Raw genomic sequence first — 57,671 nt, forward strand, 5'->3', positions numbered from 1 at the left:
ATCTCCCACAAGCCGTCCGGAACAATCCAACTCCACGTACCCCGCCCCATGCCCAACCCAACGACCAACCGACCATGTAGGACACGGTCTAAGCCCTGGCTTAAGGGGATGGCCGCCCGTGTCGGCAGCGTGGAGCATTCATAGCGTTCGACATGTCCGGGGACGCCTGGTGCCGGACTCCTGGAGGCACGCCACCTGCGACACGAGGGACGCGTATGACCGCTTCACCCACGTCAGCGGGATCACCAGGTCCAGTTCTTGCCATGACTCGGTACTTCTCTGCGGCGGACGCCAGCGATGTCGGGCTGCGCGGGGGCAAGCCAGTACAGCAGAGCCGGCGTCCACCTTCCGTCAATAGCGGCGGAGGCTGCCGGCCAACCGGGCCGCGGGTCGCCGCGCGAACGGCTACCCGCAGGTGCCTTCTTGCTCATGGCACCGCTCGTGCCGGCAGCCGAACCATGACCGTGCCATCAGACCAACAAGCGCTTCTCGCCGACGTGGCGAAGGCCCACCCCATCGAAAGGCAGCTGTCACTATGAGGTCCAACTTCGTCCGAACTGTCGCCATCACCGGCCTGGCCGCAGCTGGTCTCTTCGCCAGCGCGGCCACGGCGACCGCTGCTCCTGCTTCCGCTGTCACCGCGCCCAGCGCGTCGTCGGCCGGCATCAGTGCCGCACCGAGTTGCGTCTACCTGTACCAGACCGACTACATCCGTGACGGCCAGTACCGTTCGCTGGCAAACGCCAGGAACGACTGCGGCTACACCATCCGGACCCGCATGATCTGGGTGGGCACCACCGACGGGGCCTGCTTCAGCCTCGCCCCGGGACAGAGCCACGGCGAATCCAAGCCCGGCACCCGGCCGTACGTCTCCGAACTGCGCGACTGCTGAGGATCAGCCGACACGGGAGAACGTCCACCGGGGCCCCAACAAGGCCGCCGCGACCGGTTCCCCGTCGGCGCACGCGAGGTGCCCGCAACCGTTGGAGGTGGTTGCGGGCACTTCTCGTGCGAGGGTGCGGCCGAGTCGGTCGACTTCCTGGACGGTGAGCCTGTCGCCGTCGCGCGGGTAGTCGAGGGCGGCGGTCAGGCCCGGGCCCGGCCGTCCACGGTCACGGCGGGGTTCCCCAGGGAGTCGCCGGGTGTTCGGTGGTGAGCACCGGAGCGTCTTGCGTGGCGGAAGTCGGCTGCACCAGATGCACATCGAGCTCTGCTGCGTTCCCCACCCCGCACTGTCCGAGTCGACCAGCCTGGAACGCGCTCCTTCGAGCATCACCACCGTCCAGAAGCGGCCCTCGGCTGGAACGCGACGTCGCTCCAGCCGAGAGGCCGGGTGGGTCGGCCGTATCGGAGTATGCCGCCCGACGGGACCAGCTCGAAACGGAGTTACGGCTTCCGGGGAACAGGCATCGGGACGAAGGCCGGTGCTGAAAGACTGTCGTATGTGGGTTCAGCGAGTGATCGAACTGACCGGGTGGGAGCCGCTCGGGATCTCCGTAGACCGGGCCGCGATCGAGGGAGAGCTGGGGGTTCCACTGCCGGCGGACTACAAGGAGCTCTACGAGGCGTTCAGCGGCGGCGTCTTCAGTGATGCCGTTTATTTTCTGGGACGCGACGAGGGCATCTCGTTCGACTTCCTGACACAGTGGCGGGTCTCCCCGTCGACACTGCGGTCGGACGCACAATTGAGCGTCTCCCTCCCCACACAGCCACCCACACATCAGTCGCTTTCCAGGGCAAAGCGGTGTGTCGCCTGGCGCTTTCCCTCCCGCCTGGGCATGGTCGACCCCGTGTAGCTCGATCTTGCCCATGGACGTGCGTGGAAGGAGCAGCCGTGCTCACAAAGCCACGCACGGCCGCACAGTGCCCCGCCGAAGTCGGCCCTCCCGCCCGCCCAGGAGAACGCCGGATGCCTGTTTGCGGCCCAGGCCCGTCGCCCTGAGGCCACCGCCACCGCCGACGCACCCTGCGCGTAGCCCGGCCGCACCAGTCACGATCACTCGATCGTCGAAATGAGCCTGCCACGTAGCGCATGCCTCCCCCCACATCACCGCGGCAGAACGCCGACACGCAGTGCCTGATGCGTGAGCACCGCTTCCCCCCGAGCTTGTCGCTTCGCTAAGGAGTCCCCGCAGCTCATGTCACCTCTCGTCACATCCGCTTCGACCGGCCGCGCACAGCGCGTCAGACGCGGTCGGCTTCTGACCTGCTCCCTGCTGCTGGTCACCGCGCTGCTCGGCGCCACGACTGCACATGCCCGCGCGGGCGACGCGCCCCGTCCCGACGAGGGCGGCGCCCAGATCACTGCCATGCGTGAAATCGACGCCCGTACCCTTGACCTGACGGTCAGTTCACCTGCGATGCACAGCTCCATCCCGGTCAGGGTCATCCTTCCCAGAAGCTGGAAAACTCACAGGCTGGCCACATTCCCCGTGCTGTACATGCTGCACGGCGGGGACGACGACTACACCTCCTGGACACGAGAGACGGACATCGAGGCGCTCGCCGAGCAATCCGACGTCCTGGTGGTGATGCCCGACGGCGGCAGAGCCGGCTATTACACCAACTGGAAGGCCGGCACTCCTCGATGGGAGACCTTTCACACCGTCGAGTTGGTCCGACTCATGGAAGAGAGGTACCGGGCCAGCTCCTCCCGAGCGATCATGGGCCTGTCCATGGGAGGGTTCGGCGCACTCAACTACGCAGCCCATCACCGGGGCATGTTCCGCTACGTGGCGTCCATGAGTTCCTACGTCGACCTCAACGACCCCCCGGCGCGTCTGGCTCTGGCGCTCGGCGCCCACAGGGAAGGCACCGACCTGCGAAAGGTGTGGGGTGACCCGCACACTGACGCCGACATCTGGCAGGCCCACAACCCCGCGGCGATGCCAGCCGCCTTCCGCGGAACAAAGGTCCACCTGTCCGCGGGCGATGGAACGCCCGGCCCCCTGGACGCACACCACGCATTCGACGTCGTGCTGGTAGGCGCACTGGCCGAATCGGCACTGCCCACATCGATGAAGAGATTCGCCGCGGCGCTCCGCTCGTCAGGCGTCAGGACGACGACCCACTTTTACCGGCCCGGCACGCATTCCTGGCCCTACTGGAACCGGGAACTGCACACCCTGTGGCCCGCCATCCAGAAGGCACTGAGGTGAAAAGCACCACCAGCCTCGGCAAGCGCCGACGCGGAAAGGCACAGCCATGGGCCGAACAGTGATGATCTTCGCGGCAGGATCTCGCGGAGACGTCCAGCCCTGCTTGGCCCTGGGCCACGCACTGGCCCAGCAGGGCGACGCCGTGCGCCTGCTCGCCAGCGCCCGCTACCAACACCTGAACCACACCCCGGGAGTGGACTTCCACCCCCTCTCCGCCGACCCGGCTGAGATCATCGAGTCGGCCCACGGCCAACAGCTACTGGCCAGCCGGCGCAATCCGGCCGCATTCATCCGCGGCATCAGCCGCGTCCTGCGGCCTGGGATCGCACAGATTCTCGAAGAGACTCGCGCCGCAGCCGAGGGCGCCGACCTGGTCCTTGCCCCCACCTACGGATTCCTCGGCGTTCACCTCAGCCAATACCTGCGAGTACCGCACGCAATCATCCACTTCCAGCCCAGCCAGCCCACCGCCACGTTCCCCCACCCCATGGCACCTGCCGCCCGCTTCCTGGGAAGACTCGGCAACCGCCTCAGCTTCGACGCCGTCGACGCCGGATCCTGGCTCATGTGCCGACCCTTCATCAACGACTGGCGCCGTGAACACCTCGGCCTGCCACCCATGTCCCTCCTCGCCCCGTTCCACCACATCCGCCGAGCCCCCGTCCTGTGCGCATTCAGCCCCACGTTGGTCACCCGGCCACCCGACTGGGGACCCAACGTCCACCTCACCGGCTTCTGGCACCACGAACAGCCACAATGGGAACCTCCCCAACGACTGCTCGCCTTCCTCGCCGACGGCCCCCCACCCGTCTACATCGGCTTCGGCAGCATGAAGCCCCCCAACCCGCAAGCCACCGACCATCTCATCCGCACAGCACTCAAACACGCGGGACTACGCGGCGTACTCGCCGCAGACCCCACCACCAGCGAAAAAGACATCCTCGCCATCAACGACACCCCCCACGACCAACTCTTCCCCCACATGGCCGCTGTCGTCCACCACGGCGGCGCCGGCACCACCGCCACCGCGCTACGCGCCGGAAAACCCTGCCTCATCTGCCCCTTCTTCGGCGACCAAACCTACTGGGCCTCACGCGTACACCAACTCGGCGCAGGCCCCCCACCCCTACCCTTCCGCCAACTCACCCTCACCACCCTCACCCAACGCCTACGCCAACTCACCCAGCACCCCCCGTACACCACCACCACCCGTCAACTCGCCCACACCCTCGCCAACGAAAACGGCGTCACCCACGCACGCCACATCCTCAACCAACTCACATAACGCCGCCCGTCCACCCACCACGCACCCACCCCGACCACCACCCACAGCCCCACAGCCACTACCGGGCCCAACCCCAACAAGCGCCGAGCTGGCCGATGGATATCAACGTCCCTACGGAGACGGTGTTTTCGGGGCTTTCGGCGCTGGTCGTCGAGGACGTGGCGACGGCGGCGACGCGGTGGTGATCTCGGCTCGTACTCGGGACGTGGCGGTGCCGTGTCCGGTGTGCGGGACGGCGAAGGTCACGGTTATCACCGCCGAACGGTGTGGACCTGCCGGTCGACGGCCGCCAGGTCGTCGTCCACCGGCGCGTACGGCGGCTGGTCTGTCCGGTCCTGGGCTGCGGGCGGCAGGGCTTCCGCGAGCAGATTCGCGGACTGCTGGAGCGCCGTCAGCGCCGCACGGTGTGTCTTGTCGGGCAGATATTTCAGGTGTCGCGGGAGTCGTGCGGCCGGGCGGCTGCACGACTGGCCAGTCTGCTGGCCGTGCCCCGTTTCCCGGAGTGCCGCGCTGAGCCATCTGCGGCGTTCGCCGCTGCCGCAACAAACGGTCGGGAAGCGCAAGGCGTCTGAGACCAGAGGCTGCCCGTTTGAGCTGCTGGGTGTGGCGCCGTGAAGGGCGTTCGCCGCAGAGGGAACCCCCCCGGACCTCCTGGGGCACGGATGCCAGGCCTGCGCGGGTGGTGAGACAGCCGGCGGTGGCGGCGCCGCCGGCGTCACCGATGCCGATGAGGATCTCGGCGGCGGACCTTGAACGCAGCGGCAGGCCGCCATCGACAGCACCGACCCGGAACACATACCGGACCAGTTCTTTTCATCTCATCCGCGCACCGGCCCCGCCACTGGCGCGGTCGCACTCACGCTGTGGTGCAGTGGTGTTGCGGGCATACCTGTTTTTTGTGCAGTGCCCACAGGGCGACGGGCACCCCGGTGGCCACCATCGCCGCAGCGGTGCACAGCCCCACCTGGTAGCCCGCAAGGAAGGCGTGCTCGGCGTCAACGCTGGTTGATGACACCGAACGCTGCACGTACGTCACGATCAGACCCACTACGGCGATGCCGAAGACCCCAGAGGCTTCACGTGTGGCGCTGAACAGTCCGGCGGCGACTCCGGAGAGGCCCTCTGGAGAGGCTTCCAGAGCCCGTGTGGTCAGCGGAACGGCCAGGGCCGAGCCGAAGCCGATCGCCGCCAGCCCGGGAATGAGAGCCACGGCGTCGTGGCGCCCGCTCCCCACCGCCACAAGTAGCAGTCCCGCGGAGACGAGGAACAGACCCGCGGCCGACACCCGCCCGTCCCCCCAGCGCCGAGCCAGCCGAGTGACGAACGGAGCGGTCACCAACAGAGCCAGAGCCACCGGCGTGAACAGGAGCCCGGCGGATGTGGGGCTCAGGCGCAGCACATTCTGAATGAACAGTGTGGTGAAGAAGTAGACGCCGCTGACGCCTGACCCCCAGAGCAGCTGGCTGATCGTTCCGCCGGTGAAAGCGCGCTGAGCGAACAGCACTTTGACGGCGGACCGACGGCGAGACGATGGCTTCACGGCAAGCATGAGCAACGACAGGACGGACAGCATGCCGACGATGGCGACACGGGGGGCGGCGAACCCGTAACGGGGCGCCTCGATGAGGCAATAGGACAGTCCGCCGAGGGGGAGACAGAACAAAGCCACCATGCGCAAAGGAGTGGTAGGTACAGCAACGGCCGGTGCCGCCGCAAAAGCCGCAAAAGATGACAGTGAAGGCACATGGACGATGGCGAGGAACAAGCACACGACCCCGACGGGAATGTTGATCGCGAACAGCCAGTTCCAGCCCAGGTGCTCCGTGATCAATCCCGACAGGACGGGGCCGCTCGCCAGAGCTGAGGCCAAAGCGACCGTCAGAGCGGCGATGCCGCCGCTTCTGGAACGGGGAGGAAGGTCGTGCGACAGCACTGCCAGGGACGCGGGTGAAATCAAAGCGGCTCCCACACCCTGCAGCCCTCGGCCCGCGATCAGCGCCCCCGCGTGCTCCGACACGCTGCACACCGCCGACGACAGCGTGAAAATGGCCACGCCAACGATCAGGGTCGGTCGGCGGCCCTTTCTGTCCGTCAGGTGACCTCCGAACAGAAGAGAACTGGCATACATGAGCGGGTAAACAGCCGCTACCCACTTGAGGCCTGACTCGTCCAGGCCTAATTCTCATTGGATCTGAGGTAGGGCCACGTTGACGACTGTGCTGTCAAGGGCCGTCATGAATGAGGGCAGGATGACGGCCGAAAGCATACCGATATGGCGCAGTCGGCTCATTGATTAGCCCCGTGAGTCGGCCCGGCCTGATGGCGACGATCGCCGCAGCTCAACCGGTGCTGACAATCCTCGGTGAGAGATCACGGCCCTCAAAACCGACACGCCGAAAACCGTGCCGTGTTCGACATGGCCGCCTGCGAGAAGTCGTCAGCTGGCCGCTTTCTGCGACTGTTCGGACCCGGTGCCCGGGGCCAGCGAAATGTCGGCGAAAACGCAAGTCATCGCCACGGGTCCGGGGGCAGGTGTCGTCAGCGTGCAGACAGCCTCCTGAGACTGATCCCCTCACCCAAGGCGCCGCAGGAAAGGACCTGGTTGATCGCCGGGCCGGCGGGCGCGGCGCCCCGCGTCGTCACGCGAGGCAGCCGGCGCATGCTCGCATCACCCCGACTCCCACCGACCGCGCTCTCGAAGACTTTCCGCCTCGACGGCTTCACCCGATACCGGCCATGAAATCGCCACCGCGCGTCCCGTTGTGCTCGGCGCCTTGCCGCCCCGGACATCTCCTGACTCCACACCATCCGTACAGAGCCGACACGGGGGAAAGCCGTACCCATACGGCAGTGACAGGACGCCAGGTGCTTATGCTGCGCGCCCATGGCGTGTCACCCGGTTCCCAGCTCACGGGTGTGTTTCTCTGATCTTACGCGCGACCGCTTCAGGTAGGTGTGGGCCGCGACTCGTACGGCCGGCTCGTGCAAGCACGTCGCGATGCTTGTCTGCGCTGGGCGGACGGGAAATCCTTCGCTCCTGTCCGACACGACGAAGGCTTGGTGACTCAGTGCCCTCATTTGTGAGAGATACGCTCAGCCATTATCTGGCTCAGTCGGCAGCGCAGGCGCCCAACAAGACGGCCTTCACGTTTGTGGACTTCAGCGCCGACAGAGACGGCACTGCGCACGAGCTGACATGGAGAGAGCTCGAGGATAAGGTCCGGGCAGCTGCGACGGGCCTGCGTCGCATGGGGGCGGCCGGTGAGCGAGTGGCCCTCGTCGCCCCCCAGGGTTTGGATTACGTCGTCAGCTTCCTTGCGGCCGCCTGCGCCGGAGCGATCGCGGTCCCTTTGTTCCCGCCCTCCCTGCCCGGCCACAGTGAGAAGTTGGCTTCCTCCCTCAACGACGCCGCTCCCATGCTGACCATCTGCACCCAAGAGCAGCGCGCTTCGGTGGAAGCCTTCTGCGCTGAGGCAGGCGTCCACCCGGGTACGCACATCACGACGCTGTCAGACGTTCAGCAGTACGCCGACGATGACGACGAGCAGGAGCCGCACTGGCTCGTCGGGCCCGAGGACTGTGCCTACTTGCAGTACACGTCGGGATCGACGAGATCCCCGTCCGGGGTGGAGATCACGCACGCCAATGTCTGCGCCAACGCCCACCAGGCGCTGGAAGCTTACGACATCCACCCAAACCGCAACTGCACTGTCGGATGGTTGCCGCTCTACCACGACATGGGTCTGGTACTGATGGTCGTGCTGCCCGTGGTCGGCGGTGTTTCCTCGGTCCTCATGGATCCGGCGGCATTCGTCCAGCAGCCCGCGCGATGGCTGCGCCTGCTCACCCGGCACAGCGGCGCTCTGACCGCGGCGCCGAACTTCGCCTACGACTATTGCGTGCAGCGAGTGCGAGACAGCGAACGCGCCGGCCTGTCCCTGGGGTCCGTGGCCGCGATGGTCAATGGCAGCGAACCGATTCGCAGCCGGACCCTGGCCCGCTTCCAGGAGACTTTCGGGCCCCACGGCATGCGCACCGTGATCATGCGCCCCTCCTACGGCCTGGCGGAGGCGACGGTGTTCGTCGCCACCTCTCCCCAGGAGGAAGAGCCGACGGTCACCGTTTTCGACCGGAACATGCTGGCGCAGGGCACGGCCTGTGTCGTCGAGCCCGCAGAGGGCTCGCCCACCAGCGAGCTGGTCGCCTGCGGCCGGCCGATCGCTCAGGACGTCGCCATCGTCGACCCCGTGACATGCCGCCAACAAGAAGACGGCACGGTCGGCGAGATCTGGGTCAGGGGGCCCAACGTCGGACGCGGGTACTGGGGCCACCCCAAGGAGACCGGCGAAATCTTCCACGCGGTTCTTGACGGGGAGGACCCGCATCAGCCGGCCCAACGCTGGCTTCGCACAGGCGACTTGGGATTGTGGCACGACAAGCAACTCTATGTGACGGGCCGCACCAAGGACCTGGTGATCGTCGACGGCACCAATCACTATCCGCACGACATCGAGGAAACCGCGCAAAACGCGCATGCCGCCATTCGGCGCCACCACTGCGCGGCCTTCGCCGTCAGTTCCGAAGAGGCAGAAAAGCTCGTCATCGTCGCCGAGCACGTGCGCGACCTCACCGACCCCGACTCTGTTCGCGCAGAAGTTACCCGCGCCGTGCGCGCAGCCGTCGCCCACAGCCACGCGATCACCGTCCACGACTTCGTGTTTGCGGCACCCAACACCGTGCCTCACACGACCAGCGGCAAGGTCGCCCGCCCGGCCTGCCGCGAGAAGTACCTCGCAGGGCAGTGGCAGACGAAGCCGGCGGATTCGGAAGGGAATTGACGGCGCATGGCCGCAGCAGGTCGACAGGGCGACACCTCGGCAGAGGGCCCCGGGCTCGAGGGCGCCGACACCCCCCAGACCCCACCCCACCCGACAGAGCTGCGCGTCGTGCTGCGGGAACTCGTCGCGAGCATGTGCGGCGTTCCGGTGGGCGAACTCGAGGACACGCGCCCGCTGCCCGAATACGGTCTGACGTCACGCGACGCGGTCGAACTCAGCGGCCGTCTCGAAGAGTTACTGAACACGTCGCTTCCCACCACGCTGCTGTGGGAGAACCCGACCATCGAGGCACTCCTTGACCACCTGGCCCCAGGGCAAGAGCCGGGCCAGGACCGGCGGACCGCGCCCGACGACGACGCGCCGGAAACCGATGCGGTGCCGATCGCGGTGGTGGGCATCGGGTGCCGTCTTCCCGGCAAGATCAACGGTCCTGAGGCGTTCTGGCAGCAGCTGCTCGCCGGCACCGACGCCGTGGGCCGGGTTCCCCCCCACCGCTGGCGCGACTTCGACAACGGCACAGCCGAGACCGCCGCCGTACTGGAACACACCTGTCGATGGGGGGGATTCCTGGACGACGTCGAAGGCTTCGACGCCGACTTCTTCGGCATCACCCCGCGCGAAGCCGAAGCCATGGATCCCCAGCAGCGCCTCCTGCTCGAGGTGGGCTGTGAGGCCCTCAATCACGCAGGGATCGGCGCCGAAAGCCTGCGAGCGAGCGCCACCGGCGTATTCGTCGGCATCAGCGCACTGGAATACGGGCATCTGACCGCCGCCGACGTCTGCCGTGTCACGGCCTGGACCAGTACCGGAGCAGCGGGCAGCATCGTTGCCAACCGCATGTCCTACCTGCTGGACCTGCGCGGGCCGAGCATGACCATCGATTCCGCGTGCTCGTCATCGCTGGTCGCCGTTCACCAGGCGTGTCGCAGCCTGCGCAGTGGAGAGAGCCACACGGCGCTGGCAGCGGGCATCAATGTGGTGTTGTCCCCGGCCACCACCGTCACCTTCGACCAGGCCGGCGCGCTGGCGGCCGACGGCAGATGCAAGCCCTTCGACGCCAGCGCAGACGGCATCACACGAGGGGAGGGCTGCGGCGTTGTCGTCCTCAAGAGACTGCCCGACGCCCATCGCGACGGTGACCGGATCCTTGCCGTCATCCGCGGCAGCGCCGTCAATTCCGACGGCCGCTCGGCCGGACTCATGGCCCCCAACCCCCACGCCCAGCGTGCCTTGCTGCGCAGCGCTCTGCGCGACGCCCGGGTGGAGGCGACCGATGTCGACTACGTCGAGGCACACGGCACCGGCACCCTCCTGGGCGACCCCATCGAGGCGGACGCCCTCGGCGACGTCCTGGGACGGGGGCGCACGGCCGACCGCCCGCTGCTGATCGGATCCGTCAAGAGCAACCTAGGACACCTCGAGGGTGCGGCAGGCATCGTCGGCCTGATCAAGACCGTGCTCTCGCTCCACCACGGCCACCTGCCTGCGACCCTGCACTTCCAACGCCCCAACCCGCACATCGACTTCACGGCTTTGGGACTGCGCGTTGTCACCGAGCCGACGCCGTGGCCCCACCGGCCGCACCAGCCGGCCCTGGCCGGGGTGTCCGCCTTCGGCTTCGGAGGCACCAACGCACACGTCGTCCTGGAACAGGCGCCGCCGCCCGCGATGACAGCGCGTGCAGGGAGCGCGACCGCGCACCACGAAGCCGCTGACAGCGAGGCTCCCCATGTCCTGCTCGTCACCGCGCGCTCCAAGGACCGCCTGCGCGACGTCGCCACGTGCCTCGCACACCGGCTGGCTTCCAAAGACGCCCCCCCTCTCACCGACCTTGCCCACACCCTGGCGCACCTCAACCGCGGTCCCGTCAGCGCGGGCGTCGTGGGAAGAACAACCAGTGACCTGGTGGGCGCGCTGGCCGCACTCGTGCGTGAGGAGTCAGTGCCCGCCGTCATCGAGGCCAGCGCCCGGGCCGATCGGCCCGGTTCTCGCCGTGCGGTCTTCGTGTTCTCCGGCTACGGCTCCCAGTGGAGCGGCATGGGGCGCCGCCTGCTTCAGGAGAATCAGGCCTTCGCCGCATCCGTGAACCGAATGGACCCTGCCTTCGCAGCGGAGCTGGGCATTTCCCTCACCGACCTGATCATGCAGGAACAGAGCACGAGCGTGGACCGTGTCCAGCCGCTCCTGTTCGGACTGCAGGTCGCGCTCGCCGACGCCGTGCGCGCGCACGGCGTCACGCCGGCCGCGGTGATCGGCCACTCGATGGGAGAGGTCAGCGCAGCAGTGGTCACCGGCGCACTTGCCCTGCCCGATGGCCTGCGGGTAATGCATCACCGCTCGCTGCAGCTCACCGGCATCGACGAGGAACACGCAGGCGCCATGGCAGCGATCGAGCTGCCCGACGACGAACGCGCCGCAGTCCTCAGCCGCTACCCCGGCGTCGACATCGCGGTACACGCCTCACCGCAGCGGTGCACGGTGGCCGGGCCGAGCGACCCCGTCCGGCAGCTGACCGAAGACCTCACGGCGCAAGGACGACTGGCCCGCCTGCTCGCCGTGGGCGGAGCCGGCCACTCCGGTGCCGTCGACCCCATCCTGCCGGTCCTGCGCGAAGCCCTCGATCCCCTCCAGGCTCGTACACCCGCAATCGCCTGGTACAGCACCGTCCTGGACGACCCGCGCGCGCCTGTGCACCCGGACGCGGACTACTGGTGCGCCAACGCACGCCGGCCCGTGCGTTTCCAGCAGGCAGTGACGGCCGCTGCCGCGGACGGCCACGATCTCTTCGTCGAGATCGCCCCACATCCCGTCGCGGCCGTCCCGCTCGCCGAAACCCTCGCCGCGGTATCCCAAGACGACGCCCTCGTGGTGCCCACCTTGCACAAAAACGGCGACGACACGGTCAACCTGTTCGCCGCACTGGCCCGACTCCACCTCGCCGGTGTCGCCGGGGCCGGGCAGGCCCTGTGGCCCAGCGGCAAGCGCGCACCGGTGCCCACCCCGCCGTGGCGCCACGTAAAACACTGGTTCACGGCCGGCAGAGCATACAAGGGCACGTCCGCTCGCGGCGGCGCGCTGATCGGCCTGCGGGTGGAAGACCCGGTGACCGGACGGACCCTGTGGCACGGGGACGTGGGTACCGCCCAGGTCCGGCAGCAGCCCCGCAAGCTGCACGGACGGCCCGTACTCAGCCTGTCTGACTGCGCGCAGTTGCTGTTCGCCGCGGCCGTGGACATGCGCCGTAGCGATCTGACGGCTGTCCGCATCGAAGACCTGGTCGTGCACCAGTGGCTGCCGTTGTCCGCCAGCACCCCCATCACGACCGTGTGGCAGCCGTCCGGCCCCCACCAGGCAGCCGTCACCATCCACTCCCGGACCGCCGCAGGCACGTGGCTGTGCCACGCCTCGGGTCGCATTGTGAGCGCACCGCGCCGCCTCGAAGACGACTGGCCCCACGACGCAAACAAAACGCCAACGCTCCATTGGCAGGCCGGCACTGACGCGCAACCGGCGCCGGGCAGGCGTCCGCTGGCACAACTGCTCGACGTCCTGCTGCACGCACCGACCGGCATGGAGGCGGCCGGAGCAGATCTGGATCCGAACCGGCCGACGTCGGCGGGCGTGCGCACTGCGGCCTCACTGCGATCGCTACAGTTGCAGCGCACTGCGGTGGACGACGAGTACCACATCCGGTGCGAGCTCTCGGCAGGCGGCCACTGCCCGCCAGACGACGGGCACGAGCCACATCAGGGCGACCGCTGGGACGTCTGGGCGGCGAGCGCGTCGGGCCAGTCGGACATCGTGGCCCACGGTGTGCAGACGCGGCCCGTCCGGCAAAGCGAAGTGCCCGCGCCCCTGGACCACATCACCTATGACATCCAGTGGACGAAGACCGACGTCGGTGTACCGCGCCCGCCGCATTCCATCTTGTTGTTGACCGACTCCCAGGACGCCGATCGCCATCGACTCGCCGCTCCCCTCGCGACAGCCCTCGAGGACAAAGGGATGAGCGTCACCATCGGCGAGTACCACGACGACTCGATCGCCGCCCTCCTGGACGACTGGCGACACCGGGCCGGCGCCGACCGGACAGCTGTTGCCATGCTCTTCAAAAGCCCCCAACCGGCGTCCGTGGCGACCTCGCACGAAATGCAAGCGGCCGCACACGTGGCACGCCTTCTGGTCTCCGCGCCGCCACAGACACCGGCTCCCCGCCTGTGGCTGGTGACCCGCAATGCCGTCTGCGCAGCACCGGGCGAAGTACCGCATCCCGACCAGGCCTGTCTGCGTGGCCTCATTCGCGCCATGGCCCTTGAGCGCCCCGAACTTCGGGCCTGCCTGGTCGACATCGCCCCGCAGCCCGCCCTGGTGGACGACCTCGTCCAAGAACTCCTGGCCGACGGCGATGCCGACGAGGTCGCCTGGCGTGCCGGAACCCGCCTCGTGGCCCGCCTGTCACCGGCCGACCTGAGCGAACCGTACGACAACGTGCCCTTCGCTCGTCCTGACGGCGCCTACATCCTCACCGGCGGACTCACCGGGCTGGGCCTGGCCACGGCAAGGCAGCTGGCCAAAAACGGAGCAGGCCGTATCGTGCTCAACGGCCGCCGGGCCCCCGATCCGCAGACGGCACAGGCCTTGAGGGACCTGGCCGACCTGGGCACCTCGGTGAGCGTCGTCCAGGGCGATATCGCCGACCCTGGGGTGGCGCAACGCCTGGTGGAGGCCGCTGAGGCCGAAGGCCATGTGCTGCGTGGTGTCGCACACGCCGCCGGCGTCCTTCATGACCGCGTCGTCACCGACCTACAGGCCTGCGACATCGCGGAGGTCTTCAGGCCCAAGGTCATGGGCGCGCTTCAGCTCGAAGCCGCTACAGACGATCACGGCCTCGATTGGTGGCTCTCCTACAGCTCCGCTGCCGCACTGTTCGGTTCGCCCGGGCAGGCGGCCTACGCGGCGGCCAATGCCTGGCTGGACGCCATGGCGCACCAGCGGCGAGCCGCCGGGCGCCCCGCGACCGCCATCGCGTGGGGGCCGTGGGCGCAGGTCGGTGGCGCCCCGGCGGACAACCCGGCACTGCCGCTGGAACCCATCGCCCTGTCCGAGGGGCTGGACGCCCTGCAGGCACTTGTCACCTGCGGGCGGCCCTACACCGGCGTGGTTCACCTCGACGCCCAAAGGGCCCTCCAGGCCTTCCCCGGCCTGCAAGCCCTACCGTTCTTCGCCGACGTGCTCTCGGACGAAGCCGACCTCGGCGAGGACTGGATCGGTCCCGACGGCATCGCCGCACTCGGCGACGCAGCCGCCCCAAGGGTCCTGGAACGGCTGGCCAAACGCACGGCGGCGGTCATGGGATTCGCGGCACACGAGCTGGACGACAACGTTGCGCTGACGGACCTCGGCCTGGATTCCCTGATGACGGTGCGGATCCAGAACGCGGCCCGCCACGACTTCGCGGTGGAAGTGCCCCCGGCGCTTCTGCTGCGCGGAGCCAGTCTGCGCGACCTCGGCGCTGCGGTGCTCAGTGAACTGAAACTCCAGCCTGCGGACCCGGCGTCGCCCACCGATCCGCTGCCCGCGACCCCAGATCAGCCGCGTCCTGCCGCCCAGGACGACTACCCGCCCCTGCCGACGACGATCGGCCACCGAGACGCCGCCGAACGCCTCGTGGCGAGTGTGTGGGGTCACGTTCTGGGGGCCCGCCCCGCCAGCGTCAACGACGACTTCGTCGCGGAATGCGGCGGCCCGCACGCGGTGCACGCCCTCACCGAGGGCATCCGTCGGCGCCTGGGGGACAGGGACTTCGCCCTCACCGAAGAACAGGTCCTGGACGGTCCTACCGTCGCCGCCATCGCAGACCTCATCCGGCCCGCGGTCAACGGCACCGGCAACCGGATCGTACGCACGCTTCGACAAGCCCCGCAGGGCAGCCGCCGCCCGCCCCTGTTCACCTTCCACCCCGCCGGCGGGCCCACGTCGGTCTACCGCCCCCTGGTCCAGCTGCTCCGTGCCGATCAGCCGGTCTACGGATTCGAGCGCATCGAGGAGGCCGCCTCGCTGGAGGAAAGGGCCACCCGGTACCTGGGGATCATCAAAGACCTTCGGCCCGAAGGCCCCTACCATCTGCTGGGCTGGTCCTTCGGAGGCTGCCTGGCCTACGAAGCGGCCTGTCAGCTCCGCGAGCAGGGCCAGGACGTGAGCTACCTCGGACTGATCGACACCATCCTGCCCGCAGCGCTGCCCGGCCTGGACTCACAGATGCTGCTCGAGCGCTTCGGCCGGTTCGTCCAATACATCGAGCAGACCTACGGACACCGTCTGGAGCTTCCCTACGAGGAACTGGCCAACACCCCCGACGAGGAACAGATCGACGTCGTCATGCGGCTGGTGGCCGAGGCAGGCCTCAGCATGAGCCCTGGCATCCTCGAGCATCAGCGGACCTCGTACATCGACGCACGGCTGGGAGAACGCTACCGGCCCAGGCCGTACGAAGGGCACGTGGTGCTCTACCGAGCGCAAGAAGCCCAGCCGCTGACGACGGCCCTGGACCCACGCTATCTGCGCTCCGAGGCGGACCTGGGATGGGCGCCGCTGTGCCCCTCGCTCGAGGTCGTCCCCGTCCAGGGCGATCACCTCTCGCTGATCGACCCGCCCTTCGTCGAAGTCATCGCCGAGCACCTCACCCAAGCCCTCGACGACGCCAGCGGCTGACCGCGACGGGCGACGGGCGTCGGACCGGGCCGATCACAGCCGGCTCATCTGCGGAAGATCTGCAACCGGTCCTCGCCCACCTTCGCCCGAGCCTGCGGGTCCGTCACGCCCTGCCCGGAGCTCGGCGCAAGACACAGCACACCGACCTTGCCGATGTGCTGATTGGTCTGCACGCTCCGGACGGCCGCCCCCACCTCACGCAGCGCGTACGTCTTGGACAGCGCAGGCACTAGATGGCCCAGGCTGAAGAGCCGGTTCACCTCGCACTGCTCGTGCAGGTTGGCGCCGTGGCTCCCGACGATCCGTTTGAGACGCATCCACAGGTAGCGGTTGTCGTAGGTGTGCTCGTATCCGGTGCTGGAGCCGCAGGTGATGACGGTGCCGCCGCGGCGGGCGAGGAAGACCGACGCCCCGAACGTCTTGCGTCCCGTGTGCTCGAACACGATGTGCGGGTCCTCGCCCACTGCGTCGCGGATGGCGGCACCGAGTCTCTTCCACCCGTCCGGCCGCTCGAGTGCGCCCGGGTCGCCGTCTTCGACATCGGAGCGGTTGATGACCGCCTGGCAGCCCAGTGACCGCAACACGGCCGCCTTCTGAGGGGAATTGACCACGCCGACCGGAATACCGCCGCCGTTGAGCACCAGCTGGACGGCGTACGAGCCGAGGCCACCGGTTGCTCCCCACACCAGGACGACATCCCCCTGCTTCATCCGCGCCCCGCGTTCGCTGACCAGCATGCGGTAAGCGGTGCTGGCACACAGGGGGTTGGCGGCGGCTTCCTCCCACGTCAGCAAAGCCGGCTTGGGCATCAGCTGGCTCGCCCGCACGACTGCGTATTGAGCCAGACCGCCGAAGTTCGTCTCGAAGCCCCAAGCCTTCTGCCCGGCTCCCAGCATGCCGTCCCGGTGCGTATCGGGGTCCTGCTCATCGACGTAGGCGGGGGCGACGACCACATGGTCCCCGACTTTCCACTTACGCACCGACGAGCCGGTGCGTACGATCACGCCCGACGCGTCCGATCCCACCACCTGGTAGGGCAGGTCGTGGCGTGACTCCCACCCGCCGGCCTTCCCCATCTGTTTCAGGAACTGAAACGTCGGCAGTGGTTCGAACACGGCCGTCCACACCGTGTTGTAATTGATCGCACTGGCCATGACAGCGACCAAGGCCTCATCGGGGGCCAGTTCCGGCATCGGCACTTCTTCGACGAACAAGGACTTGCGTACGTCCTTGTCCTCGACACCCTCAAACATGTTGACGTCGCAGGCACGCACCATGGCTGCCGTGAAGGATTCGGGGACGGGCAGGGCCTTGAGGTCCTGTGCGTCTGCCCCTGCGATTACAGCCTCCGACAAGGTGCTGTTCATGGATAGCTGGCCTCCTGCCAGATCATCGGAAGGCGACATCTGCCGTCATGGGTCCGGCCGCCCTGGGGCGCCCGGCACCGCAGCTTCTGTGACGTCCGTATCAAGCAAGCTTTGTGACCGCGAACTTCGCAACCGCGCGAGCGTTGCGTGACCCCGTGATCACTAAAGATGCGCAGGTCAGACGTTTGGAGTACTCCGTACACGGAACGCGTCGTCGACCATCGGGAGTAATAGCTGCACGGTGACGGCGAAGGTGGGCGTCGTGACGACAAGCCGTCCCGCCGCCCTTGTGAGGAACGAAACGCCTGCGTCATCGCCTATCGGAGTGCACGCAGCCTCCTGAGATCGGCCGAGCCGAGACCGGCGGTGTCGACGAGGACGTCGATCCGACCGAACCGTTCCCGCACCTCCCAAACGGCGGCGGTGATGTTCGAAGCCTGTGAGCGGCAGCTTCCTGTCTGCCCGACGCCTTGAATCAGCTCCCATAGAGGGACTAGAGAGTCGAATGCCTGCCTGGTGGCGGCTCTGCTCGGCTGCGCTCCCCCTGCTGCACCGCCTCCTGGCTCCGCAGCCCTTTCCGGCAGGGGTGCTCCGGGCGGGGATCTCAGAGGCGTGTCGCTTGGCAGAGAAATCGAACCCGTGACCTAATGTGGGGAGCGGGTCTCCCGGCCCGCGCCCCGGCCGACATGGCCGTGTCCGAGGAGGCTTTTCATGCTGGTGCGCGCGTCCTCGTTCAGCGTCGACCTGGGTGAGAACGGCTACCTCATCGGCTTCACCGACGACGACGCATACCCCGCCGACATGCCCTTCGGATGGCGCTGCGGCCCGGCCGCCGGTGACGCCGACGCCGTCGTCCCGACCACCACCGACACCGGCCCTCTCCACCTGACCGTCCAAATCCACGACGGCCCGCCGCCACCGGAGACCGGCGGCGACTGGGAGCCGGCGGAGGAGATGAGCCTGCGCATCGAAGCGCCCGCACTCCGCCTCGCGCCCCTGGAGCAGGGCGACATCCTGGACGCATGGCCCCAGGACCAGGACCCCCTCGATGCCCCGCCCCCGGACAGCGGAGACCGGGTGCGCATGCGTCTGTACAGCCACGCCGACGACCCCGAACCCGGCATCGGCGACCATGGGGAACGGCACTTGGTCCAGTGCTGGCCCGCACCCCACACGCTCCCCGTCCACCCCGACATCACCGAGGCCGACCGGCAGGCCCGTGACGAGTACGCCGCGGACCAGGCCCTGCCCGTGGACGACTACACCATCCCCTACCCCGACGTTCACCAGTGAGCTGAGTCGGAGATTCGTCGTTGGTTCGGTATGAGTCGTCCAGGCCCGAAGATTCCGCCGATGTCAGTGACTGATGCCCAACGAGTCGTGCTGGAGGGCTGGGTCCCTCGTCGCACGACGGCCCCCGTCTCGCTGACCGAGGGCGCCGACGTGAAGCCGCCGATGGACCCCAACCTCGAGCACGCGGTCCTGACCACGTCCGGCTCCACGCGTGTCAACGGCGTGCCGCTGGAGCCCGGGTCCCCGCCGTAGCGGTGGACGGGCGTCGGCCCGCCGCTGAGGAACCGGCGGGCCGACGCGCGTGTGGGTCAGCGCAGGAGGTAGGCGCGGTCGATGGTCTGCCGCACCTTGTTCCCGTGTTGGTCGGTCAGGTGGACCCGCAGGGACACCGAGCCGGAGCCTCGCGGATGATCCAGGATGAGCAGCCCGTCACCGGCCTCCGTCACCGGCCTCCAGGTGCCAGCCTCGTCATAGGACACCTCGAACTTCAGGGACTGCACACCGCCCGACACCGCCGCGCCCTGGATGGCGTACGGGACCTCGAAGCGGGTGCCCGCGGGAGCGGTACCGTCCGGTGCGAGCCGCGGGGAGAAACGGACGGCGGACAGGGGGAGGCGGCTCTCCCGGCCGTCGGGCACCTGCGCGGAGCGGAAGGTCCACTCTACGGCGACGCGCGTACTCAGGGGGAAAGTCGCGACAGGGCGGGACACCTCTGTGCTCAGGCAGTAGACGCGCTCGTCGGCGGGCAGAGCCAGCGCGTCGGAAGTGGTGAGTGGACGGTCGGAGGTGAAGATCTCCTCGCCGTCCGCCGTGAGGGAGGTGCGGGCTTCAGCGTAGGCGGACTGGCCGGAGTGGCCGGCGCCGTCACCGAACAACGGCAGGTTGGCTCGGAGGGTGTTGTCCTTCCTGATCGCTCCCGTCTGCAGGTGCTGGGGCACGTCCTGCGTGATCAGGATCGGACCGAACACGCCGTGGTTCATCCGAAGCAGGTGGCGGTTGCGGGTGAATGTCATGGGAGCCGTCATCAGGGTGGCGGTCCAGACGGATCCGCCGCCGTCCCTGCCGGGCGCGTACTGGTGGAGGTCGTACTCCCAGCGCACGTCGCTACCGCGCAGCAGGTACTCCGTCCGCCGTGTCGGCAATGCCGTCTCCGGGGTCTCGACACCTGTCCAGCTACGGCCGCTGAGGGTCCACGGCCCGGCGACCAGGATGGCCGTACGCCCCGCGGCGGGCGCTCCCGCCGTTACCGTGACCTCGGAGAGCTGTGAGCGGCGCACCTGTGCGCTGAAGCCGCTGAAGGGCGAGGCCGGACGGTTCCAGGCCAGGCGGTAGGTGGCGGAAGGGCTGCTGAGAACCTCCGCAATCAGCAATGACGCTTCGTCGAGCGGGACTGCCGGACCCTCCCCGGCGAACCGGTACTGCGCCGAGTCGGAGGGAATGCGGTAGGAGCTGCCGTATCCGTAGGGGCCGTTCACTTCGTACATCAGATGCCGTTCGACACTCACGGCTTGTGAGTCCGGGGCGGTGATGTCGATCGGTCCGGCGCTCCGCGCGTCCATCACCACGGTCGCGTCCGCCGTGAGGTCGAAGTGGGGGCGCAACAGCACGGCGGCGCCCCCTTGGCCTTCGGCGCCCGCGAACACGGTGCCCTCCAGCGCGTAACGGCCGCGCGGCAGCCGGACGGTGATCTCGCCGTCCGCGTCCCCGACGGTCCGCCAGACGGAACCGGTCGCCGCCTCCCTCCCCTTGACTCCCGTGTGGGCGAAGCCGGTGGGCGCGCCACCGCTGTCCAGGTGACGGATCGTCAGGTCGTATGACTCGACCTCGCGTTCCGTGCCTAGCGCGGTGCGGGCGACCGGCTTGCCGTCTACGGTGGCGAGCAGAGCGCCACCGAACATTCCGTCGCTGTCCCCGGCCCTGGTGTCCGCGGTCACCGTGACTGCCGCGGTGCCGCCGCCGGGAACGACCAGCCGTGCGGGCGTGACCGTGAACATGGCCTCGGCGGCAGGCTTCCCGTCGATGCCGAAGGCTTGTTCCGAGAGGTCTAGCGTCACGGACTGTGTGCCGGTGTTGTGGTAGGTGACCTCCTTGCTGATCAGCGGATCGTCGCTGTGCGGCCATCGCTGGACACCGAAGTCGAGGGCGGCGGGGACGGTGGTGACGCGCTGTTCCAGAGCGGCCGCCACGTCGATCCGGCCGCTGCCCTGGACGTAGGCGGAGTGGCCGGGAGAAGGCCTCGCCGACGCGGTGAGCGCCGCCTTCAGCCGCTCACCGTCCCAGTCAGGGTGGCGCTGGGCGACGACCGCTGCGGCTCCCGACACATGTGGGGTGGCCATCGAGGTGCCCGACATCGACACGTAGTCGTCCCCGACCGGATCTCCCTCTCTGCCCTCGGCTGCACCGGCCGCCACGATGCCCGTACCCGGAGCGGTCACGTCGGGCTTCAAGGCGCCGCTTGCGGTGGGGCCCTGGCTGGAGAAAGGAGCCAGGGCATCGGCGCGGTTCACAGCGCCCACGGTCAGCGCCGCGGGTGCGCTGCCCGGTGAACCGATGGTGCGCGCTCCGAACTCGCCCTCGTTGCCCGCCGCGACGACGAACAGTGCCCCTGTTTTCGCCGAGAGCGTTTGAACGGCTTCCTCCAGGGGGTCGGTGCCCTCGGTGTCCTCGCCGCCGAGACTGAGGTTGACCACCTCGGCGCCCTGGCCGACGGCCCACTGCATGCCGGCGATGATGTCTGACTCGGTGCCCGAGCCGCCCTCGTCGAGCACCTTGGCGTTCAGCAGCCGCGCCCCGGGGGCCACACCTCGGTGCTCACCAGCCGACGCGGCACCGGAGCCGGCCACAGTGGACGCGACATGGGTGCCGTGGCCGTGACGGTCCACCGCGTCCCGGTCGTCTGAGAAGTTCCGCTCGGCCACGATCCGGTTTTCGAGGTCCGGGTGACTGGTGTCGATCCCGGTGTCGAGCACGGCGACGGTGACTCCCGTGCCGTCGTACCCGGCCTTCCACGCGGTGGGCGCGCCGATCTGCGGCACACTGCGGTCAAGTACGGCGCGTCGCTTCCCGTCCAGCCATATCCGCTGCACGCCGGTCGCTGTCCGCCGTGCCGTGCCGGCCGACTGGTCGGTGAGGGTCTCCCAAAGGTCGGCGGCACCCGACTTGCGCGCGCTGACAGCGGCACCGTTCACAGCGGGCAGTCGGCGTTCGACCGTGGCCCGGGCACGCGCCATTTCGTCCTCGGGAGGTGACGCGCCCCTGCCGTACGTCACGATCAGCGGCAGGTCGGAACGGTGGCGGTCGTCATAGCCCAGGTCGGTCAGACCCGTGATGTCGAACAGCCGGGTGTCGATCCGGCCGCGGGCCAGCAGGAGTTCTGCGTCGGACGGTATGACGCGAAGGTGGCCCTCGGCACGCTGGATCCTGAAAACCACCTTCTCGCGGCCTTGAGCGGGCTCGACCGTCACCTGATCGCGGCTGTCGAGGGTGACGCGGTCGCCGGTCACCAGGGTGACGGTCCGCAGGGCACCCGAGCCATCTGTTCGCGGGGTCGGGTCCGCATGTGCCGGTGGGTTGGGTCCTGCGAGCAGGGCTACGGGCAGGCTCACCGCCAGTGCCGCCAGCGTGATTGTCCTCGTTCTTCTACGCACGGGGAAGCAGCCTCCTTCGAGGGAGTCGGACGGAGCCGTCAGGGCGCGTACCGTCCCGGACCGCTTCCGGTGGTTCGGCGCGAGGCCGGCGGCGCGCGTGTCGGCGCATCGCCCGGGCTTTCCTCCGTCACCTTGAACTGTCCGCTCGGCGACGCTCCTTCCCGTGATCCACGTCACTGCGATGCCTGCCCCGACGTCCGTGCGCACGGGGGCGATGACGGCCGAGGCATGTCGAGGCAGGGGAGGGGCGTCCGGGGAGGAGCCGGCGATCACCGTGCGGTCGCCGGAGGTCCCGACGATGCGACGGCCAGTGCTCCGAGCCAGTGTGCGCAGGGCCGGCTGTACACCGTCCCGGCTGGGGTGGGTGGCCGCGTGGGCGGTGAGGGCGTCGTGGATCATCCGGCCGCCGGCAATGATCTGGCCGTGTTCCTGGCGGACGGCCCGGGTGGCGCTCTGTACGGCGAACCAGGCCGTGGCCGCGATCGAGCAGACGGCCACCAGGACGGAAGTGGCCATCAGACGCGCCAGAAGGCTGCGGCGGAAGGGCACTTTGGGACACATCAGAGTCAACGGCCGCCGTCGTGGCCGGTGCCGGAGGACAGCTTGTAGCCGACGCCGAAGACGGTGACCAAGTGGACCGGGTGCTGTGGATCCGGCTCGACTTTCTTGCGCAGATCGGCGATCAGGGCGACCCGATCGCTGACCTGGCGTACGACGAGGTCGTGTGCGACGAAGACCAGCGCGAGTCCCAGCTCCCGCTGCAACTCACCGAGCAGGCGACCACCTGGGCCTGAGTGGTGACGACGAGCGCGGAGCCCGGCTCGTCGCAGACGATGACGCGCGGGTCGGCCGTGAGTGCCCGCGCGCTGGCACTGGCCGCCGCTGAACTCGTGCGGGTAGCGGACGTAGTGGGCTCGCTGCACAGCCGGGACGCTCCGGCCGCGGCAGCCGGTGGGCGCGCCGCTCTCGATACCGCGCTGGACTCGGGAGCTGCCCGCTGCGCGGATCTCGTCTCGGCGCTCGTTCGCCGGCTGGACGGCCGCGTGGAACAGCCGACGGTCGAACTGCGCGAGTACTCCAGGGAGCGCCCCACCGGGACGAGGAGGGCGACGCTGCCCAGGACCCGCAGCAGTTCGCGCTCCCACCGGCGCGGGGGGTAGCCGACTTTCAAAACACGGCCCCGAGTCATAACAATTCTTATGGCACTCGGTATGTGCCTGGATGACTGGTGATGGATTCTGGGGTTGTCCCCAGCCGCCGGATACCCGGCGGCACGCGGCTCGCCGCGTGACATCCCGTTACCCACGACAAGGTCAGGCACATCCATGTCGAAGATCCTTATGGTCATCTCCGCCGCCACCACCCTGCAACTGGCTGACGGGTCCACTCACCCCACCGGCTTCTGGGCCGAGGAGGTCGCCGCCTCCCACCGCGTGCTCAAGGCCGCCGGCGTGGAGGTGGACATCGCCACCCCGGGCGGCGTGAAGCCCACCGCCGACGCGCTCAGCCTCAGCGAGCAGGGCGGCGTCTCCGACGCGGACGCGGAGGAGTTCGAGGCGTACCTCGTCGGCATCGCGAATGAACTCGCCGCACCGCTGGCCCTCTCCGACGTCACCATCGGCGACTACGACGCGATCTACATCCCGGGCGGGCACGCCCCGATGGCCGATCTCGCTCGGGACGCCGACCTGGGCCGGCTCCTGAACGAAGCAGACGCCCAGGGCAAGACCGTGGCCGCCCTGTGCCACGGTGTCGCCGGTCTGCTGAGCGCGTCCAAGGCTGACGGCAGCTTCACGTTCGCCGGCCGTGACCTGACCTCGTTCACCGACGAGGAGGAGCGCCAGGGCGGCCTCGGCGAGAACACGCCGTTCTTCGTCGAGTCCCGGCTGCGCGAGCGGGGAGCGGTCCCCCGCACGGGTGCCGCCTGGAGCAACACGGTCGTCGTCGACGGCAACCTCATCACGGGCCAGAACCCGCAGTCGAGCACGGCCACGGCCGAGTCCGTCCTCAAGGCCCTCTCCGCCTGAACCAGGGCGCTGAGCCCGATTCGACGGCCGGGAGCCACCGGTGCTCCCGGCCGTCGGATCAGTTCCACCAGCACCGCGCACCCAGCGTCAGTCCCGCCTGCGAAAGAGAGAAGTCCGTGACAATTCCTGTCCTCAACCGGGGCCTTGACCACATCGCCATCCGCGCCTACGACCTGGATGCCTCTGTCGCCTTCTACACCGAGGGGCTCGGTTTCCGCTTCGTCCGGGAGTGGACTCTCGGCGGCGGCGCGACCCGCGTCGTGTTCCTCGATGCCGGTGACGACCGTCTCATCGAGCTGTTCGACGCCGGCTCCACCCCGCCCGGTGGGGCGTCGCAGCCGCTTGATCCCGCGCACCGACCCACCGACGCCGAGCGTGGCCGTGTGGCCGCGCTGGTGCACTTCGCCATCCGTACGGACGACGCCCCCGCCCTCTTCGACCGTGCGCTCGCCGCGGGCGCCCGCCCGTTCGCCGGACCGATGAAAATCACGACCGACGCCCCGAACTCGATGAGCTTCCAGGCCGCTTTCGTCTACGGTCCGAACGATGAGGTGATCGAGTTCATCGACCGGGAGACCGGCGAGGGCAGCCGGCGATGAACGGCGGAGAGCGGGAGCGGCCCGTCCTGGCCGTGGTCACCTCCACCGGGGCGGCGCTGCGTTTCTTCGACGGCCTGACCTATGATCCGCTGGGCGACCTTCCCGTGCCGGCCCAGCCGCACGAGATCGCCGTCGACGCGGGGGCCGGCGTCCTGTACGTCTCGCACACCTACCGTTCCGGGGTCTACACCGACCCGGGCGAGAAGGCCCACGAGATCTCCGTCGTCGACCCTCAGGAGCGCAAGGTCGTAGGGGTGGTGTCGCTCGCACCGGAGGTGGCGCCGCACGGCCTCGCCCTCGACCAGGACCGCGGACTGCTGTACGCGACCGTCGAAGCCGGGGCCGCCGGCGGCGGAGCGATCGCGGTGATCGACACCGCCACCCGCAAGCAGGTGGACCGGATCGAGGTCGGTGCCCGGGGCCCTCACTGGTTCGCCATCACGCCGGACGGCGCAAAAGGCTACGCGACCAACAAGGCCGACCCGTTCATCTCCGTGATCGACCTCGCCGAACGGACCCTGGCCGGGCGGATCCCCGCACCGTACGGCACGGAGGAGATCACGGTCTCGCCTGACGGCCACCGCGCCTACGCGGCCGGCATGGCACTGCACCGCTACGACGCACACGCCTCCGCCCCGGCCCCGCTGCTCGTCATCGACACCGCCAGTGACTTTGTCGTCGCACACGTCCCCCTGGCCGCTCCCGGATGCCCGGTGCACGTCGCCGCGGACGGCCGTGTCCTGATCGGCCTGGCACCCACCGGCCCCGGGGGAGAGCCGGAGGCCGGGCAGCTGACGGTCCTGTCCGCCGACGGGCTCGCCCCGCTGGTCACCGTGCCCGTGGGCCGAGCCCCGATCACTATCCGCACCACCCCGGACGGCGACCGCGCGTTCGTCGCCAACCTCCGCTCGGGCACCGTGCACGTCGTCGATCTCGCCGATGGCTCCGTGGGCACGGTCCTGGACATCGACCCGGGCGACCCCGACACCACGCAAGGTGCCCACGGCATCGCTTACCTCCCCTGACGCGCCCGCAACTCTCACCGAACGGAGCACGCTTCGATGACTCGCAGTCCCCCAGGAGACCTTCCGTGACCACGTCCGGGCGCTCGACTCCGGCGACCTCCACGCGATCGCCGCCGACTTCACACCCGACGCCGTCTTCGTCACTCCTGGCGGCATCCTGCACGGACGCGACGGTGTCCAGCAGGGCATCGGCGTCGTCCTGGCCGATCTCCCGGACGCGCAGTGGAGCCAAGGGGTGGGACGCCTCCGGTGCGTGGAGCGAACCGGCCGACGCCGCGCACCCCCGCCCGGCGCCGCTCTTCCCCGACGACGTCCCGTTCCTCGAACGGGCAGCGACCGCGGGCGAAGCGTGCCTCGAGGACGGCGTGGACACCCTCGTCTTCCGCGACGGCCTCATCCGCGCCCAGACGTCCGCTACACCCCTGCTGACCGACCCTGCGGCCTGACGGCCCTGCGGCCCGGCGCCGACGATCGAGACGCCGGGCCACCACCGGCCACACAGCACGGACACCGGGCGCGGCTTGCGTACGAGTGAACCGCACCTTTTCACGTACCGGAAGGACGGCCAGATGACGCAACGACCGGCCTCCCCGATCCCGACGCCCACGCCCCTCGAGGCGTCACACTCGTCATCAGCTGGGCCGTCGACGCAGGCAAGGAAGAGCGGTTCGACACCCTCACTCACGAGATCGCGGCCCACGCGCGCCAGTTCTGCGGCCACGAGGGCATCACGCAGTTGCGCCCTCCTACAGGCCGGGGGATCTACCACAGCCTCCTTCGCTTCACCGACGAAGAACGTCCCACGCAGTGGGTCCGCCTGCCGCAGCGTCAGAAATGGCTCCATCGCCTCCACGACATCGCTCACGAAGTGTCCGCATCACCCCGCAGACCACGGGAACCGACCTGGTTCAGCCTGCCCGACCAATCGGTCGAGGCGCCACCAAAGTGGAAGGCGACGCTCGTGACGATGCTCGGCGCCCACCCCGTAGCCTTCGGCATCACCTGGTCCTCGCCCCACAGATCACAGACTGGCCCCTACCCCTGCGCGCGCCGGCCTTCCCTCTCGTGGCGACCCGCTGCCGACCTTCCTGATCATGCCCTTCCTCAGCAGGCTCTTCCGGAACTGGCTCTGTCCGGACGCCCACCGCTGACAAGAACAACCCACACCCACCACGGGCAGCGGGAGGTCGTCCCTACACTGAGCTGCCGCACCTCGCGCACCGGTGGCGGGCGCCCCGAGCAACGAAAGAGGGAAGAAAGCGTGCCGAGCCTGGACCTGCTGGCCACATTCCTGGAGATTTACCGGGCAGGCTCCCTCTCCGCAGCCGCACAAAGGCTGGGCGTGACCCAGCCCGCCGTCACCGGCCAGCTCGCCCGCCTGGAGGACCAGATCGGGGAGCCGCTCTTCATCCGCTCCCGCAAGGGCGTCACCCCCACACCGCGCGCCGCGGCCCTCGCGACCCGCGTGAGCCTGCACCTGGACGGCCTTCGTGACGCCCTGGGCTCCACGGAGGCCGAGCCGGCACTGCGCGGAACGGTACGCATCGGTGGCGCGGCCGAGATCATGACCCTCCGGGTACTGCCCGCGCTCGCCCCGCTCACCGGCCGCGGACTGCACCTGCGTGCGGCGTTCGGCCTGGCCCAGGATCTCCTCACCGAACTGGCCGCAGACCGGCTCGACCTGGTCGTCTCCGCCATCCGGCCCCCACGCCAGGAGCTCTTCGCCGTCCCCCTGGTCGACGAGGAGTTCCTCCTCGTCGGCCCGCCGTCCATGGCCCGCACCGTGGACGACGACCGGCTGCGCACCGCCCCGGCCGACGCCCTGGCCGCATTGCCTCTGGTCGCCTACGGAGAAGAGTTGCCGATCCTGCGCCGTTACTGGCGCAGCGAGTTCGGTCACCGCCCCCCCAACCCCGTCGCGCTCGTCGCCCCCGACCTGCGTGCGGTCCTGGCGGCCGTCGAAGCGGGCGCCGGGATCTCCGCGCTACCGCGCTACGTGGCCGAACCCGCCTTGGCCGCAGGCCGCATCACTCAGCTCCACCGCCCCGAGGCGCCTCCGCTCAACACCATCTACCTCGCGGTACGCCGCGGCGCGCCGACCAACCCGGCCCTCACCGTCGTGCGCGAGCGGCTCACTGACGCGGCAGCTGGTTGGGGAGGGCTCTGAGTCGACGGTGGCGCTGGACCCGCGTCACGGCGTGAGGGAGGTGAGGGTGCCTCCTTCGACCTTCAGGGCCGCACCCGTGGTCGCCGAGGCGCGGACGGAGCTGGTGAACAGGATCAGATCGGCGACCTCGGACGGCTGGATAAGGCGCTGGATCAGCGACGTCGGCCGGAACCGGGCGATGAACTCGCGCTGCGCGGCGTCGAAGGTCTCCGCCTCGGGGATGAGGGCGGTGATGTACTCCTCGATGCCTTCCGTGTGCGTGGGGCCGGGAAGTACGGAGTTGACGGTGACACCGGTGCCGGCGGCGGCCTTGGCCAGGCCGCTGGCAACTGCCAGCAGGGCCGTCTTGGTCATGCCGTAGTGGACCATGTCGAGCGGTGTGTCGATGGCCGTCTCGCTCGAGACGAACACGATGCGGCCGAACCCACGCTCCATCATCCCGGGCATGTACTGGCGCGCGAGCCGGACACCGCTGAGGACGTTGACCTCGAAGAAGCGACGCCACTCCTCGTCCTGGATCTCCAGGACCGGGGTGGAAGCGAAGATGCCGGTGTTGTTGACCAGGACGTCAATCGCAGGTATCGCCTCCAGAAGCGTCTGAGCGCCCTCGGCGGTGGAGACGTCGGCGGCGACGGTGACGATATCCGCACCCGGCACCCGGGCGCGCATGCCGTCGGCGGCCGCCTTGAGCCGGGCCTCGTCGCGCCCGTTGAGAACGGTGCGGGCCCCCGCCCGGGCGAAGGCCTCCGCGGTGGCCAGGCCGATGCCCAGCGTCGAGCCGGTGACCAGGACGGTACGGCCGGTGAAGTCGATGTGCATGAGTCTTCCCTTGGTAGTGCGGCGCCCCGAACCAGCAGCGCTGCGCTCGGCGACCCGACCGATGAGACGGATCGTTCTCTTCGAGGATGAGACGGAACGTTCTCTCTGTCAAGCGGTTGCTGAAAAGAACGATCCGTCTCATAATGGGTGGCGAAGACTTGCGCTCACCGAACAGGAGGCACCAGGTGCGACGATCGGCCGACGAGACGCGCCGGCACATACTGGACGTGGCCGGCAACCTGTTCTACTCCCGTGGTGTCCGCGCGGTCGGCATGGACCTGGTGATCGGCACGGCAGGCGTGGCCAACGCCACCCTCTACCGCCAGTTCGCCAACAAGGACGAACTGGTCACCGCCTACCTGGTCACCCGCAACGCGCACTGGTGGGAGCGGCTCCGCGAGGCGGCGGCAGCGGCGCCGGATCCCCGTGCCCGCATCAAGGCCCTGTTCGACCTCACCCGTCAGGACATGGGCACGCCCGGCTACCGAGGCTGCGCCACACTCAATATCACCAGCGAGTTCCCCGACACGGACCATCCCGCCCACGCCGCAGCCGTCGCGCACAAGGCCGAGGTGCAGAGCTGGATCAGCGATCAGCTCCGCGCAGCAGGCGACGCGGACGCCGACGACACCGCCGGCAAGCTCCTGGTCATCCTCGACGGCGCCCAAGTCCTCGCGGCGGCCATGGCGACCGACGCCCCCGGCGACCACATGATCCAGCTGGCGGAACAGCTCCTCGACGCGCGGCTGCCCGCACCTCGGTGATGGATGACGGCCGTCATCACTTCGGTCGGCGGTGCGGAAGGCGAGACGGCGGGTACTACGCCGCCATCCACGCTGCTCTGCCCATGAGCCTGAACGTCACCGCCGCCATCGCAGCGACCTTGAGTGCGCCGACCCGTCGTAGACTCACCCTCCCGGAGACCGGAGGCGTGGAGGCGCCGGCGAGGCCGACTTGGCCAGCACCGACCGCATTCGTTCGGTCCGCTGGCTGTACCGCCGGGTCAGGCCCGCGACCTGCTCGACGAACGTACGCCGCTCGCAGGTGACCCCTTCGCAAGTGAAGTGCCGGACACGAAGCCGCAGCACTACCCGCCGTCCCGCCACAGGAAGGTCACCCGTCGGCCGGGTGCCGTCCGTAGTGAACGGCGAGGGCAGCCGCGGGTCCACCTCGACGTGGGGGAGGTCGACCAGCCAGCTCCCGGGGTGTGCCGCGGCGCTTCGGCGTTTCGGTCTGGTCAGTCCAGGCATACGACCGCAGCGTTGGCGGCGATTCCCTGCTGACGAAGTGCTCGATCAGACCGGAGAGCATGACGCGTGCAACCTCATGCGGCGCAAAGCTCGCTCCCCGAAGGATCCGCCATCGGCGGCACGTGCGCCGTGCACTTCGGTGCTGACCGCGATCAGCCGGTCGCCCGGTTCGAGCTGGAACGACGTCTGCTCCTGGTGGCCCTGCTGGATCACCCGGAGCGGGCCCGTGAACTGCGTCGGTGCCCGGAGCGCATCCCGGGCGCCGCGGAGGAGTTCCTGCGCTACGACGCACCGGTGGAGGGCATCCCCACCCGCTTCGCCACCGAGTGCTTCACCCTTGGTGGAGCGCTTGTCGAGGCGGGCGACACCGTTACCGTGGCGCCAACCCCCGCGGGCCCGGACGCCCCAGTCGAGGCGGACGGCGACCCCAACCGGCTGGACGTCCTTCGCGACTTCGCACGCCACGTGTCCTTCGGCCACGGCATCCACTACTGCATCGGGGCACCGCTGACCCGCCTGGAGGCGACGATCGCACTGCGGGCCTGCTGACAGGCCTGCCGGAGATGGCGTGGGCCCGACCGACGGAGGGCGTCACCTGGCTGCCCGTCGGCATCACCCGGGGACCGGTCCGCCTGCCCGTCACGTTCACACCGGAGAAGGGCCCTGGCGTGGCGGGATCCGGCCTTACCTGGTCGGCGCAACGCCGTGAGCTGTGGGGCAGCGCGCCACAGCTCACGCGTAGACGCCTTGCAGACGGGTCGTAGACGCACCTGGCCGAGGATTCCGACAGCGAGCCACGCACATTCGTCGCGACGACGAGACAGGCATACACGCGGGGTATCGAAATGCTGGGGAGAACGACCGTGGGGGGCGATGACAAGGTGGGCGACCGATCAGAGGTCGGACCCGGAGCGGCGGGGCTGCTGGGCCGCAGTGGGGAGAGCGCCGCACTGCGGGCGCTCGTCGTGCGGGCCTGCGCCGGCAGCGGCGGCGTCCTCGTACTGCACGGCGAGGGAGGCATCGGCAAGACCACGCTGCTCGACAGCGTGCACACCGAGTACCGGACACTGCAGGTCGTGCGCGTGGAGAACACACAGACCGAAACCGAGCTGTCCTTCGCCGGACTCCAGCGCCTGACCGGTCCTTTGATCCGCCATTTCGGCGGCCTGCCACAGCCGCAGCGCGACGCGCTGGGCGTGGCGCTGGGACGCCGCTCGGGCCCGGCCCCCGACCCGCTGCACCTAGGGCTGGCCGTCCTCGGCCTGTTGTCGGCCGCAGCCGAGGAACAGCCGGTCCTCTGCCTCGTCGACGACGCGCAGTGGATGGACCGCAGCTCGCTCGCCGTGCTCGCCTTCGCGGCCCGGCGTATCGCCGCCCAGCGCATTGCCGTCCTTGTCGCCGCCGAGGACATCGACCGCCTCGGGGAACTGAGCGGACTGCCAGCACGTGCCGTCGGGCCGCTCGGTGACCGGCACGCACGGGAACTGCTGGACAGCACCGTCCGCGCCCCGCTCGACCAGCGGGTGCGTGAGCGTGTCCTGACGGAGGCACACGGGAATCCATTGGCCCTGCTCCACCTGCCCCGCTGGATCGGACCGACGGAGATGGCGGCCAGGTCGACCGACGGGGGCCGGGGAGGACCGAAGCGGCTGGAGGAGTCCTTCCGTATCCGCTTGTCCCAGCTCCCCACCGACACGCAGCTGCTGCTGCTCCTGGCGGCGGCGGAACCCGACGGTAATCCTCTCGTGGTCCGCCGGGCTGCGGCGCGGCTGGCCATCGGCCCCGACGCCGCGGCGGTCGCGCAGTCCGCGGGCATCCTCGACACCAGCGCGCGGATGTCATTCCGCCACCCGCTCCTACGGTCCATGGTCTATGCGGCGGCTTCCTCGACCGAGCGGCGGCGCGCGCACGCCGCCCTGGCCGAGTGCTGTGACGCCGGGCAGGATCCCGACCGTCACGCCTGGCATCTGGGGCAGGCCGCCGCAGGCTTCGACGAGGAGGTGGCCGGCCGCCTGGAGGAGGCCGCGCGCAGGGCGGCGCGGGGCGCCGGGGCGGCCGCCGCCTGCGGGTTCTGGGAACTGGCCGCCGCCCTCACGGCGGATCGCCGGACCAGGGCGTCGCGGCTGCTGTCGGCGGCGTGCGCCAAGCGGGAGACCGGCGCGTTCCGCCAGGCACTCGCTATTCTGGCCTCCCTCAGACACGAACCAATGCCCGATGCCGATCACGCCCGGGTGGTCGTGCTGCACGCGCGCACGGTGTACGCCGTCCAGCGCGACGAGGAGGCGGTGCGCCTGCTGGTGGACGCGGCACGTCTGGTGGCGGACCAGGATCCCGCCGCTGCTCGGCGCGTCCTGCTTGACGCGTTCGCGGCCGTCGCTTTCTCCGGACGGCATCTCTCCCAGGAGAGGGTCGCGGACATCGTTGTCGAGGCCCGGCGGATATGCCCGAACATGGACGTGGACGTGGACGTGGACGTGGACGTGGACGTGGACGTGGACGTGGACGTGGGCTTGGACGTGGACGTGGACAGGGGCCCGAACGTGGACGTGGACGGGGGCCCGGCAGCGTCCCAGGACAAGGGCGGCTCCGACGCTGCCGGAAACCCGGTTGCCACTGGCAGCCCGGCCGCCGACGGCAGTCCGGACGGTCTGGTAGGCCTTGTGCTGCGGGCCCAGATCGCCTCGCTCTCCGAGGGGCCCGCAGTCGCCGCACCTCTGATGGCCCGGGCGCTGCACGGATGTCTGGCCGACCCCCGTGCCGCGGCGCTGGACGCCCCGAACTTGGCACGCCTAGCCAGCGACGCCGCTTTGTACGTGGGTGACGCGCGGGCGTGGCAGCGGCTGGTGGGCAGGCAGGTACAGAGCGCGCGAGCGAGCCGAGACCACGTCGCACTGCCCATCGCGCTGAACCACCAGGCCATGGTGGACCTGTACTTCGGCCGCCTGGACGACGCGGCGAAGCGGGTGGCGGAGGCCCACGGAATCACCGAGACCCTCGGGATGGCGCCGCTGCGTTACGCGGATCTCGCGTTGGCCGCGTGGCGGGGCGACGAGGTGGCCGGTGTCCCGCTCATCGATCTCGCGGAGCGCGAGGCCGGTGAGCGCCGGGAGGGACGGCTGCTGACGGCCACGGAATACGCGCGTGCCGTCCTGCACAACGGAGCGGGCCGGCCGGAGGCGGCGCTCGCGGCCGTGGGGGAGCCGTACGACGGTGCCGGAGCGGGCTACCGGGTCCTGCTGGCGGCGGAGTGTGCCGAGGCCGCCGTGGCCTGCGGGCAGACGCCGTCGGCCCGATCCGCCCGCGAGGTGCTCCGGGAGAACGCCCTGGCGTGCGGCACCCCATGGGCCGAAGGGCTGTATCTGCAGACCCAGGCGCTGCTCCAGGACGGCGCCGAGAAGGAGGAGTCGTACCGGCGGGCCGCCGAGGAACTGACCCGGGCCGGTGCCGTGCTGCAGGCGGCCCGAGTTCACCTGTTGTGGGGCGAGTGGCTACTGAAGACCGGGCGTCGCACTCAGGCGCGCCAACCGCTGAGGCAGGCATGGACGGTGTTCTCCGGCGCTGGCGCGAGGGCCTTCCGGACCAGGGCCGCCATCAAGCTCGGCGCGGCCGGCGAGCGGTCCGTGCGGCCCAGTAGGGGCGTGCACGCACTGACGGCCCAGGAGTTGCGCGTGGCGCGCATGGTGGCGTCGGGGGAGACCTCACGTGAGATCGGCGCGGCCCTCTTTGTCAGTCCCCGCACGGTGGACGCTCACGTCCGCAGCATCCTGCGCAAGCTCGACATCCTCTCGCGGCGTCAGCTCCGTCACGTGGAAGGGTTGCGGGCGGCCGACCGCAGCGAGGTGTGACAACGCGGCTGAACCGCGCCAGAGGCAGCTGCGGTCCTGCGGGGGCCGCCACCGGCCGCTGGCCTGACCGACATGTCACGCGGTACGCCGGGTGCCCGGGTGCGCGGCACCCGGTCCGAGGCCCCCGGCACCGCTGTTCCCGGGAGCACCACGGCCTTCCCCCCGTACGCCGGCAGGCGACGCTCGACCGGCATCCCGCCGACGCCTCGGAGCGTCCGGTGGCAGAGGCGGGCAGGAGGAGCGAGGGAGTGAACGCCTCGACCGCGGTGCGTCTCGTTGGCGTGTCCGTCCTGCTGGCCGCCCTCGTGGGCTCCGCCGTCCGGCGGGAGACCGCTTCCGCTCCGTCCCCGGCCGTCGCCTCCCACGCCCGGCGACAACGCCGGCAACCGGACCCCGGCGTCCCACGCCTTGTACCACGAGCACATGGTCCTGTATCGGGAAACTGATCGTCGCACCAGGGGCCGTGCGACCGCGAGCGGCGACCGAGCCGACAGCGCACAGTGACTCAGATTGCCGTGGACCGCGGCGAAGCGCCCTGGTGCGCTTCGGGAGGATCCGACAGGCTCTTCAGCAAGCAGCACCCGACCGCAGGCGGCGAGCGGCTCTCGCCGTTCACCTCGCACGGGGGCGGCGCCGTTGGAATCGCGGTTGTCACTCAGAACCCGGAAGGCGGACCGTCGGCGTCCTCCGGGGCAGGTGACCGCGCTGCCCGCCCGCCGGGGGCGACGGCTCGCTCTCCCGAGACCGGCCGAGGTCCACGGACGACTTCCAGGCGGCCAGCAGGCGCAGGGCCGTCTCGTCCGCGGACCCGGACTGCGTCGTGTAGACGAAGAGGGTCTGGTCCTCCCGTCCGGCCAGGGCCATGGCCTGTTAGGAGACGGTGAGGTCGCCGACGACCGGGTGGTGGTACGCCTTGGTGCCCCAGGTCCGCTCGACCACCCGCCGGTCGGCCCAAAGGGCGCGGAAGTCAGCGCTCTGCACCGACCGCTCACCGATCAGGTCAGCGAGTTCCCGGTCGGCGGGCCGCCGTCCCGCTTCCATGCGGAGCATCGCGGCGGTGTCGGCGGCGACCGTGTCCCAGTCCCCGTACAGTTCTCGGGCGTAGGGGTCGAGGAAGACGAACCGGGCCGGGTTGCGCCCCCGGGGAGCGAGCGCGGCGAAGTCGGTGATCAGCGCGTACGCGAGGCGGTTGCCCGCCAGGACGTCCGTGTGGCGGCCCAGTACGAAGGCGGGACTGTAGGCCCTGTCCAGCGTCTCCAGGAGCCGGTACGTCGTGGGGTCGACCTGTTGCAGCGCTCGGCCGGGCTCTTCGTGGCGCGGCCGGTGGTCGCCGGCGAGGTCGAAGAGGTGGGCGCGCTCGGCGCCGTCGAGTCGCAGGGCGGCGGCCAGCGAGTCCAGCACCGCGTGGGAGGCCGTACGGCTGCGGCCCTGCTCCAGCCGTGTGTAGTAGTCGACGCTCATGCCGGCGAGCTGGGCCAGCTCTTCACGCCGCAGACCGGACACCCGCCGGCGCCCGGTACGGGGCACACCGACCTCGTCCGGGACGAGCCGGGAACGGCATGACCTCAGGAACTCTCCGAGAGTGACGAGTTGATCCATGGGCTCCATGGTGCGCACCGGGCGGAGCGGTGGGCGAGCTGTGAGGGTGGCCGTGTTGTTCCTGTCCTGCCGCTGGTCCGGGCGGTTCCTGGGAGCGGTACTCCCAGGTACACGGCGGCCTGGTGCGGGGGTGCGGCGCGCGGCGACGGTGGGTGCAGCGCCGGGCCGTTCGGGGCCGGCGGTGTCCCTCCTGACGATGTGGGTGTGTGCCATGTACTTCGACGATTCCGTACGCAAGGGTCTGCTGGACCGGCTGCTTTCCTCGGCCGGCGACCGTGACCGGCGTGTCCTGCTCACGGGTGCCACGGTGGTCACGATGGATCCGACGCTGGGCGTGCTGCCCAGCGGCGACGTGCTGATCGAGGGCGAGGTGATCGCCGCGGTGGGCGCGGACCTGCGGGCGCAGGGCGCCGCGACGGACGCGGTGGTGATCGACGCGTCGGGCTGCGTCGTGGCGCCGGGGTTCGTGGACACGCACCGGCACGCCTGGGAGACGCAGCTGCGCCGCGTCATGCCGGACGTGGACGACCTGGGCGGCTACGTCACCACGACCCTCTTGGGATACGCGCCGGTGTACCGCCCGCACGACATGTACGTGGGCACCCGGCTGGCGGCCCTCACGGCGCTCGACAGCGGCATCACCACGATGCTCGACTTCTCCCACAACTCCCGTACGGCCGCGCACTCCGACGCGGCGGTGCAGGCGCTGGCGGACTCCGGGATCCGGGGCGTGCACGCGGCGATGGCCCCGCACTTCGGCGACTGGGACAAGCAGTGGCCCACGGACGTGGCGCGGCTGCGGAAGGAGTACGGCAGCGGTCTGCTCACCTTTCGCATCGCCACGCTGGCGACGGGCGAGATCGCCGGCCCGGAGCTGGAGTACGGGCCGCGGCTGGCCGCGGCGGCCCGCGAGCTGGGCGTCGGGGTGAGCGTGGACGCGGTCTTCGGACTGCCGTCGTCGCGGGCGATCCTGGAGTGGGAGCGGCAGGGGCTTCTGGGCCCGGACCTGACGCTGATCCACTCCACCGGCCTGACCCCGGACGCCTGGCGGGCCATCGGCGACAGCGGGACGACGATCGCGCTGGCGCCGACGTCAGACGCGCAGATCGGCCTGGAGTCGGCGATCCCGGCGGTGGACGAGGCGCTGGCGGTGGGGGTGCGGCCGGGGCTGAGCATCGACGTGGAGGTCGCCCTGGCCAGCGACATGTTCACGCAGATGCGGGCCCTGCACGCCATCCAGCGGATGCGGGCGGTCAACGCCGCCTACGGCACCGATGCCGAACCGCGCCGGATCAGCACCCTCGACGTACTGGACTTCGCCGCTCTGCAGGGGGCCCGGACGAACGGGCTGGGCGAAGTGACCGGTTCGCTGACGCCGGGCAAGCAGGCCGACGTGCTGGTCGTGCGTGCCGAGGACATCAACAACATGCCGCTGAACGACGCGGTGGGCACGCTGGTGCTGGGGGCCGACGCCCGCAACGTCGACACCGTCTTCGTCGCCGGGCAGGTCCGCAAGTGGGACGGGCGCCTGCTCGACGTCGACCTCGCCGCCCTGCGCGACGACGTCGCCGCCTCCCGTGACCACATCCTCGACGCCGGCACTACCGCCTGACCCTCGCACCCGTGCACGGGCGGGCGCGGTGACCGGCCCGATGATCCGCGCGCGTACCGCCCATCGGTGAAACCCGCCGATGCGGGCACGGCCGGTGGACCGCAGGATGGCCGGTGTGAGGGGCCACGACGCGAGCCGCCGCCGTACCGGTTCACCTGTGGTACCTCAGCCCGGCCGACCGGCCGGCGCGAAAGCACCGGGTCGGCCGACCTCCCCCGATCGGTCGGCCCGGCCCGGCGCCCGCCGGGTCCGGTGACAGTGACATCGGACCCGGCGGGCGCCGGGGGGTCGCCTTCCGGCTGCACGGCAGCGTGTGCGCGGGCTCAGCGCTCCCGGCCGCGGGCCTTGAGACGGGCCTCGGGCAGATCCGGGGCGGGGGTGGGATCCCCGTCGAAGCCGTGGACGGTGCCGAAGCGCCGCCCGGCGTTCCAGTCCGCACGGGCCTCGGCGATCTCCTCACCGCTGCGGCCGATGAAGTTCCACCACATGACGATCTTCTCGTCGAACGGCTCACCGCCCAGGAGCAGCAGGTGGCTGTCGGCGGCGGCCCGCAGGGGAAGCTCCCGGCGGCCGCACCCCAGGTACAGCATGGACCCGGGATCCAGCGACACGCCGTCGACGTGTGTGGAGCCGGACATGGTCAGCACCGCGTACTCGAAGTCGGGTTCCAGCGGCAGTTTCACGTCCGTGCCAGCGACCAGGGAGAGGTCCGCCCCGACCAGGGGCGAGTAGGTGGTGCCGGGCGAGGCGGCGCCGTCGATCTCGCCGAGGACGACGGTGGCCCGCAGCCCGGCACGCGAGGTGACCAGCGGTAGGTCGGTGTGGTGCTCGAAGGCGGGGGAGACGTGGCGGTGCGCGTCGGGGAGGGCGACCCAGAGCTGGGCCCCGTGCAGCAGTGGCGCGTGCGCGAGGGGGGACTGCTCGGCGTGGGCGATGGCCCGGCCCGCGGTCATCAGTCCGAGCTCGCGGGGGCGGATGGTTTGCAGGCTGCCGACACTGTCGCGGTGCAGGACGTCCCCGTCGTGCAGCCAGCTGACGGTCTGCAGGCCGGTGTGCGGATGGGGCGGGACCCACATGCCGGGCTCGTCGGCGATGTCGTCGGGTCCGTAGTGGTCGACGAAGCACCAGGCACCGACCATCCTGCGCCCGAGGTTGGGCAGCAGCCGGCGTACGACGGTGCTTTCGCCGAGCGGGGTGATCCGGGGCTGGAGCAGTTCGTGGACGGGGCGGGCGGAGATCTCGTCGCGGCCTCCCCGGCGCAGGACGGGCGGCGCGGTGTCGAGGTTGCTCACCGCGTCACAGCCCGAACCGGGCGCGGTCCTGCCGCGGGACCAGCTCGGCGTAGTCCGGGTGCCTGGTGATCCAGCCACGGACGAAGGGGCAGTAGGGCAGCACCTTGAGGCCGCGCTCCCGGGCCGCGTCGAGGGCGCCGTTGATGAGCAGGCCGGCGAGGCCGCGGCCCCCGAACCGCTTGTCGATCTCGGTGTGCAGAAAGGCGATCTCGTCCTTGTACGCGTGGTACTGGGCGAAACCGGCCAGGTCCGCGCCCTCGTGGATCTCGAAGCGGGACTGGGACGGGTTGTCGGTCACGGTCACCTGCGGGTCCATGGAGTCTCCTGTGCCTGGTGGTGGCTGCGGACGGGCGGGCCGCTGCCGGCCGCGCACTTCCCTTCCCAGTTTTGATGACATATCAATAAAACCGGGGTGTCGGACATGGTCTTTCTAGCGGCGGGTGGCGGTCCGACGCGCCAGCAGGCCGATCAGATAGGCGTTCACCAGTGCGCAGGCCGCGATCAGCAGGGTGAACGGCAGCACCTCGAAAGCGCCGGCCAGCAGTACCACGACGCTGACCGGCGCGGTCGCCGCGACGGGGTAGATGCCGGCGAAGGAGGAGTCCGCCTGTGCGACGAACGCCGCGTCCACGTGCGCCCATGCCAAAGTGGCGGCGACGACGGCCAGGTAGATGCGCGAGGCCCGGCTGCCGGTGGTGGTGCGGAACAGGGACCGGGACGTGGCGGCGATGCTCATGGTGCCCTTCGGGGTGCGGAGGTGGGGGTCGGACTGTGTGCGGCTGCATCGACCCTGGCACGGCACACCGCCGCCGCGCGTCGGCGGCAACTGCCTACCTCGCGGCCGGGTGCTTCTCGGGTGGTGCTGTCCTAGGCGGGTTTCGGGCGGCGACGGCGACGTGGTTGCCGTCCTTGAGCGGCGATGAGGAAAACCTTCCGTGGGCCCCGGGCCGGGGTCTGTCGCTCGTTACGTCAACGAGTCCGTTCGGCGGCCCCGCAGGGATGAAGGCCAAGCTCTTCCTGGGACTGCCGCCCCCGGAAACGGACGGCCTCTCCGGCAATCCATGGTATGATGACGTGTCAACAATGTGATAGTCTCGGCTCATGCGCGAACCGTCATGGCTGAGCCCCGTAGAGGCCGACGTATGGGCGAAATACCGGCGCCTGCGCCGCGAACTGCACCGGGCCCAGGAGCAGCAGCTCCTGCGCGACTCGGGCCTGTCAGCGGCGGACTACGCCCTGCTGGCCCCGCTGTCCGAGGCGGCGGAGGGTCTGCTGCGGGCCAAGGACCTCGGGGCCGAGGTGGACTGGGAGCGCAGCCGTCTGTCGCACCAGATCAGCCGGATGGAGAAGCGCGGTCTCGTCACACGCGAGGCGTGCGCGGAGGACGCCCGCGGTTCCATGGTCCGGCTCACGCCGGCCGGGCGGAAGGCCATCGAGGAAGCAGCGCCCCGACATGCCGCGACGGTGCGGCGGCTCTTCTTCGACCCCTTCACGGACCAGGAGGTCCGCCTCTTCGGCGAGTTCCTCGACCGCGTCCTGACGCAGGTCGACGCGGAGGCGGCGGACCCGTCCTGAGCGCCGCCCGCCGCTGAACCTGGGTGGGGTGCACCCAGGAAACCCGCGGCCTGGTGCCTGCCGGTGCCGCGGGCGACCGTGGATGCCATGAACACCAACGACACCTCTTCCCCCGCCCCGCACCCCTACGTCGGGATGTGGGTCACCGCCGACGGACACATCCGTCAGGAACTGCTGCCCGACGGCCGTTACGACGAGGCCCGCGGCACCCGGCGCAGTGCGTACACCGGCAGCTACACCGTCACCGGCGACCACATCGACTACGTCGACGACACCGGCTTCACCGCCACCGGAGACGTCCGCGACGGCGTCCTGTACCACGAACACCTGGTCCTGTACCGCGAGGACGAGGTCCCAGTCCGCGACCGCCGCTGACCAGGCTGTCCTGCCCGGCACACGGGCAGGACAGCCTCCCTTCTCCTTCCGCCTCGTCCGCCCCCGAACCTTGGAAGGCACACGGACATGGAGAGCCTGGAACTGGTCGTCGCCGTCGCCGCGGCCGTGCTCGTCACCGGATGGACCGCCCGCCGCACCGGCCTGAGCGAACCCCTGCTCTTGCTGGGCGCGGGCTGCCTCCTGGGCCTGACGCCGGCGTTCGACACCATCACCCTCTCGCCCGAAGTGGTGCTGCTGCTGTTCCTGCCCGCCCTGCTGTACTGGGAGGCGCTGACCTCCTCGGTGCGGGAGATCCGCCACAACCTGCGCACCATCGCCCTCCAGTCCACCGTGCTGGTCCTGGTCACCGCGCTGGCTGTGGCGGCCGTGGCCCACGCCTTCGGCTACCCCTGGCCCCTGGCCCTCGTGCTCGGCGCGGTGCTCGCGCCGACCGACGCCGCCGCCGTCGCCGCCGTGGCCCGCGCCATGCCCCGGCGCATCCTGACCGTACTGCGCACCGAGAGCCTCCTCAACGACGGCACGGCTCTGGTACTGCTCGCCGTCGCCATCGAGGTGGCCGCCGAGGACGCCCCCTTCAGCTGGGTGGGGACCTCCCTGCGTTTCGTCGAGTCCTACGCCGGCGGCATCGCCGTCGGTGCCGCCGCCGCCCTGCTGCTCAGGCTGGTCCGGCGCCGGCTCGGCGACCCGCTGCTGCACAGCGTCCTCAGCGTCGCCACCCCGTTCCTCGCCTTCCTGCCCGCCGAAATCCTGCACGTCTCAGGCGTCCTGGCCGTCGTCACCTGCGGACTGGTCACCAGCCGGTACGGGCCCCGGGTGATCAGCCCCGACGCCCGCGTGCAGGCCACCGCCTTCTGGGAGGTCACCAGCCACCTCCTCAACAGCGCTCTGTTCGTCCTGGTCGGCATGCAACTGCCCGCCGCGGTCCGGGCCCTGACCTCCACGGACCTGCTGCAGGCCGTCGCTGTGGCCCTCGCCGTGAGCGCCGCGGTCGTCGGGACGAGGTTCCTGTGGTTCTACAGCGTCCCCTACGCGGTGCGTCTGGTGGACCGGCGGCCCACGCAGAAGGCGCGCCGGATCGGGGCGGTGCAGCGGCTCCCGCTGGCCTGGGCCGGCATGCGCGGCGCCATCTCCCTGGCGGCCGCACTCACCGTCCCGGCGGTGACCACCGAGGGACGGCCCGTGGAGCACCGCGACGCCATCGTCTTCACCACGGTCGTCGTCATCGTCGTGACCCTCGCCGTGCTCGGTCCGACCCTGCCGGCCGTGGTCCGGCGCTCCCGTACCGACGCCGACGACGAGCAGACCACCGAGTCCGTCCTCGCCCACCACTACCTCGGTGCCGCCGCGCTGAGCGCGCTCCCGGTTCTGGCCCGCCGCTACGGCGTCGAAGAGGGCACGGTCGCCCAGCTGGAACGCGACATCAGCGACCGCGTCCACGGTGGGGAGGCCGCCACCCGGCGCAGCCGCAGCGCCCACCAGCTGGAGGCCGCGCTGCTGCACGTGAAGAGGCAGGCGCTGACCGAACTGCGGGACGCCGGGCGCATCGACGACATCGTGCTGCGCGGCGTCCAGGACGTGCTGGACGCGGAGGACGTACGGCTGTCGCTCAAGGCGGCGCGTGTCACCGACCTCATGGACGCTGAGATGGCCCACCACGAAACCAACGGCGGCGGCGGTGTCATCCGCGAGGGAGACACCCAGTGAATGACGGCGGGCAGCGGCATCCTGCACGACGAACTGCCCACGGAGCGCATGCACAAGGCCGGCGCACGCATGCACGCCGAGCAGCTCTGGGCGACCTGCCCGCGTCGCTGAAGATGGCGGCCGGCCCCGCCACCTCAGGACGCGCTGCGGCTGCTGACCTCCGATGACGACGGCGGCGCGCTCGTGCGCCTGATCGCGGGGCCATCGCCGGACGCACCGGCCCCGGCGTCACCCACACGCCGATCACCTGCGCACACGCGTCCCTCACGGGGGACGCGCGGCTGTCCATCCCGGGGAACCTTTCAGTGCCATGGCGTACGTCCTCCCGAGCCACGGCGCGGCAGGTGAGGCGGGGCGCCCGCTGAGTGCTGGGCAGCTCGCGGTGTTCGGGCCGGGCGACCACGTCACCGTCCGGGCTCTGTCCCGTCATCCTCTGCTGCCGCGTCACGTCCTGCAGTGCCGTCCCTGGTACCGCGCCCGGCCGGACCGGGTGTCAGCGGACGCGCTGTCATGTGTGCGATGCCGTCGCGGAGTTGTTGTCACCCCCTTGCAGGATTTTGTTGACGCGTCAGCAAAACTAGGTTAGTTTTCAACTATCACCCGAGGGGGATCGGACCGGGCAACGGACCGGTCCGCACGCCCCCCGGAAGCTGACCGGAGGATCGTCATGAACAAGCAGTCCCTCATGCCGCGTGTCGCCGTAGTGCTCGCGACCCTGGGTGCCGTCGCGGCCGGCTCCGGCTTTTCGGCGCACGCCGCAACCCCGCAGGCTCCGGCGACGCCGCCGGCCCCCACGGCGGAGAGCCAAGGCGAGCTCTTCCCCGAGCTGAACGGCCTGCGCATCAAGGCGGCCGGCTCCGACGACATCTACCTCGTCCTGGATGGCCAGCGGCACCTGGTACCCAGCTCCGTCACCTACAACGCGCTCTTCCGCGGCACCGACGGCGTACGCCTGGTCCTCACCACCGCGAACATCGCCGACGGCGGATCGCTCACCGCCTACGCCCACCTGGCCCGCAGCACCGACGACACCACCGTCTACCTGGTCTCCAACGGCTACAAGCGGGAGATCACCCCCGCCGCCCTGGACAAGTTCGGCTTCAACACGACAGCGGTCCGTGCGACCTATCCGTCCGTGCTGGCCGCCCTCCCCACCGCCACCCCGCTCACCTGACCGGCACGGGCGGGGCGGCCCGGCCGCCCCGCTGTACCGGCCAGTCGTGCTCGGCGCGTGTCTTCGCGGCCCTCGGCGGGCTCGACCGCCTCCCGGCAGGGGGTGGCGGCGAGCGTCCTCAGGGAGCGAAACCCCAGCTCAGGACGTTTGGTGTGGCATCATTACGCTACTTCGCTCAACCGTAAACATACGAACTGCTTCCGGGGGCTGGAGCGGCTCGACATCTCGAACACGATGAGGTTCACCATGGGGGGAACGTGTCCGCCACGCCTTCACTTCGCGGTGCTCGGCCGTCTTCGGGCGAGCCGCGACGGCAGGGAGCTGGATCTCGGATCCCCCCAGCAACGGGCGGTGGCCGCGGTCCTGATCCTGCGTCACGGCCGAGTCGTGAGCAGGGACGACCTCGTGAGCGCCCTGTGGGAGGTTCCGCCCCGCCGCCCGCAGAGCGTGGTGCGCACGTACGTATGGCGGCTGCGCCAGCTGCTGGAGCCCGTACACGCGCCGGACGAGCCGTGGCGGGTCCTGCGGTCCGTGCCCGGCGGCTATGTGCTGCGCCTGTCCGAGGGCGCGCTGGACTGGGAGCTGTTCGAACAGCAGGTGGGCGAGGCTCGGATCCGCGGTGCGACCGGGGACACGGCGGGCGCCCGGCACCTGTTCGACACCGCCCTGGCACTGTGGCCGGAGCCGGCCCTGACGGGGATACCCGGCCCCTTCGCGGAAGCCGAACGCTCGCGGCTGGAGGAACGCCGCCTGGACGTGGTCGAGGCCCGCCTGGAGGCGATGGTGGAGCTCGGCGAGTGCGCCGATGCCGCCACCGAACTCACCTCCCTCGCCGAGATCCATCCACTGCGCGAGGGCCTGCACTATCTGCTGATGCAGGCCCTGCACCGCACCGGACGACAGGGCGAGGCACTGGAGGCATACCGCCGGGCGCACCGCCTGCTGACGCGCGAACTGGGCATCGAGCCCAACGCCCGCCTGCAGCAGCTGCATGCCGACATCCTCGACCGCACCGCTCCGTCCGTCCGGCAGCCCGAGGTCGTCTCCCGCCGGGAGCGGGCGCCCCGCCAGATTCCGCACGCGGTGGCCGACTTCACCGGCCGCGCCGAGGAGACGGAACGTATCAGGAACGCTCTGTCGCACCCCTCGCCGGAGGCGCTGCCCATCGTGCTGGTGACCGGCATGGGAGGTGCGGGAAAGACCTCCCTGGTCATGCACAGCGTGCAGAGCGTGCTCGCCGCCTATCCGGACGGGCAGCTGTACGTCGACCTCCGCGGAGCCGACGGAACGCCCGCCGACTCCGCCACCGTCCTGGCATCCTTCCTGCGCGCCCTGGGCGAGCGCGACTCCTACATCCCCACGGAGCTGGACGAGCGGGCCGCCCTGTACCGCTCCCGGCTGGCCCAGCAGCGCGTCCTGATCGTGCTGGACAACGCCGCCGACATGGACCAGGTGACCCCACTGCTGCCCGGTGCCCCCAGCTGCGCCGTCGTCGTCACCAGCCGCAGCGGCCTGGCCACCCTCCCAGTCAGCCTGCGGATCGTCCTCGGCGCGCTGCCTTCCGCGGAGGCGTTGCGGATGTTCACCCGGCTCATCGGAGCCGCCCGCGTCGAGGCGGAGCCGCACACCGCGCACCGCATCCTCACCGCCTGCGGGGGACTGCCGCTGGCCGTGCGCATCATCGGATCCCGTCTGGCCGCACGCCCCGAGTGGAGCTTGGCCGACCTGGCCGAGCGCCTCGCCGACGAACAGCACCGGCTGTCCGAACTGACCGTGGACACGGTCACCGTCGAATCGAGCTTCGCCCTCGGATACGGCCAGCTCGACGACCTCACGCGCCAGACCCTGCGGTTGCTCGCCCTGCCCGCCCACGGCGTGTACGACCTGCGGACCGCGAGCGCCGTGCTCGACATGCCGACGGAGACGGCCAAGACCCTGCTTGAACGGCTGGTCGGCGTCGGGCTGCTGGAGTCGCCCGCGCTGGAGCGCTACCGCTGCCACGACCTGGTCCGCCTGTTCGCCCGGCGCCTGGCTCTGGAGATCGACCCCGAACGGCTCCGCCATGCCGCGCTGGGCCGCCTCCTGGACCTGTATCTGGTCGCCGCCGCCGAGTCCTACCGTGTCATCCGGCCCGGTCACACGGTGGCGCAGACCGCCCTGCCCGTCGTGCCGGGAGGAACGCGCTTCGACAGCGTCAACGAGGTGCTCGCCTGGAGCGCGTCCAGTCTCGACGACATCCTGATGCTCCTGACGCAGACGGCGGCTACGCACACCGACCGTGCCGCGACGCTGCTGCTGATGCTGGACGCCGTCCTGATGCACGCCCACCTGTGGCATCAGGTCATCCCCGTCGCCACCCTCGTCGCCGACGCGGCCGCACACGCGCACGACCGGCGCTCCGAGGGCCGTGCCCGCTACATCCTGGGCGGGGCCCTTGCGGAAGTCGGGCGGCTGAGCGAGGCCGAGAAGCATGTGGCCCGGGCACTGGAGCTGTCACGCCACAGGGACCGGGACGTCTACGCGATGTCGCTCAACGCCCAGGGATTTCTTGACGATTCGTTCGATCCCGACCGCGCCGTCCAGCTGCACCGAGAGGCTGCGGACCTGGCCCGGCAAGCGGGCAACCTGTCCCTTGAGGGTATGGCGTTGGGCAACCTGGTTCAGACTCGGCTGCGTGGCGAAGGCATTGATGAGCTGACCGTGGCCGAGTCTCAGCGGCAGGTGGAACTGTTCCGCCGGCTCGGCGATCGTAGTGGACAAGCCATCGCGCACTATCGCCATGGGCAGGTTCTGGCACGCAAGGGTTCGGGGAGTGAGGCGATCGCCGCCTACCAGCACGCACTCGAACTGGTGGGAGAAGGGGAGCAGGACTTCGTACGTGCCGCCTGTCACGTGCGCCTCAGCGAGGCGTACACGCTGACGCATCAACGAGAAGAGGCCGTGCAGCATGCCGAGGTCGGCCTGCTGCTGGCCAGAGCCAGTCGGCACCAGCTGATGGAAGCCCTGGCTCAATGCGCACTGGGCGACGCCGTATCGGCGACAGGCCGTCCCCGGGACGCGCGCGACCACTGGCGGACGGCCCTGGAGATCCTCCATCACATCGGTGCCCAGAGTCACGCGGGAAGCGTGGAGGCACGCCTCACCAGTGGCATGCCCGACGACGCCCGCGGCACCGCTTCCGACCCCTGACCCGACTATGCGATCCTCTGACGCGTGATCATCCACCCGCAGCATGCCCCGCATGCCCCGCAGGGTCTTCTGGCCCGTGAACGGGAACTCACGAGGATCGGTGACCTCCTCACCGCAGCCGGTGCGGGCCGCGGCGGCACGCTGGTGGTCGCGGGTGAACCCGGGATCGGGAAGACGGCCCTGCTGCGGCGGAGTGCTGAGGACGCGGGCGACGTCCGCGTACTGCGCACCACGGGCCTGGAGTTCGAGGCCGCGTTCGGCTATGCGGCCCTGCACACGCTCTGCGCTTCGCTGCTGTCCGGGCTGGAACAGCTCCCGGCGCCCCAGCGCGACGCCCTGCGGGTGGTGTTCGGGCTGGCGCAGGGGGAGGCGCCGAACCGCTTCCTGGTGGGGCTGGCGGTCCTGGGGCTGTTGTCGGACGCGGCGAAGGAACATCCGCTGCTGTGTATCGTCGACGACGCGCAGTGGCTGGACCGCGCTTCCGCGCAGGCGCTGGCCTTCGTCGCCCACCGGCTGGACCATGAGCGCATCGCCCTGGTCCTCGCGGTGCGTGAGCCGGACAGCGTCCCCGAACTCGCCGACCTGCCCCACCTGTCGCTGACGGGACTGCCGCACGAAGCGGCCCGCATCCTTCTCGTGTCCGAGTTCCGTGCTCCGCTGGACGACCAGGTGCGCGAACGCATCCTGGCGGAGGCCCGGGGCAACCCGCTGGCGCTGCTGGAACTGCCGCGGACGGTGGGGCCCAACCGTGCGGCGGGCGGTTTCGGGCTTCCGCAGGCCGTGCCGCTGTCGCGCCGCATCGAGGAGAGTTTCGAGCGGCGGCTGCGGCCGCTGCCGCCGTCCACCGGCACCCTGCTGCTGGTCATGGCCATCGAGGCGACCGGGGACTCGGCACGGGTGTGGGCGGCAGCCGACCGCCTGGGCGTCGACGGTGACGCCCTGGCCGCCGCCGAGGCCGCCGGCCTGGCCACCATGGACGGCGCTCTGCGCTTCCGTCACCCCCTGGTCGGTTCCGTGGTCTACCGGCTGGCGTCCCCGGCCGAGCGGCGCCGGGTGCACGCGGTGCTGTCGCAGGTCACGGAGACCGGGACGGACGAGGACCGCCGGGTGTGGCATCGGGCGCAGTCGGTGGTGCGGCCGGACGAAGAGGTCGCGGGCGAGCTGGAACGGCTGGCCTCACGGGCGGGCGCCCGCGGCGGAGCGGCCGCCGCCGCGGCGTTCCTTGAGCGCGCGGCAGCACTGACCCCGGACGTGGGCACCCGGGCCTGGCGCGCGCTGGGCGCCGCGCGGGCGGCGTACGCGGCGGGCGACTACGACACGGCGGAGCGCCTCGCCGCCGACGCCCAGGCCGGCCCCGAAGACGTCCTGCGCGACGCACGGGCGGACCTCGTCCGCTGCCAGGTGGCCTTCGCTCAGCGCCGGCTGCGCGAGGTCCCGCGGTTGCTGCTAGCCGTGGCCCGGCGCGTCGCGCCGTTCGACGCGGGGCTGGCGCGGGAGTGTCTGGTGGACGCCCTGGCCACGGGCGCGTTGATCGGCCGCCACAGCGCCGAGATGCACGCGGCGATCGAGGCTGCGCGCCAGGCGCCCCCGGCGCCCGGACCGGCGCGGACCGTAGACCGGGTGCTGGACGGCCTGGTGGCGCTCTTCGCCGGGGACATGACTGGGGCCGTGCCGCTGCTGCGCGAGGTCCTCGCCGATGTACACGACCCGGTGTGGCTCCAGCGCCCCGCTCTCGCGTCCCTGATCGCCGTGGACCTGTGGGAGGACCAGGCCTACGTTGAGCTGGCGCAGGCGCAGGTCGAGCAGGCGCGCGACACCGGTGCGCTGGGCGCTCTGGCCGTCGGCCTGGCCATGCTGGCGGCCGTTGCCGCGCAGGCCGGCGACTTCGCGCGGGCCGCGGCGCTCATCGCGGAGGAGGAGGCGCTGGCAGCGGTCACCGGCGCTTCCGCGCTGCCCTACCCGCGGCTGCACCTGGAATCCGTGCGCGGCCGGGCCTCCGCGGAACCCTTCCTGAGCCGTACCCTGCGCGAGGCTGTGGAACGCGACGACGGCCAGGCCACCGCGGTGGCGTACTGGGCGCGGGCCGTCCTGCACAACGGGCTGGCCGACTACCCGGCGGCGCTGGAGCATGCGCGGGCGGCGGCGCGGCGCGACGAGCCGGCGATCACCGGGCTGGCGCTGATCGAACTCGTCGAGGCCGCGGTGCGGTGCGGCGAGCCCGCAGAGGCCGCCGAGGCGCTCGCCGCGCTGACCCGGCGCACCGGTCCCGCGGTCACCGACTGGGCCCGCGGCGTCGAGGCGTACTGCGAGGCCCTGACCGCCGGTGACCACGCGCGCGCGGAGCACCGTTTCCTCGAAGCGGTCCAGCGGCTGCGGGGCTGCCGCGTGGTCCTGCACCCGGCGCGGGCCCATCTGGTGTTCGGCCAGTGGCTGCGGCGGGCGGGACGGCGCCGGGAGGCGCGCGAGCAGCTGCGTGCCGCGCTGGAGATGTTCTCCTCGACGGGGGCCGAGGCGTTCGCCGCGCTGGCCGTGCAGGAGCTGCGGGCGACGGGTGAGCACACGCGGCGGCCGACACGGGACACCGCGCAGCAGCTGACCGGACGCGAGCTGGACATCGCCCGGCTGGTGGCGACCGGGGCGACGTCGAAGGAGATCGGTGTCCGACTCTTCCTCAGCCCGCGCACCGTGGACGCGCATCTTCGCAGCATCTTCCGCAAGCTGGGCATCACCTCGCGCCGCCAGCTGCGGAACTGGAATGGGATCGCGTAGGCGTCGAGCGTGCCGGCCTGGCCGGCGGCGTCATCGCTGCATGACGTCCAGTGCCGCCGACGGGCTGTTCATGCCGCGTCCGGCGGCGTCCCGGCCGGGCCGCCGGTGTCCGCCGCCCTGACGACGCGCAGGGTGGCGGCGCGGGCCGCGGGCGCGGTGAGGAAGCCGACCGGGCCCGGCCAGCCCAGCCCGTACTTCTCCGCGTAGGCGGCATCGATCCGCTCCAGCAGGCCGGGGTCCGGCACGGGTTCGAAGGACGCCTGCACCATGCCGTCCGCGCACCACACCTGCGCGGTGGAGCCCGCCACCCGCCGGTACCACCACGCCCGCACCCCGGACAGGGCCCGGACGTACACGTCGTCGTCCACGCTCACGATCCACAACTCACAGGTGCGTTCCGTGTCCTGCGCCGTCGTGACACGCAGCGTGACCTGTGTGTGCCGCCCCAGCCGAACCGACCGTTCCACGTGCAGCCTCCTCAGGACTCCGTCCGCCGCCACCGGGCGGGGCCGGGTGGCGGCGGACGGAACGTGCGCAACGGCGGGAGGCCGACCCGCGGGATACGGACGCGTGGGCTTCCCGCCGATCTCGCGACCGGGGACACCACTGTGTCCGCCCCTGCGCGGGGCCGCTTCGGTGAAAGTCACCTAGCTCGTCCGGCCCGGCGGGCACGGACGGGCCGGGCGGGCTCAGACGGAGTCGACCACGAGCGCGCTGGCGGTCGCGAAGGTGTGCCGGAACTCCTTGAGGGGCTTGTACTCCTCGGAGTGGTAGAAGTCGAGGACGGCCTGCTTGTCGGGGAACTCCAGGATCACTCCGATGCCGGGACGCCCGTCGGCCTCCAGGGTGAAGCACTCGGTGTCCCGTGCGATGGGCCTGCCGCCGTAGCGGGAGACCACGTCGAGCGTCCGGGACTCGTAGTCCCGCATCTTCTCCTCGTCCCGGGGGGTGACGCTGATGACCATGTAGGCACTCACTGTCGCATCCTTCGTTAGTTCGCGATTACGTGAACTATTGAACTATAAGGGGGGAGGGGACGCCAAGCGCGGGGGCTGTGAACCGGGGCGTACAGATTCGTCAATCCGCAAACTTGCGTACACTCGAACTATGAAGACGCTGACGCATCCCGCCCCGGCCGAACTGCGCATCGAGTCGGTTCTGGACGCGATGGCCAACCCCACGCGGCTGAGGATCATCGAGCGTCTGGCCCGGGGGGAGGAGCTGACCTGCTCGACGACGCTGCCCGACGTCTCGCCCTCCACGGCCAGCCGCCACTGGCACGTCCTGCGCGAGGCCGGAGTGTTGCGTGCCCGCCGGGAAGGCCGGATCATCCTGCACAGCCTGCGCCGGGACGATCTCGACGCCCGCTTCCCCGGCCTGCTCGACAGCGTCCTCGCGGCCGTACGCGACGCCCAGGAGACCCCGGCCGAGCCGGACGACCACTGACCCGGGGTCCCCGTCGTCCTGAGTGAGACCGACGCGGCGTTCGCGCGGATGGCGCAGCACGCACCAGGTACCTGCGGCCGCCGGGGCGTCGGCGACCGCACGTACGTGATTATTCAAAGACTTTCGTCGGTGCTGCGGTGAGAAGGTGTGGCCACGTGGTGTCGGCCGCCGTGGCCGCCGTCGTCCGTCTGGAGCTGCCCTTGTTCTCCGTACGACCCGCTCGTCCCGACGACCTGCCCGCCCTCACCGCCGTCATCGAGGAGCGGGCGGCGTGGATGCGCGAGCGCGGCCTCGAGGACTGGGAGGGCTGGCTGAGCAGCGCCCCCATGATGGCTGTGCGCGCCGTCCGGCCCCGGTCGCCGGGCTGGGTCCTCGAGCATGCGCGGGAGGGCGTCGTGGGGTGCACCCAGCTGTCGGACCGGCCGCTCGACGAAGGGTGGAGCGACGCCGAACGCGACGAGCCCGCCCTCTACCTGAACACCACGGTCACCGACCCCGCATGGCGCTGGCACCGGCCCGGAGCGCTGCTCGCCGCGTGGGCGCTGCGGCGGGCGGCCGCCACCGACCGGACGTGGGTGCGGAGGGGCTGCACCAGTGAAGGGCTGCTGCGCTACTACCGGGACGGCCAGGGGTTCGACCTGGTGCGGACGGTACGAAGCGAGCAGACGGTGACCCGTCTACTCGCCCGGCGAGCCGCCGCGACCGACCGGCCGAGCACGCGAAAGGCCTGACTCCGTCCTGCGCCCCGGCGTGTCAGGAGGGGGCGATCTACGGAGTGGATGCCGATGCCCGCCTCCCCGCGCCCCGACCATGCTGGGCCGTACGCCGGGCAGTGTGGCGTGGCCGGGACCCGGCCGCCGTGGTCCTCCACCGCGTCCGGCGACCGCCCCAGCTCTCTCGTGCGCAGATTGACGGAAGCGCCTTGGTCACCCTGACGAAGCCCCCCACCACGGTGGCTGTCGCGCTGCGTCACGTCAGCCGCGCCTACCGGAGCCGGCCGCTCACGTGCGCTCCCTGAACCGGGTCAGCGTCGACTTCGAACACCGGACCGGACGGCGGTCATGGGACCCTCCGACACTTGCAGCAGCGCGCGATTGCCGATGCCCGCCGGGCCGTGCACGTACAGGACCGCGGGGGGCCCGGACGCGGCGATGCGCAGGGTGCCGGTGAAGGCGGTGAGAGGGCCGGTACGGCCGACGCAGAAGGGTGTCTGCATCCCTGTCGAGGGTGGGGCCGGGGATTCCGGTCGGAGTGCGGCCGACAGTGCAGGAGCGGGCGGCGCGGTGACCGGGCGGGGCGTGGCCGCTCCATCCGGTGACCGGCCGCTCTGTCCGTCGGCGGGACGGGTCGGTGAAGTGTGTAGGCGGTGATCGCCGATGTGCGCCCAAGGGCGCTCCTGGCAGCGTGGCAGCCGGTGCACGCCGTCCGCGGTACGTCGCGTCGCGGTGCCGCCCGGAACGGAGAAACCATGGAACGCGAGAAGCCTCGGATCACCGTGACGAGGGTCGATGACAAGAACCGCCTCGAGGCGTACGTGGACGGACGGCTCGCGGGCCTGGTCGAGTACATCCCGGCCAAGGGACTGCTCGCGTTCGTGCACACCGAGGTCCTGCCCGAGCGCGAGGGACAAGGCATCGGGTCGGTGCTGGCGCGCGCGTCCCTGGACATGGTCCGGCGGGCGGACCTGAAGTTCCTGCCCGTCTGCCCCTTCATCGCCGCCTGGGCGGACCGGCACCCCGAGTACGAGCCGTGGCGCTACCGCTCCGTCAGCCGCGTCAGCGACTGAGCGGCGGACGGGGGCTCCGCCCGCCGCGGCTTCGCGGAAGCCCGCCGCGTGCATCACACCGGCCGCCTCGACAGACCTCCAGCGCGATGTTGACAGGTCAACAATCCGCGATATTGTTGACGCATCACTAAATGAGTCGGGGGAGTCGCCCCGCCCTCCCAGCCGCGGTGTCACCGACGGCGTTGATCACCCATGTGACAGGAGCAAGATCATGAAGGCGCTCATCGCCCGGTCGTACGGTCCCCTGGAGGACGTGGAGTTCGCGGAGCTGCCCACCCCGGTCGCCGGCCCCGGCCAACTACTCGTCCGGCTGGAGGCCACCTCACTCAACGCGGTCGACAAGGTACTCGTCACCGGCGCCATGCGCGATGCGATGCCAGTGCGCCACCCCTTCGTTCCTGGCGTGGACGTCAGCGGCGTTGTCGAAGCCGTCGGCGAGGGCGTCACCCGCTTCGCGGTCGGCGATGCCGTCATCGCCTGGAACAGCGTCACCGCCGGAGCGCTCGCCGAGTACATCGTCATCGACGACGCCCCCTCCGTGGCGCTGCGGCCCCCGGCGCTCACCCCCGCCCAGGGCGCAGCGCTGAGCACCGGCGCGCTCACCGCGGCGGCCCTGCTGGACGAGGTGCGGGCGCCCCGGGGCGGCAGCGTCCTGATCGTGGGAGCCGCGGGCGGCGTCGGATCCTTCACGGTGCAGCTCGCCCGGCAGGCAGGTCTCATCGTGCTGGCCACCGGACGCGCGGACGACGAGGACTTCCTGCGCGGCCTCGGCGCCCACCACGTTCTCGACTACCGGACGGCCGACATCGCCGAGGAGGCCCACCGCCTTGTGGCCGACGGCGTCGACACGGTGATCGACCTGGCCAACGCCGGCCCCGCGCTCTCCGCCACGGCCGCCGCCGCCAAGGCCGGGGGACACCTCGTCTCGCCTCTCGGCGGTCCTCCCACTTTCGAACGCGGCGTCACCGCCTCCTACACCGGCACCCGCACTCCCGGGGGACGGCTCGAGGCGCTCGCCGAGCAGGCCGCCGAAGGCCGGCTGCGCGTCGAGATCGACTCCGACTACCCCTTCGGCCAAGCGGACCGGGCCCTGATCGCCTTCGCCTCCCAGCACATCCGCGGCAAGGTGACCGTCACCTTCTGACCCAGTCAGCCGCCCCTGGGGCGTTGCCCCGGCCCCCGCCGGCGGCTGGAACGCCACCGGCCGCACCTTCGCACCACCAGTCAGGAGCTGGACACTGTGACGGACCCATACTTCGACTTCACCGGCAAGGTCGTGCTCGTTACCGGCGGCGCCACCGGCATCGGCCGGGCGGTGTCCCTGGCCTTTGCCCGGCAGGGCGCCGTCGTGGTCATCGGCGACATCGACGAACGCAGCAGCGAGACCGTGGACCTCATCGAGAAGGAGGGCGGCCGGGGCCTGTTCGTCCCCACCGACGTCACCCGCGCCGCAGAGGTCGCCCGTCTCGTGGCGACGACTGTCGACACCTTCGGCGACCTGCACATCGCCTTCAACAACGCGGGTGTCTTCGTACCGCCGGCCCCACTGGCGGAGCAATCGGAGGAGGACTTCGACAAGGCGATCGCGGTCGACCTCAAGGGCGTATTCCTCTCCCTGAAGTACGAAATCGCCCACATGGCGTCCGCGGGTGGTGGCTCGATCATCAACACTGCCTCGATCGCAGGCCTCATCGGTGACCCGGACATGGCGCCCTACGTGGCGGCCAAGCACGGTGTCATCGGGCTGACCAAGGCCGCCGCCGTGGACTACGCCAAGGCTGGCATCCGGGTCAATGCCCTGGCGCCGGGCCTGACCCGGACCGCCATGACCCAGCCCTGGCTGGACGACCCGGTCAAGCGGGAGATCGTCATGGCGGGCCCGCAGATGGGCCGCGCCGCCGACCCCGAGGAGATCGTCGGCATGGTGCTCTACCTGGCCTCGTCCGCGGCCTCCTTCACCACCGGCGGAGTCTTCGCGGTCGACGGCGGTCAGACGGCCCACTGAGCACGAACGCGGCCGAGGACAGCCCGAGACGACGATCCGCGCATGCCCGTCTCATGCCGGATGAGGAGCAAGCCATGACGAAGCTCGTCGGCCACGAGCGCCGATCGGCCCCCGTCCCCTCCGGGGAGGTGGGCCTGCTCATCTCGCGCCAGGTGGACCCCGGCCACGAGGCGGACTTCGAGGCATGGGCCCACGGAGTCCTCGACGCCGCCGCCACGTTCCCCGGACACCTCGGCTACGGCCTGTTCCGGCCCAACCGGCCCGGGGACCCCTGGTATGTGGTCCACCGGTTCCAGGACACCGAGGCGCACGCCCGCTGGGACCGCTCCGCAGAACGGGCCGCCTGGTTCGCCCGGGCCGACGGCCACCACCGAGAGGTCGACCGGCGCAGCCTCAGCGGCATCGAGGGCTGGTTCGTACCGCTGAGCCACCTGCCCGCGCCCCCTCCGCCGCGATGGAAGATGACGCTCACGGCAGTGCTCGGCATCTTTCCGATCTCCCTCCTCGCCGGAACGGTCCTCGCGCCGTTCCTGACCGGCCTGCCGCTGCTGCTGCGCACCACGTTGGTCGCCGTCCTCTTCAGCAGCCTGATGACCTACGCGGTCATGCCCACGCTGACCCGGGCCCTCAGCCGCTGGCTCTACCCCCGCTGAGCCGCCTTTCGAGACGGGGAGACGGTGCAGGCAACCCGTGCCCATGGCGCTGAGCCAGTGAGGCGAGGCCTACGCCCTCGGCGCCGAGGCCCCCTGCTGGACGTCCGCCACACCGACTGCGCCGCACCGCGGAGCGCACCTGGCTCGCCCGGACCGACCGGGCCAAGGGCATCGGCGCCCGCCGCCGGGCGCTCGACGCGGGCGCTGACGACCGTGCCGAGGAGTATTTCCCGACCGCGATCACCCGCCTGTTGTACTCGGGGTGACGAAGACGTAACTGTCGAAGGAGGCGATCTTTTCGGCCCAGGCCTTGGTGTGGGGCTGGGTGTACTGGCCGAGGGAGGGAGGCGCTACCTCGTCGAGGTGGGGAAGCTTGAAGTCGGCGACGTCGACGAGCTCGTACTCGGCGTCCGTGCGCTGCTTGGCGATGTCGTGGACCCAGTGGGCCACGGCTTCACCGTTGCGGCCGGGACGGGTGCTGCCGCGGATGATCGCGATACGGGTCATGAAGGGTGTCCCTTTGGGCTGGTACGTGCGGGATGCGATGAGGGTGGAGCGCGGGGGCTCAAAGCTCGCCGGGGCGCCCGTAGCGGTAGAAGAAGGGGCCGATCTGCGCGGCGAGGGCGCGGGTGAGCGCCGAGCTGTTCTCCAGCAGCCGTGCGCCAGGGTCGAGGTCGCCGACGTGGAGCGGGTCGAAGCCCGCGTCCCGGATGAGCCGTTCGGTGACGTCCCTGGCGCCCGGTTCGGCCGCGAAGAGGTTGCTGGGCGTGACCCGCTGGGCGTCGATCTCCTCGTACGCGGCGGCGAAGACGGTGGAGAACGACTTGGCGGTCGGCCCGTTGATAACCGCTTTGATCTGGTGGGAGAGAGACGGGTAGGTGTCGTCCCGCGTTCCGTAGATGTTGGTGGCGTCGACGGTCACCTGGCCGGCAAGGCCGGTGACCTTTCCCAGTGCCTCTGCGATCGCGTTGCCCGGTACGGCCACGACGACGGCGTCGGCGCCGGAGGCGTCGCCGCCCTCCCGCCCGAGCGTGGTCACCTGGTGGCCGGACCGTTGCCATCTGCGGGCCAGACCGCTGCCGACACGACCGCGGCCGATGACTGTGATGTTCACACTGCGCTCCTTGGCTGATGAATTGACGAAATGGGCCGGTGATTGCTGTCACCACAACGACCATTTCGCCGTGAGCGATCAGATGAGCAGTGTTCGTTTCAGCCACGCCACCCTGGCCGCGCGTGCCCGCTTCGACAGCTCGGCGTCCGGGGCGAGCGCGTCGAAGCCGTGAAAGCCTCCGGGCCACACGTGCAGCTCCGCCACGCCTCCGGCCTGCCAGACGCGCGAAGCGTAGGTGACGACCTCGTCGCGGAACGTCTCTGCGGAACCGACGTCGATGAAGAGAGGCGGCAGGCCGGACAGGTCCTCGGCGCGCGCGGGCGCCGCGTAGGCGGGGATGTCCGGGCCGCCGCGCCGCTCACCCAGCAGCGCCGTCCAGCCCGTGTCGTTCGCGGTGCGGTCCCATGCGCCCACACCGGCCATCTGACGGGCGGACGGGCTGTCGTTGCGGTCGTCGAGCATCGGACAGACCAACAATTGACCTGCTGGAACAGGGCCCTCGAGGTCCCGGACGAGCAGGGTCAGGGCCGCGGTCAGGCCACCGCCCGCGCTGGGCCCCGACACGACCAGCCGCCCTGGATCGACGCCCAGCTCCTCCGCATGCTCCACCGTCCACAGCAGCCCCGCGTACACGTCCTCCAGCCCCGCGGGGAAGGGGTGTTCGGGGGCCAGACGGTACTCGACGGACACGAGCACGACGCCCAGCTCCTGCACCCAGTCGAGCATCTCCCCGATGAGGTTGCGGTTGTCCCCGAGGATCATGCCGCCGCCGTGCGTGAAGTAGATCGCGGGCCGTGGCCCGGTGGAACCGCCTGGTCGGCAGATCAGCAACGAGATCTCGGGAGCGCCCTCCGGCCCCGCTATCCGACGCTCCGTGAAGTCGATCGCGCCACCCCGGCGCAGCTCGTCGTCGGTCGGCGCCGTGGCCGCCATGAACTGGCGCAGGGCCGGGATCATCTCCGGTAGGACGGCCGGCGGCATGGCCTGCGCCAACGCCTCGAGCGCGGGAACCAGTTCAGGGTCGAAAGGGGGTGGTGGTCCGAAACGGGGCGGGTCGGTCATCGGGGTTCCTGCGCTCCTGTCGGGCGGGGCGGCACGCGCGCAGGGGCCGAGCACCTGGACTGCCTGCCGTGGCGGAAGGAAGAAGGGCCGACCGTCCGCCGGGTGGGGCGGCCGGGGCGTCGGGACGTGGCTCAAGCCGGATCCGGCCTGCGGCAGCCTGGTGGGGGCGAGGGGGGGGGGGGGGGGGGGGGGGGGGGGGGGGGGGGGGGAGGGGGGGGGGGGAGTGATGAGTAATCGCGGCAGAGTAATGGATGCAGCACCCCG

General features: G+C 70.5%; 44 protein-coding genes and 3 pseudogenes. 31 read left to right on the forward strand and 16 right to left on the reverse strand.

All coding sequences use genetic code 11. The features are described from left to right. Positions 1 to 535: 535 nt before the first annotated feature. The 5 genes and pseudogenes from ACZ5Y0_RS33045 to ACZ5Y0_RS33065 form a co-directional block, all read left to right on the forward strand. Positions 536 to 892, forward strand: coding sequence for a hypothetical protein (locus ACZ5Y0_RS33045; protein WP_469132340.1), 357 nt, complete (start codon positions 536 to 538; stop codon positions 890 to 892). Between the two features lie 565 nt (positions 893 to 1,457). Next, positions 1,458 to 1,796, forward strand: a complete 339-nt coding sequence (locus tag ACZ5Y0_RS33050) for an SMI1/KNR4 family protein (RefSeq protein ID WP_469132341.1) — start codon at positions 1,458 to 1,460, stop codon at positions 1,794 to 1,796. A gap of 342 nt (positions 1,797 to 2,138) precedes the next feature. Then, on the forward strand, positions 2,139 to 3,158 hold the full coding sequence (locus tag ACZ5Y0_RS33055; RefSeq protein WP_469132342.1) for an alpha/beta hydrolase: 1,020 nt from the start codon (positions 2,139 to 2,141) through the stop codon (positions 3,156 to 3,158). Positions 3,159 to 3,204: 46 nt separating this feature from the next. Further along, positions 3,205 to 4,443, forward strand: coding sequence for a glycosyltransferase (locus ACZ5Y0_RS33060; RefSeq protein WP_469132343.1), 1,239 nt, complete (start codon positions 3,205 to 3,207; stop codon positions 4,441 to 4,443). 95 nt (positions 4,444 to 4,538) lie between these two features. Beyond that, positions 4,539 to 4,983, forward strand: a pseudogene (locus ACZ5Y0_RS33065) (transposase family protein); the annotation flags it as partial. A gap of 316 nt (positions 4,984 to 5,299) precedes the next feature. Here ACZ5Y0_RS33065 and ACZ5Y0_RS33070 read toward each other — a convergent pair. Then, positions 5,300 to 6,616: an MFS transporter gene (locus ACZ5Y0_RS33070; RefSeq protein WP_469132383.1), complete on the reverse strand. Its 1,317-nt coding sequence runs from the start codon at positions 6,614 to 6,616 to the stop codon at positions 5,300 to 5,302. A 907-nt stretch (positions 6,617 to 7,523) separates the two neighbouring features. Here ACZ5Y0_RS33070 and ACZ5Y0_RS33075 point away from each other — a divergent pair. Further along, complete coding sequence (locus ACZ5Y0_RS33075) at positions 7,524 to 9,281, forward strand: fatty acyl-AMP ligase (protein WP_469132344.1); 1,758 nt, start codon at positions 7,524 to 7,526, stop codon at positions 9,279 to 9,281. A gap of 6 nt (positions 9,282 to 9,287) precedes the next feature. Then, on the forward strand, positions 9,288 to 15,992 hold the full coding sequence (locus ACZ5Y0_RS33080; RefSeq protein WP_469132345.1) for an SDR family NAD(P)-dependent oxidoreductase: 6,705 nt from the start codon (positions 9,288 to 9,290) through the stop codon (positions 15,990 to 15,992). Between the two features lie 44 nt (positions 15,993 to 16,036). Here the strand turns inward: ACZ5Y0_RS33080 and ccrA are convergent, their stop codons facing one another. Then, positions 16,037 to 17,359 (reverse strand): crotonyl-CoA carboxylase/reductase, encoded by a 1,323-nt coding sequence (ccrA, locus tag ACZ5Y0_RS33085; RefSeq protein WP_469132346.1) that lies wholly within the window; start codon positions 17,357 to 17,359, stop codon positions 16,037 to 16,039. A 711-nt stretch (positions 17,360 to 18,070) separates the two neighbouring features. Here ccrA and ACZ5Y0_RS33090 point away from each other — a divergent pair. Next, positions 18,071 to 18,652, forward strand: a complete 582-nt coding sequence (locus ACZ5Y0_RS33090) for a hypothetical protein (protein WP_469132347.1) — start codon at positions 18,071 to 18,073, stop codon at positions 18,650 to 18,652. A 60-nt stretch (positions 18,653 to 18,712) separates the two neighbouring features. Then, the gene (locus ACZ5Y0_RS33095) at positions 18,713 to 18,904 is read left to right on the forward strand and encodes a hypothetical protein (RefSeq protein WP_469132348.1); all 192 of its coding nucleotides are present in this window, start codon (positions 18,713 to 18,715) and stop codon (positions 18,902 to 18,904) included. 56 nt (positions 18,905 to 18,960) lie between these two features. Here ACZ5Y0_RS33095 and ACZ5Y0_RS33100 read toward each other — a convergent pair whose 3' ends face one another. Both ACZ5Y0_RS33100 and ACZ5Y0_RS33105 read right to left on the reverse strand, forming a co-directional pair. After that, positions 18,961 to 22,815 carry a S8 family peptidase gene (locus ACZ5Y0_RS33100; RefSeq protein ID WP_469132349.1) on the reverse strand — a complete coding sequence of 1,285 codons (3,855 nt, stop codon included), beginning with the start codon at positions 22,813 to 22,815 and terminating at the stop codon, positions 18,961 to 18,963. Between the two features lie 164 nt (positions 22,816 to 22,979). Next, positions 22,980 to 23,222, reverse strand: a pseudogene (locus ACZ5Y0_RS33105) (ABC transporter ATP-binding protein); the annotation flags it as partial. A gap of 402 nt (positions 23,223 to 23,624) precedes the next feature. Here ACZ5Y0_RS33105 and ACZ5Y0_RS33110 point away from each other — a divergent pair. The 6 genes and pseudogenes from ACZ5Y0_RS33110 (at position 23,625) to ACZ5Y0_RS33135 (ending at position 28,117) form a co-directional block, all read left to right on the forward strand. Continuing rightward, the gene (locus ACZ5Y0_RS33110) at positions 23,625 to 24,326 is read left to right on the forward strand and encodes a type 1 glutamine amidotransferase domain-containing protein (protein ID WP_469132350.1); all 702 of its coding nucleotides are present in this window, start codon (positions 23,625 to 23,627) and stop codon (positions 24,324 to 24,326) included. A gap of 116 nt (positions 24,327 to 24,442) precedes the next feature. Next, complete coding sequence (locus ACZ5Y0_RS33115) at positions 24,443 to 24,925, forward strand: VOC family protein (protein ID WP_469132351.1); 483 nt, start codon at positions 24,443 to 24,445, stop codon at positions 24,923 to 24,925. Next, complete coding sequence (locus tag ACZ5Y0_RS33120) at positions 24,922 to 25,950, forward strand: YncE family protein (protein WP_469132352.1); 1,029 nt, start codon at positions 24,922 to 24,924, stop codon at positions 25,948 to 25,950. The genes ACZ5Y0_RS33115 and ACZ5Y0_RS33120 overlap by 4 nt, the downstream gene beginning before the upstream one ends. Positions 25,951 to 26,056: 106 nt before the next feature. Next, positions 26,057 to 26,116, forward strand: a pseudogene (locus ACZ5Y0_RS33125) (hypothetical protein); the annotation flags it as partial. A gap of 7 nt (positions 26,117 to 26,123) precedes the next feature. Further along, positions 26,124 to 26,396 (forward strand): hypothetical protein, encoded by a 273-nt coding sequence (locus tag ACZ5Y0_RS33130; protein ID WP_469132353.1) that lies wholly within the window; start codon positions 26,124 to 26,126, stop codon positions 26,394 to 26,396. An 815-nt stretch (positions 26,397 to 27,211) separates the two neighbouring features. Next, entirely contained in the window at positions 27,212 to 28,117 is a 906-nt protein-coding gene (locus ACZ5Y0_RS33135; protein ID WP_469132354.1) for a LysR family transcriptional regulator, read from the forward strand. 24 nt (positions 28,118 to 28,141) lie between these two features. Here the strand turns inward: ACZ5Y0_RS33135 and ACZ5Y0_RS33140 are convergent, their stop codons facing one another. Further along, complete coding sequence (locus ACZ5Y0_RS33140; protein WP_469132355.1) at positions 28,142 to 28,936, reverse strand: SDR family NAD(P)-dependent oxidoreductase; 795 nt, start codon at positions 28,934 to 28,936, stop codon at positions 28,142 to 28,144. A 185-nt stretch (positions 28,937 to 29,121) separates the two neighbouring features. Here ACZ5Y0_RS33140 and ACZ5Y0_RS33145 point away from each other — a divergent pair, with 185 nt between their 5' ends. The 3 genes from ACZ5Y0_RS33145 to ACZ5Y0_RS33155 all read left to right on the forward strand — a co-directional run bounded on the left by ACZ5Y0_RS33145 (position 29,122) and on the right by ACZ5Y0_RS33155 (position 34,031). Continuing rightward, positions 29,122 to 29,700 (forward strand): TetR/AcrR family transcriptional regulator, encoded by a 579-nt coding sequence (locus tag ACZ5Y0_RS33145; protein ID WP_469132356.1) that lies wholly within the window; start codon positions 29,122 to 29,124, stop codon positions 29,698 to 29,700. Between the two features lie 615 nt (positions 29,701 to 30,315). Next, positions 30,316 to 30,735, forward strand: a complete 420-nt coding sequence (locus tag ACZ5Y0_RS33150) for a hypothetical protein (protein ID WP_469132357.1) — start codon at positions 30,316 to 30,318, stop codon at positions 30,733 to 30,735. A gap of 314 nt (positions 30,736 to 31,049) precedes the next feature. Beyond that, positions 31,050 to 34,031, forward strand: coding sequence for a helix-turn-helix transcriptional regulator (locus tag ACZ5Y0_RS33155; RefSeq protein WP_469132358.1), 2,982 nt, complete (start codon positions 31,050 to 31,052; stop codon positions 34,029 to 34,031). 651 nt (positions 34,032 to 34,682) lie between these two features. On the opposite strand, the gene ACZ5Y0_RS33160 is transcribed toward ACZ5Y0_RS33155, so the two are convergent. Both ACZ5Y0_RS33160 and ACZ5Y0_RS33165 read right to left on the reverse strand, forming a co-directional pair. Further along, positions 34,683 to 34,895, reverse strand: coding sequence for a hypothetical protein (locus ACZ5Y0_RS33160; RefSeq protein WP_469132359.1), 213 nt, complete (start codon positions 34,893 to 34,895; stop codon positions 34,683 to 34,685). A gap of 6 nt (positions 34,896 to 34,901) precedes the next feature. Continuing rightward, positions 34,902 to 35,630 carry a helix-turn-helix transcriptional regulator gene (locus ACZ5Y0_RS33165; RefSeq protein ID WP_469132360.1) on the reverse strand — a complete coding sequence of 243 codons (729 nt, stop codon included), beginning with the start codon at positions 35,628 to 35,630 and terminating at the stop codon, positions 34,902 to 34,904. A 211-nt stretch (positions 35,631 to 35,841) separates the two neighbouring features. Here ACZ5Y0_RS33165 and ACZ5Y0_RS33170 point away from each other — a divergent pair, with 211 nt between their 5' ends. Continuing rightward, complete coding sequence (locus ACZ5Y0_RS33170) at positions 35,842 to 37,242, forward strand: amidohydrolase family protein (RefSeq protein ID WP_469132361.1); 1,401 nt, start codon at positions 35,842 to 35,844, stop codon at positions 37,240 to 37,242. A gap of 323 nt (positions 37,243 to 37,565) precedes the next feature. Here ACZ5Y0_RS33170 and ACZ5Y0_RS33175 read toward each other — a convergent pair whose 3' ends face one another. From ACZ5Y0_RS33175 to ACZ5Y0_RS33185, 3 genes are all read right to left on the reverse strand, one after another. Next, positions 37,566 to 38,534, reverse strand: a complete 969-nt coding sequence (locus ACZ5Y0_RS33175) for a pirin family protein (RefSeq protein ID WP_469132362.1) — start codon at positions 38,532 to 38,534, stop codon at positions 37,566 to 37,568. A 4-nt stretch (positions 38,535 to 38,538) separates the two neighbouring features. Beyond that, a complete protein-coding gene (locus tag ACZ5Y0_RS33180) occupies positions 38,539 to 38,850 on the reverse strand; it encodes a GNAT family N-acetyltransferase (protein WP_469132363.1) in 312 nt (103 codons plus the stop codon). A gap of 114 nt (positions 38,851 to 38,964) precedes the next feature. Beyond that, positions 38,965 to 39,270, reverse strand: a complete 306-nt coding sequence (locus tag ACZ5Y0_RS33185; protein ID WP_469132364.1) for an SCO4225 family membrane protein — start codon at positions 39,268 to 39,270, stop codon at positions 38,965 to 38,967. A gap of 365 nt (positions 39,271 to 39,635) precedes the next feature. On the opposite strand from ACZ5Y0_RS33185, the gene ACZ5Y0_RS33190 reads away from it, so the two are divergent. The 6 genes from ACZ5Y0_RS33190 (at position 39,636) to ACZ5Y0_RS33215 (ending at position 49,341) form a co-directional block, all read left to right on the forward strand. Then, positions 39,636 to 40,109, forward strand: coding sequence for a MarR family winged helix-turn-helix transcriptional regulator (locus ACZ5Y0_RS33190; protein WP_469132365.1), 474 nt, complete (start codon positions 39,636 to 39,638; stop codon positions 40,107 to 40,109). 87 nt (positions 40,110 to 40,196) lie between these two features. After that, positions 40,197 to 40,484 (forward strand): Atu4866 domain-containing protein, encoded by a 288-nt coding sequence (locus ACZ5Y0_RS33195; RefSeq protein WP_469132366.1) that lies wholly within the window; start codon positions 40,197 to 40,199, stop codon positions 40,482 to 40,484. An 87-nt stretch (positions 40,485 to 40,571) separates the two neighbouring features. Then, entirely contained in the window at positions 40,572 to 42,209 is a 1,638-nt protein-coding gene (locus ACZ5Y0_RS33200) for a Na+/H+ antiporter (RefSeq protein ID WP_469132367.1), read from the forward strand. Positions 42,210 to 42,876: 667 nt separating this feature from the next. Further along, entirely contained in the window at positions 42,877 to 43,383 is a 507-nt protein-coding gene (locus ACZ5Y0_RS33205) for a hypothetical protein (protein ID WP_469132368.1), read from the forward strand. A 246-nt stretch (positions 43,384 to 43,629) separates the two neighbouring features. Further along, positions 43,630 to 46,572, forward strand: coding sequence for an AfsR/SARP family transcriptional regulator (locus tag ACZ5Y0_RS33210; RefSeq protein ID WP_469132369.1), 2,943 nt, complete (start codon positions 43,630 to 43,632; stop codon positions 46,570 to 46,572). Positions 46,573 to 46,596: 24 nt separating this feature from the next. After that, on the forward strand, positions 46,597 to 49,341 hold the full coding sequence (locus tag ACZ5Y0_RS33215; protein ID WP_469132370.1) for an AAA family ATPase: 2,745 nt from the start codon (positions 46,597 to 46,599) through the stop codon (positions 49,339 to 49,341). Positions 49,342 to 49,409: 68 nt separating this feature from the next. On the opposite strand, the gene ACZ5Y0_RS33220 is transcribed toward ACZ5Y0_RS33215, so the two are convergent. Then, positions 49,410 to 49,808 (reverse strand): DUF2255 family protein, encoded by a 399-nt coding sequence (locus ACZ5Y0_RS33220; protein WP_469132371.1) that lies wholly within the window; start codon positions 49,806 to 49,808, stop codon positions 49,410 to 49,412. Positions 49,809 to 50,030: 222 nt separating this feature from the next. Continuing rightward, complete coding sequence (locus ACZ5Y0_RS33225; RefSeq protein WP_469132372.1) at positions 50,031 to 50,318, reverse strand: DUF1330 domain-containing protein; 288 nt, start codon at positions 50,316 to 50,318, stop codon at positions 50,031 to 50,033. Positions 50,319 to 50,448: 130 nt separating this feature from the next. Here ACZ5Y0_RS33225 and ACZ5Y0_RS33230 point away from each other — a divergent pair, with 130 nt between their 5' ends. Both ACZ5Y0_RS33230 and ACZ5Y0_RS33235 read left to right on the forward strand, forming a co-directional pair. Then, positions 50,449 to 50,787 carry an ArsR/SmtB family transcription factor gene (locus ACZ5Y0_RS33230; protein WP_469132373.1) on the forward strand — a complete coding sequence of 113 codons (339 nt, stop codon included), beginning with the start codon at positions 50,449 to 50,451 and terminating at the stop codon, positions 50,785 to 50,787. 155 nt (positions 50,788 to 50,942) lie between these two features. Further along, positions 50,943 to 51,518, forward strand: a complete 576-nt coding sequence (locus ACZ5Y0_RS33235) for a GNAT family N-acetyltransferase (protein ID WP_469132374.1) — start codon at positions 50,943 to 50,945, stop codon at positions 51,516 to 51,518. Positions 51,519 to 51,811: 293 nt separating this feature from the next. Here the strand turns inward: ACZ5Y0_RS33235 and ACZ5Y0_RS33240 are convergent, their stop codons facing one another. Then, positions 51,812 to 52,003 carry a hypothetical protein gene (locus tag ACZ5Y0_RS33240; protein WP_469132375.1) on the reverse strand — a complete coding sequence of 64 codons (192 nt, stop codon included), beginning with the start codon at positions 52,001 to 52,003 and terminating at the stop codon, positions 51,812 to 51,814. A gap of 252 nt (positions 52,004 to 52,255) precedes the next feature. Between ACZ5Y0_RS33240 and ACZ5Y0_RS33245 the strand changes: the two genes are divergently transcribed. From ACZ5Y0_RS33245 to ACZ5Y0_RS33260, 4 genes are all read left to right on the forward strand, one after another. After that, entirely contained in the window at positions 52,256 to 52,573 is a 318-nt protein-coding gene (locus tag ACZ5Y0_RS33245; protein WP_469132376.1) for a GNAT family N-acetyltransferase, read from the forward strand. 211 nt (positions 52,574 to 52,784) lie between these two features. Further along, positions 52,785 to 53,717, forward strand: a complete 933-nt coding sequence (locus tag ACZ5Y0_RS33250) for an NADP-dependent oxidoreductase (RefSeq protein WP_469132377.1) — start codon at positions 52,785 to 52,787, stop codon at positions 53,715 to 53,717. A 96-nt stretch (positions 53,718 to 53,813) separates the two neighbouring features. Next, on the forward strand, positions 53,814 to 54,578 hold the full coding sequence (locus ACZ5Y0_RS33255; protein WP_469132378.1) for a glucose 1-dehydrogenase: 765 nt from the start codon (positions 53,814 to 53,816) through the stop codon (positions 54,576 to 54,578). Between the two features lie 74 nt (positions 54,579 to 54,652). Next, on the forward strand, positions 54,653 to 55,231 hold the full coding sequence (locus ACZ5Y0_RS33260) for an antibiotic biosynthesis monooxygenase (protein WP_469132379.1): 579 nt from the start codon (positions 54,653 to 54,655) through the stop codon (positions 55,229 to 55,231). A 240-nt stretch (positions 55,232 to 55,471) separates the two neighbouring features. Here ACZ5Y0_RS33260 and ACZ5Y0_RS33265 read toward each other — a convergent pair whose 3' ends face one another. The 3 genes from ACZ5Y0_RS33265 to ACZ5Y0_RS33275 all read right to left on the reverse strand — a co-directional run bounded on the left by ACZ5Y0_RS33265 (position 55,472) and on the right by ACZ5Y0_RS33275 (position 57,407). After that, the gene (locus ACZ5Y0_RS33265) at positions 55,472 to 55,738 is read right to left on the reverse strand and encodes an NADPH-dependent FMN reductase (protein ID WP_469132380.1); all 267 of its coding nucleotides are present in this window, start codon (positions 55,736 to 55,738) and stop codon (positions 55,472 to 55,474) included. Positions 55,739 to 55,796: 58 nt separating this feature from the next. Further along, a complete protein-coding gene (locus ACZ5Y0_RS33270; protein WP_469132381.1) occupies positions 55,797 to 56,345 on the reverse strand; it encodes an NADPH-dependent F420 reductase in 549 nt (182 codons plus the stop codon). 78 nt (positions 56,346 to 56,423) lie between these two features. After that, positions 56,424 to 57,407, reverse strand: a complete 984-nt coding sequence (locus ACZ5Y0_RS33275) for an alpha/beta hydrolase (RefSeq protein WP_469132382.1) — start codon at positions 57,405 to 57,407, stop codon at positions 56,424 to 56,426. Positions 57,408 to 57,671 lie beyond the last annotated feature (264 nt).

Source organism: Streptomyces sp. NPDC033216 (assembly GCF_055577115.1).

Bases quoted from the DNA above. Each gene is read 5' to 3' on its own strand.
- ACZ5Y0_RS33045 (WP_469132340.1), top strand. From the start codon at position 536: ATGAGGTCCAACTTCGTCCGAACTGTCGCCATCACCGGCCTGGCCGCA.
- ACZ5Y0_RS33055 (WP_469132342.1), top strand. From the start codon at position 2,139: ATGTCACCTCTCGTCACATCCGCTTCGACCGGCCGCGCACAGCGCGTC.
- ACZ5Y0_RS33060 (WP_469132343.1), top strand. From the start codon at position 3,205: ATGGGCCGAACAGTGATGATCTTCGCGGCAGGATCTCGCGGAGACGTC.
- ACZ5Y0_RS33080 (WP_469132345.1), top strand. From the start codon at position 9,288: ATGGCCGCAGCAGGTCGACAGGGCGACACCTCGGCAGAGGGCCCCGGG.
- ccrA (WP_469132346.1), bottom strand. From the start codon at position 17,359: ATGAACAGCACCTTGTCGGAGGCTGTAATCGCAGGGGCAGACGCACAG.
- ACZ5Y0_RS33090 (WP_469132347.1), top strand. From the start codon at position 18,071: ATGCTGGTGCGCGCGTCCTCGTTCAGCGTCGACCTGGGTGAGAACGGC.
- ACZ5Y0_RS33095 (WP_469132348.1), top strand. From the start codon at position 18,713: ATGTCAGTGACTGATGCCCAACGAGTCGTGCTGGAGGGCTGGGTCCCT.
- ACZ5Y0_RS33100 (WP_469132349.1), bottom strand. From the start codon at position 22,815: ATGGCCACTTCCGTCCTGGTGGCCGTCTGCTCGATCGCGGCCACGGCC.
- ACZ5Y0_RS33110 (WP_469132350.1), top strand. From the start codon at position 23,625: ATGTCGAAGATCCTTATGGTCATCTCCGCCGCCACCACCCTGCAACTG.
- ACZ5Y0_RS33120 (WP_469132352.1), top strand. From the start codon at position 24,922: ATGAACGGCGGAGAGCGGGAGCGGCCCGTCCTGGCCGTGGTCACCTCC.
- ACZ5Y0_RS33140 (WP_469132355.1), bottom strand. From the start codon at position 28,936: ATGCACATCGACTTCACCGGCCGTACCGTCCTGGTCACCGGCTCGACG.
- ACZ5Y0_RS33160 (WP_469132359.1), bottom strand. From the start codon at position 34,895: ATGGCCCTGGCCGGACGGGAGGACCAGACCCTCTTCGTCTACACGACG.
- ACZ5Y0_RS33165 (WP_469132360.1), bottom strand. From the start codon at position 35,630: ATGGATCAACTCGTCACTCTCGGAGAGTTCCTGAGGTCATGCCGTTCC.
- ACZ5Y0_RS33170 (WP_469132361.1), top strand. From the start codon at position 35,842: ATGTACTTCGACGATTCCGTACGCAAGGGTCTGCTGGACCGGCTGCTT.
- ACZ5Y0_RS33180 (WP_469132363.1), bottom strand. From the start codon at position 38,850: ATGGACCCGCAGGTGACCGTGACCGACAACCCGTCCCAGTCCCGCTTC.
- ACZ5Y0_RS33185 (WP_469132364.1), bottom strand. From the start codon at position 39,270: ATGAGCATCGCCGCCACGTCCCGGTCCCTGTTCCGCACCACCACCGGC.
- ACZ5Y0_RS33190 (WP_469132365.1), top strand. From the start codon at position 39,636: ATGCGCGAACCGTCATGGCTGAGCCCCGTAGAGGCCGACGTATGGGCG.
- ACZ5Y0_RS33195 (WP_469132366.1), top strand. From the start codon at position 40,197: ATGAACACCAACGACACCTCTTCCCCCGCCCCGCACCCCTACGTCGGG.
- ACZ5Y0_RS33200 (WP_469132367.1), top strand. From the start codon at position 40,572: ATGGAGAGCCTGGAACTGGTCGTCGCCGTCGCCGCGGCCGTGCTCGTC.
- ACZ5Y0_RS33205 (WP_469132368.1), top strand. From the start codon at position 42,877: ATGAACAAGCAGTCCCTCATGCCGCGTGTCGCCGTAGTGCTCGCGACC.
- ACZ5Y0_RS33210 (WP_469132369.1), top strand. From the start codon at position 43,630: ATGGGGGGAACGTGTCCGCCACGCCTTCACTTCGCGGTGCTCGGCCGT.
- ACZ5Y0_RS33230 (WP_469132373.1), top strand. From the start codon at position 50,449: ATGAAGACGCTGACGCATCCCGCCCCGGCCGAACTGCGCATCGAGTCG.
- ACZ5Y0_RS33240 (WP_469132375.1), bottom strand. From the start codon at position 52,003: ATGCAGACACCCTTCTGCGTCGGCCGTACCGGCCCTCTCACCGCCTTC.
- ACZ5Y0_RS33245 (WP_469132376.1), top strand. From the start codon at position 52,256: ATGGAACGCGAGAAGCCTCGGATCACCGTGACGAGGGTCGATGACAAG.
- ACZ5Y0_RS33250 (WP_469132377.1), top strand. From the start codon at position 52,785: ATGAAGGCGCTCATCGCCCGGTCGTACGGTCCCCTGGAGGACGTGGAG.
- ACZ5Y0_RS33260 (WP_469132379.1), top strand. From the start codon at position 54,653: ATGACGAAGCTCGTCGGCCACGAGCGCCGATCGGCCCCCGTCCCCTCC.
- ACZ5Y0_RS33265 (WP_469132380.1), bottom strand. From the start codon at position 55,738: ATGACCCGTATCGCGATCATCCGCGGCAGCACCCGTCCCGGCCGCAAC.
- ACZ5Y0_RS33275 (WP_469132382.1), bottom strand. From the start codon at position 57,407: ATGACCGACCCGCCCCGTTTCGGACCACCACCCCCTTTCGACCCTGAA.